The sequence below is a fragment of the Chitinophaga barathri genome, assembly GCF_003807585.1.
GTDB classification, from domain to species: domain Bacteria; phylum Bacteroidota; class Bacteroidia; order Chitinophagales; family Chitinophagaceae; genus Chitinophaga; species Chitinophaga barathri.
In genome coordinates, this window is record NZ_RMBX01000004.1 from 56,806 (window position 1) to 114,476 (window position 57,671).

39 protein-coding genes (1 of these 39 running past the window's edge) are annotated in these 57,671 nt (G+C 52.0%); 31 read left to right on the forward strand and 8 right to left on the reverse strand.

Annotation, left to right across the window (positions count from 1 at the left end):
* Positions 1-71: 71 nt before the first annotated feature.
* Together nirD and nirB are read right to left on the reverse strand one after the other, a co-directional pair.
* Positions 72-467: a nitrite reductase small subunit NirD gene (gene nirD, locus EG028_RS08595; RefSeq protein ID WP_120516310.1), complete on the reverse strand. Its 396-nt coding sequence runs from the start codon at positions 465-467 to the stop codon at positions 72-74.
* A gap of 15 nt (positions 468-482) precedes the next feature.
* Positions 483-2,999, reverse strand: coding sequence for a nitrite reductase large subunit NirB (gene nirB, locus EG028_RS08600; RefSeq protein WP_120516309.1), 2,517 nt, complete (start codon positions 2,997-2,999; stop codon positions 483-485).
* A gap of 167 nt (positions 3,000-3,166) precedes the next feature.
* On the opposite strand from nirB, the gene cobA reads away from it, so the two are divergent.
* The 4 genes from cobA to EG028_RS08620 all read left to right on the forward strand — a co-directional run bounded on the left by cobA (position 3,167) and on the right by EG028_RS08620 (position 7,189).
* The gene (gene cobA / locus EG028_RS08605; RefSeq protein ID WP_120516308.1) at positions 3,167-3,940 is read left to right on the forward strand and encodes a uroporphyrinogen-III C-methyltransferase; all 774 of its coding nucleotides are present in this window, start codon (positions 3,167-3,169) and stop codon (positions 3,938-3,940) included.
* Positions 3,927-4,625 carry a Crp/Fnr family transcriptional regulator gene (locus EG028_RS08610; protein WP_120516307.1) on the forward strand — a complete coding sequence of 233 codons (699 nt, stop codon included), beginning with the start codon at positions 3,927-3,929 and terminating at the stop codon, positions 4,623-4,625. The genes cobA and EG028_RS08610 overlap by 14 nt, the downstream gene beginning before the upstream one ends.
* A gap of 121 nt (positions 4,626-4,746) precedes the next feature.
* Positions 4,747-5,907: a mannonate dehydratase gene (uxuA, locus tag EG028_RS08615; RefSeq protein WP_120516306.1), complete on the forward strand. Its 1,161-nt coding sequence runs from the start codon at positions 4,747-4,749 to the stop codon at positions 5,905-5,907.
* 73 nt (positions 5,908-5,980) lie between these two features.
* Complete coding sequence (locus EG028_RS08620; protein WP_120516305.1) at positions 5,981-7,189, forward strand: multidrug effflux MFS transporter; 1,209 nt, start codon at positions 5,981-5,983, stop codon at positions 7,187-7,189.
* 114 nt (positions 7,190-7,303) lie between these two features.
* On the opposite strand, the gene EG028_RS08625 is transcribed toward EG028_RS08620, so the two are convergent.
* The 3 genes from EG028_RS08625 to EG028_RS08635 all read right to left on the reverse strand — a co-directional run bounded on the left by EG028_RS08625 (position 7,304) and on the right by EG028_RS08635 (position 13,550).
* Complete coding sequence (locus EG028_RS08625) at positions 7,304-8,221, reverse strand: NAD(P)/FAD-dependent oxidoreductase (protein WP_120516304.1); 918 nt, start codon at positions 8,219-8,221, stop codon at positions 7,304-7,306.
* A gap of 81 nt (positions 8,222-8,302) precedes the next feature.
* A complete protein-coding gene (locus tag EG028_RS08630; protein WP_120516303.1) occupies positions 8,303-10,231 on the reverse strand; it encodes a sigma 54-interacting response regulator in 1,929 nt (642 codons plus the stop codon).
* On the reverse strand, positions 10,224-13,550 hold the full coding sequence (locus EG028_RS08635; protein ID WP_120516302.1) for a histidine kinase dimerization/phosphoacceptor domain -containing protein: 3,327 nt from the start codon (positions 13,548-13,550) through the stop codon (positions 10,224-10,226). The genes EG028_RS08630 and EG028_RS08635 overlap by 8 nt, the downstream gene beginning before the upstream one ends.
* 299 nt (positions 13,551-13,849) lie before the next feature.
* Between EG028_RS08635 and EG028_RS08640 the strand changes: the two genes are divergently transcribed.
* Both EG028_RS08640 and EG028_RS08645 read left to right on the forward strand, forming a co-directional pair.
* On the forward strand, positions 13,850-14,620 hold the full coding sequence (locus tag EG028_RS08640) for an alpha/beta fold hydrolase (RefSeq protein ID WP_120516375.1): 771 nt from the start codon (positions 13,850-13,852) through the stop codon (positions 14,618-14,620).
* 117 nt (positions 14,621-14,737) lie between these two features.
* Positions 14,738-15,676 carry a YihY/virulence factor BrkB family protein gene (locus EG028_RS08645; protein ID WP_120516301.1) on the forward strand — a complete coding sequence of 313 codons (939 nt, stop codon included), beginning with the start codon at positions 14,738-14,740 and terminating at the stop codon, positions 15,674-15,676.
* A gap of 5 nt (positions 15,677-15,681) precedes the next feature.
* On the opposite strand, the gene EG028_RS08650 is transcribed toward EG028_RS08645, so the two are convergent.
* Entirely contained in the window at positions 15,682-17,196 is a 1,515-nt protein-coding gene (locus EG028_RS08650) for a PQQ-dependent sugar dehydrogenase (RefSeq protein WP_120516300.1), read from the reverse strand.
* Between the two features lie 486 nt (positions 17,197-17,682).
* Between EG028_RS08650 and EG028_RS08655 the strand changes: the two genes are divergently transcribed.
* The 15 genes from EG028_RS08655 (at position 17,683) to EG028_RS08725 (ending at position 40,093) form a co-directional block, all read left to right on the forward strand.
* Positions 17,683-19,140, forward strand: coding sequence for a phytoene desaturase family protein (locus EG028_RS08655; protein WP_120516298.1), 1,458 nt, complete (start codon positions 17,683-17,685; stop codon positions 19,138-19,140).
* A 232-nt stretch (positions 19,141-19,372) separates the two neighbouring features.
* Positions 19,373-21,790, forward strand: a complete 2,418-nt coding sequence (locus EG028_RS08660; RefSeq protein WP_120516297.1) for an outer membrane beta-barrel family protein — start codon at positions 19,373-19,375, stop codon at positions 21,788-21,790.
* Positions 21,791-21,960: 170 nt separating this feature from the next.
* The gene (locus EG028_RS08665) at positions 21,961-22,554 is read left to right on the forward strand and encodes an RNA polymerase sigma factor (RefSeq protein ID WP_120516296.1); all 594 of its coding nucleotides are present in this window, start codon (positions 21,961-21,963) and stop codon (positions 22,552-22,554) included.
* Between the two features lie 56 nt (positions 22,555-22,610).
* Positions 22,611-23,777: a FecR family protein gene (locus tag EG028_RS08670; RefSeq protein WP_120516295.1), complete on the forward strand. Its 1,167-nt coding sequence runs from the start codon at positions 22,611-22,613 to the stop codon at positions 23,775-23,777.
* Positions 23,778-24,021: 244 nt separating this feature from the next.
* On the forward strand, positions 24,022-27,348 hold the full coding sequence (locus tag EG028_RS08675; protein ID WP_174235424.1) for a TonB-dependent receptor: 3,327 nt from the start codon (positions 24,022-24,024) through the stop codon (positions 27,346-27,348).
* Between the two features lie 10 nt (positions 27,349-27,358).
* Positions 27,359-29,047: a RagB/SusD family nutrient uptake outer membrane protein gene (locus EG028_RS08680; RefSeq protein WP_120516293.1), complete on the forward strand. Its 1,689-nt coding sequence runs from the start codon at positions 27,359-27,361 to the stop codon at positions 29,045-29,047.
* The gene (locus EG028_RS08685) at positions 29,047-31,473 is read left to right on the forward strand and encodes a hypothetical protein (RefSeq protein WP_120516292.1); all 2,427 of its coding nucleotides are present in this window, start codon (positions 29,047-29,049) and stop codon (positions 31,471-31,473) included. Before EG028_RS08680 ends, EG028_RS08685 begins: the two co-directional genes overlap by 1 nt.
* A gap of 6 nt (positions 31,474-31,479) precedes the next feature.
* Positions 31,480-32,574, forward strand: a complete 1,095-nt coding sequence (locus EG028_RS08690; protein ID WP_120516291.1) for a hypothetical protein — start codon at positions 31,480-31,482, stop codon at positions 32,572-32,574.
* Between the two features lies 1 nt (position 32,575).
* Complete coding sequence (locus tag EG028_RS08695; protein ID WP_120516290.1) at positions 32,576-34,402, forward strand: FAD-dependent oxidoreductase; 1,827 nt, start codon at positions 32,576-32,578, stop codon at positions 34,400-34,402.
* A complete protein-coding gene (locus tag EG028_RS08700) occupies positions 34,399-35,340 on the forward strand; it encodes an FAD:protein FMN transferase (protein WP_123864605.1) in 942 nt (313 codons plus the stop codon). The genes EG028_RS08695 and EG028_RS08700 overlap by 4 nt, the downstream gene beginning before the upstream one ends.
* A 16-nt stretch (positions 35,341-35,356) precedes the next feature.
* Entirely contained in the window at positions 35,357-35,863 is a 507-nt protein-coding gene (locus EG028_RS08705) for a hypothetical protein (protein WP_120516288.1), read from the forward strand.
* Between the two features lie 18 nt (positions 35,864-35,881).
* Positions 35,882-37,027 carry a glycoside hydrolase family 130 protein gene (locus EG028_RS08710; RefSeq protein ID WP_120516287.1) on the forward strand — a complete coding sequence of 382 codons (1,146 nt, stop codon included), beginning with the start codon at positions 35,882-35,884 and terminating at the stop codon, positions 37,025-37,027.
* Positions 37,028-37,129: 102 nt separating this feature from the next.
* The gene (locus EG028_RS08715) at positions 37,130-38,215 is read left to right on the forward strand and encodes an amidohydrolase family protein (protein WP_120516286.1); all 1,086 of its coding nucleotides are present in this window, start codon (positions 37,130-37,132) and stop codon (positions 38,213-38,215) included.
* 35 nt (positions 38,216-38,250) lie between these two features.
* Positions 38,251-38,715: an OsmC family protein gene (locus EG028_RS08720; protein ID WP_120516285.1), complete on the forward strand. Its 465-nt coding sequence runs from the start codon at positions 38,251-38,253 to the stop codon at positions 38,713-38,715.
* A gap of 16 nt (positions 38,716-38,731) precedes the next feature.
* Positions 38,732-40,093 (forward strand): acyl-CoA dehydrogenase family protein, encoded by a 1,362-nt coding sequence (locus EG028_RS08725; protein WP_120516284.1) that lies wholly within the window; start codon positions 38,732-38,734, stop codon positions 40,091-40,093.
* A 305-nt stretch (positions 40,094-40,398) separates the two neighbouring features.
* Here the strand turns inward: EG028_RS08725 and EG028_RS08730 are convergent, their stop codons facing one another.
* Together EG028_RS08730 and EG028_RS08735 are read right to left on the reverse strand one after the other, a co-directional pair.
* Positions 40,399-42,783, reverse strand: coding sequence for an ABC transporter permease (locus EG028_RS08730; RefSeq protein ID WP_206614424.1), 2,385 nt, complete (start codon positions 42,781-42,783; stop codon positions 40,399-40,401).
* Between the two features lie 99 nt (positions 42,784-42,882).
* The gene (locus EG028_RS08735) at positions 42,883-43,767 is read right to left on the reverse strand and encodes a glutamate--tRNA ligase family protein (protein ID WP_162946420.1); all 885 of its coding nucleotides are present in this window, start codon (positions 43,765-43,767) and stop codon (positions 42,883-42,885) included.
* 117 nt (positions 43,768-43,884) lie between these two features.
* On the opposite strand from EG028_RS08735, the gene EG028_RS08740 reads away from it, so the two are divergent.
* The 10 genes from EG028_RS08740 to EG028_RS08785 all read left to right on the forward strand — a co-directional run.
* A complete protein-coding gene (locus EG028_RS08740; protein ID WP_120516281.1) occupies positions 43,885-44,400 on the forward strand; it encodes a DinB family protein in 516 nt (171 codons plus the stop codon).
* Between the two features lie 99 nt (positions 44,401-44,499).
* Positions 44,500-45,357: a helix-turn-helix domain-containing protein gene (locus tag EG028_RS08745; protein ID WP_120516280.1), complete on the forward strand. Its 858-nt coding sequence runs from the start codon at positions 44,500-44,502 to the stop codon at positions 45,355-45,357.
* Positions 45,358-45,425: 68 nt separating this feature from the next.
* Positions 45,426-46,898 (forward strand): alpha/beta hydrolase-fold protein, encoded by a 1,473-nt coding sequence (locus EG028_RS08750; protein WP_120516279.1) that lies wholly within the window; start codon positions 45,426-45,428, stop codon positions 46,896-46,898.
* Between the two features lie 298 nt (positions 46,899-47,196).
* The gene (locus EG028_RS08755) at positions 47,197-48,213 is read left to right on the forward strand and encodes a FecR family protein (RefSeq protein ID WP_120516278.1); all 1,017 of its coding nucleotides are present in this window, start codon (positions 47,197-47,199) and stop codon (positions 48,211-48,213) included.
* Between the two features lie 369 nt (positions 48,214-48,582).
* Entirely contained in the window at positions 48,583-51,993 is a 3,411-nt protein-coding gene (locus tag EG028_RS08760; protein WP_120516277.1) for a TonB-dependent receptor domain-containing protein, read from the forward strand.
* A 68-nt stretch (positions 51,994-52,061) separates the two neighbouring features.
* Positions 52,062-53,735, forward strand: coding sequence for a DUF4397 domain-containing protein (locus EG028_RS08765; protein ID WP_120516276.1), 1,674 nt, complete (start codon positions 52,062-52,064; stop codon positions 53,733-53,735).
* Positions 53,736-53,737: 2 nt separating this feature from the next.
* On the forward strand, positions 53,738-55,015 hold the full coding sequence (locus EG028_RS08770) for a hypothetical protein (protein WP_206614423.1): 1,278 nt from the start codon (positions 53,738-53,740) through the stop codon (positions 55,013-55,015).
* Positions 55,016-55,033: 18 nt separating this feature from the next.
* Complete coding sequence (locus tag EG028_RS08775; protein WP_162946419.1) at positions 55,034-56,134, forward strand: fasciclin domain-containing protein; 1,101 nt, start codon at positions 55,034-55,036, stop codon at positions 56,132-56,134.
* 122 nt (positions 56,135-56,256) lie between these two features.
* Positions 56,257-57,582: a fasciclin domain-containing protein gene (locus EG028_RS08780; protein WP_162946418.1), complete on the forward strand. Its 1,326-nt coding sequence runs from the start codon at positions 56,257-56,259 to the stop codon at positions 57,580-57,582.
* A gap of 6 nt (positions 57,583-57,588) precedes the next feature.
* Positions 57,589-57,671, forward strand: the start of a protein-coding gene (locus EG028_RS08785) for a fasciclin domain-containing protein (protein ID WP_120516272.1). 910 nt of this gene lie beyond the right edge of the window; 83 of the gene's 993 nt are visible here — the first part of the coding sequence; it begins with the start codon at positions 57,589-57,591; its stop codon lies beyond the right edge, outside the window.

Here is a 57,671-nt window from a genome sequence, read left to right on the forward strand (position 1 = left end):
AAATTTTATGTGAGCCAATCATATTAAAATTCAGAAGCCCGGACAGTCTGCAAACTGCCGGGTTTCGCTTTTTACAAAGTTTCTACAGTTACCTGCATATCCGCTTCCACGCCCGTTTGTACGCCAATGTACACGCGGTCGTCCTCCAGTCTTACAGGGTAAACCGTAAGGGAACATTCGGACTCGTCGCTGATGCAGCGCCCGTCCGCCAGGGAAAATGTCTTTTTGTGAAAGGGGCAGGCTACTTTCGGTTCGCCCTGGTGAGTGCCCGTCATGCCACGGCTAAGCGCCATCTGCCGGCGGTGAGGGCAGAGGTTTTGGGTGGCATACCAGCTGTTGCTGCGCGAAAAGTAAAACAGCGCGATCTGTTCGTCCCTGTATTTGATACAAACGCCGCCGTTGTGCGGTACATCGGTCGTTTTACAGGCAAAGAACCAGGTGATGGCGGTGGAGCTGATGGTTGACATAATGTATGAGTTTGGTTATTTCCAGTCCGCGGCTTTTTTCTGCTCGCGGAGCGTTTCGAATTTTACGGTCGGGTCTTTTTCTTCCGGCGCATTGATGAAGTGAGAGAATTTTTTCCGCAGCTCGGGGCTTTCCACTACTTCTTTCCATTCACATTTGTAACTATCCACGAGGGACTGCATTTCTGTTTCCAGTGATTCGGCAATGCCCAGGCTGTCGTTCACCACTACGTTGCGCAGATAGTCAATGCCGCCTTCCAGCTTGTTCAGCCAGGTGGCGGTGCGGGTGAGCGGGTCCGCGGTTTTGATGTAAAACATCAGGAAACGGTCGATGTACCGGATGCAGGTTTCGCTGTCCAGGTCCTGTGCCAGCAGCAGCGCGTGTTGCGGTTTGGAGCCGCCGTTGCCGCATACGTAGAGGTTCCATCCTTTTTCCGTGGCGATGATGCCAAAGTCTTTGGACTGCGCTTCCGCGCATTCCCTGATACAGCCGGATACCGCGCTTTTGATCTTGTGCGGCGCTCTCAGGCCACGATACCTTTCTTCGATGCGGATGGCGTAGCTCACGCTGTCGTGCAGGCCAAAGCGGCACCAGGTGGAGCCTACGCAGCTTTTGACGGTCCTCAGCGCTTTGCCGTATGCATGGCCGCTTTCAAAACCGGCTGCTATCAGTGCTTCCCAGATGGCGGGCAGATCCCCGAGATGCGCGCCGAACATATCTATACGCTGGCCGCCGGTGATCTTCGTGTATAAATTATATTCTTTGGCGATAGTGCCGATAACGATCAGTTTCTCCGGTGTGATCTCTCCGCCGGGGATGCGGGGCACGATGGAATAAGTGCCGCCTTTCTGGATGTTCGCAAGGTAACGGTCGTTGCTGTCCTGCGCGGTATCGTTGCCTTTGGCGAGGATCATGTCGTTCCAGAGGCTGGCCAGTATGGAGCTGATCACGGGTTTGCACACTTCGCAGCCTTCGCCGTGACCGTAATGGTCCAGCGCTTCGTCGAAAGAGCGGAGGGATTTTACTTTGATGAGGTCCAGCAGTTCCTGGCGGGAATAATCAAAGTGCTCGCACACGACGTTGCGGATATATTTGCCCTGCGCTTTCATGGTGGCGGTGATGAGGTCTTTTACCATCGGAGTGCAGCCCCCGCAGCAGGTGCCGGCTTTGGTGCATTTTTTTACCGCGTCCAGGGTTTCGTGGCCTGCTTCCACTGCCTGGCAGATGGCGGCTTTGCTGATGCTTTCGCAGCTGCAGATCACCGCTTCGTCAGGAAGTGCATCCACGCCTGCGCCGGAGGGTGCACCGCCGTTACGCGGGCCCAGCAGTACATCCGCTGGATTGGCGGGCAGAGGGATGTTGTTTTTACAGGTTTGCAGCAGCATATTATAAGCGTCCGCATTGCCGATGAGAATGCCGCCGAGCAGGTATTTCCCGTCCTGCGATACATTTATGCGCTGATAGACGCCGCTGACGCTGTCTTCCATGACAATGCTATGGCTCTGGTCCGGCGGGGTGAATGGGTTGCCGAAGCTGGCCACGTCCACACCGATCAGTTTCAGTTTGGTGCTCATGTCGAAGCCGGTGAATGATTTTACCGGTTCTTTCTCTGTATAGGATGCAATGATATGTGTGGCGGCTACTTCCGCCATTTCATAGCCGGGCGCCACCAGGCCGTAGATCATACCATTATATAAGGCGCACTCGCCCACGGCGTATATGGATGGGTCGCTGGACTGCAACAGGTCGTTTACCACAATGCCGCCGCGCGGGCCGGTTTCCAGGCCGCAGGCTGCCGCCAGTTCGTCCCGGGGTTTGATGCCGGCGGAGATTACCAGCATGTCCGTATCCAGGGAGGTGCCGTCTGAGAAAGCAAGACCGGTAATGGTTTCTTCACCGAGGATGGCGGAGGTATTTTTGCCGGTTAATACCTGTAAGCCGAGACTCTGCAATTTATGCTGCAATACAAAAGATCCTTTGTCGTCTATCTGCCTGGGCATCAGCCTGGGCGCGAACTCGATCACGCTGGTTCGGGAAATGCCAAGATCCAGCAGGGCTTTGGCCGCTTCAAGGCCCAGCAGGCCGCCGCCAATTACGGTGCCGCGGCTGGCGCGGGGAGCGTAACTTTTCATCAGCTCCAGGTCTTCGATCGTGCGGTAAATAAATACCCCCTTTTTGTCGGTTCCTGCTATATTGGGTACAAAAGCGGCGGAGCCGGTGGCCATTACCAGGAAATCGTAGGTTTCGGTAATACCTTTCAGGGAAGTGACGGTTTTTTGTTGCCGGTCTATTATATGGACAGGATCGCCAAGGTAAAGGGTGATGCCTTGCGAAGCGTACCAGTCCACGGGAGCAAGGGAGAGGTCTTCGGCGGTTTTGCCGGCAAAGTATTCGCTAAGGTGAACGCGGTCGTATGCAGGGAGGGTTTCTTCGCCAAAAATGACGATCCGGGCAGTGTTTGTGCCAAGCTTTTGTGTGATTTTCTCACAGAATTTATGGCCGACCATGCCATTACCAATTACTACGATCTTCATAAGTTGATATATTAATAAATAATTAATATAATTGTTATCAGCTTTAAAAACGTAGAAATTGAATCAGGTGTATGATCTATATCATAAATTTAAGGCAAAATGTTTTAATTTTATGCATGTTAAGCCTAATATTGATTATATAAATTTTATTATAATATATTTAAAGTATGCCTAAAGCCGCTTTATCTTTAATCGGGGCAGGGCCGGGAGACCCGGAAATGATCACCCTGAAAGCCATTCGCATCCTCGGTACCGCCGATGTAGTATTGTATGATGCGCTCGTGAACCCTCAATTGCTGGAATACGCTCCAAAAAATGCTGTTCTGCAATTCGTGGGTAAACGTTTTGGCTGCCATTCCCTCTCGCAGGACGAGATCAATGAACTGATTATCAGCTCCGCGCGTCAATATGGCCATGTGGTGAGGCTGAAAGGCGGCGATCCGTTCGTATTCGGCCGGGCAGTGGAAGAAATCGAAGCGGCTTCCCGGGCAGGCATACCGGTGAGCGTGGTGCCCGGTATTTCAAGCGCACTATCCGTACCGGCCATGCAGATGATCCCGCTTACCAGCCGCGGCGTGGCGGAAAGTTTTTGGGTGACCACCGGCACCACCCGCAGCGGGGATATCTCCGGGGACGTACACCTGGCTGCCCAATCCACCGCCACCGTGGTGATCCTGATGGCCATGAGCCGCATTGGCGGTATCATGGATATTTTCAAAGAAGCAGGCAAAGCGGACATGCCGGTGGCTGTGATCCAGGATGGTACTACGGACAAAGAGCGCATCGTGACCGGCACCGTTTCGGATATTGCGGCGGTGACGGCTGCGCATGGCATTGAAAATCCTGCTATTATTGTGATCGGGGAAGTGGTGAAATGGCGGGAACAGTTGGCAGGCATTATTGCCAACGCGGAAAGTCAGTATATATATGAAGAAAGATAAACAAGGCTGCGATACGCAAACCTGCATGGTATGCCGCTTGTGCATGAAAGAATGGCTGCCCGCCGTGGAAGCCGGCAGCCAGCATTTTACCTACCGGAAAGGGCAGGAGCTGTTCAAAGAAGGCGACGCCGTGGAAGGCATTTTTTTTATTTACAAAGGCAGTGTGAAAGTGCATAAACACTGGGATGGGGAAAAAGAACTGATCATCCGCTTCGCAAAAAAAGGGGATATCGTGGGTCATCGCGGCATCGGTACGGAGGCCGTGTATCCTGTTACTGCCACTGCTTTGGAGCAGGTGACGGTTTGTTATTTTGATATAACCTTCTGGGAGGCTTCGCTGAAAGTGAACCACCAGTTGTTATACGAACTGATGCTTTTCTACGCCAGGGAATTACAGGAGTCGGAAAGGAAAATGCGTAACCTGGCCCACATGCCAGTGAAAGGAAGGATCGCGCAGGCGCTTCTTTCGCTGGAGAAAAAATTCGGGCGGAACGAAAACGGGTTTATTGATTTCGCCTTATCCCGCCAGGACCTTGCGTCTTATATCGGCGCTACTTATGAAACCACGTTCAGGATGCTCCAGGAGATGATCCAGGAACATCTCATCGTGATGTCCGGCAAGGAGATTGCCGTGGCGGACGAAACGAAGCTCCTACGTTTGTGTGAGCTGCCGGCAAACAAGTGATGAATTACATCGATGTAGCCGCGAATTATAACAACCATTTCATTTTTTTTCAGATATTGCCGCCGTTAATAAAAATTCCACGGGGCCGGAAGGCCCGATGCTAAACTCTTTGCACATGTCAATGGAACAAACAATGCGTTGGTTCGGACCCAACGATCCTGTCAGCTTATGGGACATCCGGCAGGCAGGCTGCTCAGGCGTTGTTACGGCTCTTCATCACATTCCCCCCGGTGAAATCTGGACCGTCACGGAGATCAACCGCCGCAAAGCTATGATAGAATCCGCCGGTATGCGCTGGTCCGTCGTGGAAAGCCTGCCGGTGCATGAAGACATCAAACGGCAAACCGGGGACTTTGCCCGCTTCATCGAAAATTACAAAACCAGCCTTCAGAACCTTGCCAGGTGCGGCATTACCGTTATCACGTACAACTTCATGCCGGTGATGGACTGGATGCGGACGGACATTGCTTATGTAATGCCCGATGGCAGCCGCGCTTTGTATTACGAACGGAATGCGTTCATCGCATTTGACCTGTACCTGCTCAAAAGGCCCGGTGCTGAAAAAGATTATACCGCTGAAGAAATTGAAGCGGCAGAGGATCGGCTGAATGAAATGAGCGATACTAAAAAAGAAACACTTTTTCACAACGCATTGCTGGGCCTGCCCGGCAGCGACGACCGGTTTACACCCGAAGCGGTACTGGCGGCGCTCAACAAATATGCCCATATCGATGCTGATAAACTCCGGGAACATTTGTTCCACTTCCTCCGCGAAGTAGTGCCAGTTGCGGAATCCCTGGGCCTGAGCCTCGCCATCCACCCGGACGATCCGCCGTATCCTTTGCTGGGACTGCCCCGCATCGTGAGCACGGAAGCGGATCTGGAGCAGATACTGCAAGCCGCTCCTTCGCCGGCGAATGGGTTGTGTTATTGCACCGGCTCGCTGGGCGTGCGCGCGGACAACGATCTGCCCGGCATCATCCGCCGCCATGGTGACCGAATCCATTTCATTCACCTCCGCAATATCCGCCGCGATGAAAACGGTAATTTCTACGAAGCGGACCACCTCGATGGTAATGTGGACATGTACGCCGTAGTGTCCGAGCTGACCGAGTTGATGCGGCGAAGAAACATTTCCCTGCCCATGCGCCCCGATCACGGTCACCAGATGCTGGATGACCTGCAGAAACAAACGTACCCCGGATACAGCGCCATCGGGCGTTTGAAGGGGTTGGCGGAGATACGCGGGCTGGAGTACGGCATACTGCGGCAACCGCGTTAACTATACATGAATCAATTAATTCTATGTTTCAAAGCCGGAATTTCTGCTGATCTTTGCGGAAATCTGACCGGCTTTGAAACGTTCGACCTACTTTTTCCTGATCCTCATACTCGGAAGCCTTACTGCCCTCGGCCCTTTTACGATAGACATGTATCTGCCCGGCTTCCGCGCCATTGCTGAAGATCTCCATACGGATGTATCCAGCGTAGGCCTCACTTTATCCAGTTATTTTATCGGCATCTCAGCGGGCCAGCTGCTATACGGCCCGCTGCTGGACAAATACGGCCGTAAAAAGCCGCTTTACCTTGGCCTGCTGCTGTACATCCTGGCTTCCATCGGCTGTGTGGTGACACAGAATATCGATCATTTTATCGTGCTGCGTTTTTTCCAGGCCATCGGCAGTTGCGCTGCTACAGTAGCTTCCATGGCTATGGTGCGCGACCTGTTCCCGGTGAGTGAGAACGCGAAAGTGTTTTCCCTGCTGATGCTGGTAGTGGGCGCATCGCCGATGATCGCTCCTACGGTGGGCGGTTATGTGACCAGCTCCGTTGGCTGGCACGCGGTGTTTATCATTCTCACGGTAATGGGTATACTGATGTTGCTGGCAACCATCTTCTGGCTGCCCAACAGTTTTAAACCGGATACTTCACTTTCGCTAAAGCCCGGCCCTATCATCCGTAATTTCTGGAAGGTGGCCATGGAGCCGCAGTTTTACACGTATACACTCACCGGGGCTATTGCTTTCTCGGCTTTGTTCGCTTATGTATCCGCTTCTCCCAAGGTATTTATGGATGTGTATCATGTGAACGATAAAACGTACGGGTGGATATTTGCTGCTCTGTCTGTAGGTTTTATCGGTTCCAGCCAGGTGAATACCTTGTTGCTGAGGAAGTTCACCAGCGTACAGATATTGCCGGTGGCGCTGGCAGTCCAGTCTGTGGTGGGTTTGTTTTTTGTGTTGGGTGCTATGAACGGCTGGCTGGGCCTTTGGGCTACGCTGGTGTTATTGTTTGTACTGCTGTGCTGCCTTGGTTTTGTAAACCCTAACACTGCCGCGCTGGCGCTGGCGCCGTTTGAAAGGAACGCGGGCAGCGCTTCTTCTCTGCTGGGTGCTTTGCAGATGGGCGTCGGGGCACTGGCTTCGGTGTTCGTAAGCCTCGATGAAACGAACAGCGCTTTGCCGCTAGCTTTGGTGATGACGGCGGCGGCTGTTATTGCATTGGGCGTATTGCTGGTATGCCGGAGGGCTATCGGCCGCGTGAAACCTGCTGAAGCGGCCTGAGCCCGTTTCACAGGAAGATTACGGCGTCCTGACATCTATCCTCAACTGGTGTGTGTTAATGGGCTGGGCGCAGTGGCGACCGGAACGTACGGCAAGCGCCATCGGGAAAAACACCTAATCCTCCGCTTCAAACTCCTCCGCGCACAGCTGGCCGTTGCACGAACCAGCCGCGGTATGTCCACCCGCCGCGGCTACGGATACCTGGTGCAGTCTTTCATGGCTCACATCTCCCGCTGCAAATACGCCGGGCACGGTGGTTTCATGCATCGGGTTGATGATGACAGCGCCCGTCTCGCCCAACTGGCAGCCTAATTGTTTTGCGATTTCATTCCTGAATTCCAGTGCTTCCCCACGGTAATACGCCGCCGTTTTCTGAATGGAAGTGCCGTCTGCAAAAGAAATGCGGATGCCGTTGTTTTCTTTCTGTATAGATGCCAGCGGGGTTTCTATGATGGAGAATCCTTTGCGTTGTAACTTTTCTGTTTGTTCTATGCTGAGGATAGAAGGGCCGTTGGTCAGGAAGGTAATGTTCTTGTTGAGCCGCGATACGATCTGCGCGAAATGCCATGCGGCATCGCCGTTTGCAATGATCGCCACAGGTTCGCCTTTCACTTCCCAGCCGTGGCAGTACGGGCAGTGGAACACAGCTTCGCCCCAAAGCTGCTGCATGCCTGTTACAGGAGGCAATACGTCTTTTACACCGGTGGTGATGATGATCTTTTTAACCTGTATATGCTCGCCGGTAGCGGTAGTAAGCAGGAAACCGCCGTTGTTTTTTTCGGCGGAAGCAACGGTAATTGAATGCAGTTCCACGGAAGGGTATGGTTTCAGCTGTTCCCTGGCGATGCGCAGGAGTTCCGCGGGTGGTTCGCCATCGCGGGTGAAGAAGTTGTGCGCGTGCGCGGCGGGTTTGTTGCGCGGCGCGCCATTATCAAATACGATCGTACGCCTGGCAAAACGGCCCAGCGTAAGGGCTGCCGCCAGTCCTGCGGATGAGCCGCCGATGATGGCTACTTCATATGCTGTATTCATCGGGTAAAGGTAGGCCGATGAGACTTCTGATATCTTGTGCAGATAAAGGGAAGAGTTGCACTTTTCCCGGATTGCCTAAGATCAGGATATGTGTTCTTTCCTGATCCCCAGTTTTTTCATCTTCGAATTAAGCGTGGTAGGCGGCACATTCAGCAGTTCCGCCGCTCCGCCCATGCCCCAGATGCGCCCGTTGCATTTTTTGAGTACGGATACTATATGGTCCCGCTCGTTTTCATGAATGGTTTTAATACGTTCTTCGCCCGTGGGTTCCGCGCCTGCACCTTTGCGTTGCAACGAAGGAATGGCGACTTCTTCAATAACATTGCCGCGCGCCAGCAGGATGCTCCGTTCTACCAGGTGTTCCAGTTCCCTGATATTGCCCGGCCAGTTGTATTCCATCATGATACGGAGCGCTTTGTCTGAAAGGCCTGTGATGCGTTTGCCGGTTTTGCGGTTGAAGTATTGCAGGAAGTGGGAGACGAGCGCCGGGATGTCTTCTTTTCTTTCCCGCAACGGCGGAATGGTGATGGGAAATACATTAAGCCGGTAATACAGATCAAGCCGGAAGCGGCCTTCGGCTACTTCTTTTTCCAGGTTCCGGTTGGTGGCCGCAATGATGCGGATATTGATGCGGATGGGCGCACGGCTGCCGATGCGCTCCACTTCTTTTTCCTGCAGCACGCGTAACAATTTCGCCTGTAGCTCTACCGGCATTTCGCCGATCTCGTCCAGGAATACAGTGCCCTCATGAGCCTGTTCGAACTTCCCGATACGCCTGTCTGAAGCGCCGGTGAATGCGCCTTTTTCATGACCGAACAATTCCGATTCGATCAGTGTGGCGGGAAGTGCGGCGCAGTTCACTTTGATGAGCGGTTTGTGTTTCCTGGGAGACAGCTGGTGGATGCAATCCGCGATCCTTTCCTTGCCGGTGCCGCTTTCGCCAAGGATGAGGATGGAGGTGTCCAGCGGCGCTACCTGTGTGATATTGTCGAATACATTTAATAAAAGATGGCTGCTGCCGATGATGTCTCCAAAGCCGGGGGAATGGGCGGCGGGCCGTAAAGGAGTGATCACGGCGGGATCGGCGGATGGGAAGTGGGTAAGATGCTCCACTACCTGCGTGAGCGCGGGAGCAAGCCGGTCGAATAAAGCGATATGGCCCGCATTGTACGCGTCGGGGCGGCGGGAATAAAAATGAAAATAAAAATGATCGCCGTTGCTGAGCGGCACGGGATATACCATATGGCTCGCCATCTTAAAACTTTCAGCCACGAGCCTGTGCAGGCCCGGTGTTTTCGCCAGCCGGCCGAAATGCTCTTCATTGTAAAATACCGCATTGACAGTTTTTTCCATGCCGGCGTGGAGCAGGTTGAGCACAGGTTCCTGTAAGCCCGTGATCGTTGCCAGTTCGCGCAGGCCGATCTGCTGGTATTCATCAAAACCGATCCGCAGGAAATCTTTGCCATGTATGGTGGTGCCGTCTTTGAGGCGCATGACCGCGGAAAAATATTCGAAAGGAATAAAGGCCTGCAATGCAATGGCGGTTTGCAGTAGCTTCTGGTCGCGGCTTACGAGGCTTTCCCTGATCATGTCCAGCCGTTTGTACAGCATGGATTCTTTCCGCAGGCTCGATTCCAGGCTGTTTTCGTGCCGGTAACGGGCTATCTCCAGCGTGACGAGCAGGTCTTTTTCACGGAAGGGTTTTACCAGGAAGCCATAGGGCTGGGTGGCTTTTGCGGCTGCCAGTACGTCCTGGCTGGAGTTTGCGCTCAGGTATACGAACGCGATATGTTCTTCACGCAGCTGCCGGGCGAGGTCTATACCGGTATGTTTTCCCTTGAGGAATATGTCCAGCAGTACGAGGCCGGGTTTTTCCTTTTCGATCAGTTCCACCGCCTGTGGTACGGAGCGGGCAATTCCGCATACTGTATAACCGGCTTTTTCAAGCATCAGCCGGAGGTCGTGAGCTTCTACGAACTGATCTTCCACGATCAGTACTTTGTCATTCATACTGGAGATTTTCTGGTGTTGAAAAAGTTAAAAGAGGATTAGGATCGTCTTCATAATCAAAGGCGACTGAAATATGCGTGCCCTGCCTGCCGTGAAGGCTGAAATGCCCGCCGAGGTCTTCGCTGAGGCCCTGCATGAGGCTCATGCCAAGCGAGCTGCTTTTCAGGTGATCGAAATCGGGAGGTAGCCCCACGCCATCGTCCGCAATAGTGAGCACTGCGCATCCACCCGCTTGTCTTTCGAGTTTTACGCTGATGGCGCCGTCCCTTTTTTGCGGGAAGGCGTATTTGATGCTGTTGGTAATAGCCTCGTTCAGGATGAGGCCCAGGGGCACGGCACGCGATACGTCCATTTTGATATTGGCCACCTGGAGGTCGAAGCGGATGTTCTGCGAAGTGTCGAAACAATCCATGAGATATTCCGCCAGTTCGTGGATGTATTGCGGCATGTCTATCATCGCCACGTCATCTGTCTGGTACAGTTTTTTATGAATGAGGGAGATGGCCTGCACGCGGTGCTGGCTGTCCCGTATCGCACCGAGGGCGGCGTCCTGCAGGTAGGCGCTCTGGCTGTTCAGCAGGCTCATCACGATTTGCAGGTTGTTTTTCACGCGGTGGTGGATCTCTTTCAGCAGCCATTCCTTTTCGCTTACAAGATGTTGCAGCGATACGTTCTGCTGGTTGATCTCTTTTTGCTTTGCTTCCAGTCTTTTATTGCTGCGTCTTTTCATCTGGTAGCTGTAATACAGCAGCCCCAGGATCACGAGCAGCAGGCCGACGCCGCCGTATGTCGCTTTGCGGTGTATTTTTTCCTGGGCCAGCATCCGTTCCTGGCTTTCCTGGAGTTCTTTTTGTTTGGCCAGCAGTTGAATGTTCAGTTTCAGCTCCTGGTCCTTCCGGTCGGCTTCTGTCTCTATCTGTTTGCGTTTCAGCAATGCCTGCTCCAGTTGTGATTTGTCCAGGATGCCCTGGCGGGTGAGCAGCAGGATGTCCTGTTCCTTCAGCAGGATGTCTTTTTCTTTCAGCACCAGGTCCTGGTCCTTTTTTTCCGTTTCGTACTGGATCTGCAGTTCATGTATCTGGCGGCTGGTAAGGCTGTTGAAGATAGAATCGTTGAAGGATTTGTATTGCTGGTAATGCTGAATGGCAGAAAGCAGGTCCCCGCGGGCGGAATCTGAGCGGAAGAGCAGCAAGTGCACGTCTTTGGCGGAAGCTACGGAAGCAATGTCCGCCGTATACCGCAGCGATTTTTTCAGATGATAATCCGCCCGCATGAATTCGCCTCTTTCGAGATAAAATTTCCCGATGTTGTAATGCATTTCAGTATATACTTTATCGGACATCCTTATCCTTTCGGCATTAGAAGCATTTTCGAGAAAATATTTTTCGGCAAGATCATACCGGCCCAAGGTGTTGTAGCATATAGCAAGGGCATTGTGCATGCTGGCCTTTGAATAAAAGGTTTGCGGCGGGAATTGCCTGAACATCTGCAATAGGAGCGCCAGTGCTTCTTTTGCCTTCCCGTTTTTAACCATTTCCTGCGCCAGTTTGCTCTGGATGATATAGTCAAAGTCCGCTGGCGGATGATGATCCACGGCATCCAACGCATGCTGGTACCATACAATACTTTTGGCAGGCTGGCCCAGGTTGGCATAAATGTCACCGACTTTTTCATAGAGCGAGTGGATGTTTTCGGGGTTTTTGCCGCCTTCCTGCAAGCGGATGCTTTTGAGCGAATGTTCCAGCGCCATGTTCAGGCTGCCACGGCTCCGGTAAATGATGCTCAGGTAATTGTGCAATCTGAAAGCAATAGGGTTTTCCGGGTCGGGGTATTTTTGTTGTAAGTCCAGCAGTATTTTTTCCGCCGGCTCAGGCCGGCCGTCATCCATCAGGTAATACGCGTGGTACAGTGTGGCATTTATCTCGAGTATTTTATCTTTTGAAAGAATGGCCAGCTTGGCGCTTTGCAGGTAGGCGTTGGCAATAGTGCCCAGGTTCACGCGCTGGCGGCGTACGGTGTTGCCAATGGAGTACCAGGCGAGCGCCTGGCCATGGTTGTCATTCCTGTTCCGAAGATCGGTGATCACCTTCCCGAAGATGGCGAGCCCTTCGGCCAGATTGCCCATCATCAAAGCAGCACGTCCCATTTCCAGCCGGGCGGCGTGCCGGCACGAATCCTGCGGGAGGTACTCCGCTATAGCTGCCGCTTCGGCGAAATATACACTTGCGACCTGCAACCGTCCCAGGTCGTATGCGGGGAAATCGCTCAGGTATTCGCGGCCCAGCGCCATTAGTTTCTGATATCTCTCCATACCCGGCAATCCGCGTACCTGTTTGTCGGTATATTCCTTTTTCATGTCCAGCGCTTTCAGGATGCGGGTGCAGGCCTCTATGCCTTCTTTATGCTGTTGGGCCTGGTAAATAACCAAAGCTTCCATAGTGGAACGGTATGCGCTGTCCGGCCAGCCCTGCTGAAGATAATAACCGCTCAGTTTGTTGAGTATCTCCGCTTTCCAGTCGCCGCTGATCTCCGGCAGCAGCAGGCTGGCTTCTGTAAATTGTTTGGCTTTGCAATGAATGCAGGCCAGCATGTAAAGATTTTTTTCGAGCGGTTCCTTTAGGTTCAGCTGCCTGGCCACAATGATAGCCTGCCGTGTATAATGAAAGGCGGAATCCAGATCCGTTTGTTCCGCTCCGGGCCTTGTATAATAAACATAACCGAGCGTGTGCAGGGCATGTGCTTTGGCAGCGCCTTCCAGTACCTGGAGATGGGCGTTGGCGCCGGTCAGGGTGCCGCCTTCAAAATAGGCTCTGGTAACAATGTTGCTGGCGTCTTCATAATCCTCCCGGAACCCGTTCTTTTTGGCGATGGCCATAGCCTGCCTGCCATACAGTATTGCACTGTCCAGGTCGTAGCCGAATTCTCCCGGCTTGTATACATAATGAAAAGCAGTATTGATCAGCAGTACCACCTGGCTGGAAGGAGGAAGGCCCGGTATCAATTGAATGGCGCGGCGTACGTCTCCTCTCTCCAGGTAAAGATTGCCGGTTATCGCGCGGCATCGGAGCGCATCTTCTGTGCGGCCCAGCCTGATACTGAGTGCCTCGGCAGCAGTGATAAAATACGCTGCGCTGTCCAGGTCCCGCGGGTTTTCATCAGGCAGATAGAGATAATGGCGGGCCAGTTCTTCCAGCAACTGGATACGCGTACTGTCTTCAGCGGTCAGCGCCAGTTTTTTTCGCATTTCCGCAGGCCCCTGGGAGGAGGCGGTGAGGAAAGACAGGATAAAGAGTACTGTGATCAGCCAGGCGCGCCACATATAGGGTGATTTTGGTTTTTAAACGGGCATAAAGCGGGCCATTTACCGGGCAAACCGCTTGCCGCGTACACACACCCGCGTGAAGTGCTTCAATGTCAACAGAACCGGATTGCTGGTGATGATGGGGCCGGGGATCAAAATGATCTGCCGGTTGTAAATCTACTACTTTATTTCGTTGCGCGGATAGTTGCCGCAACGGCATATCGTTGCTACCAGGGAAAGAACCCCCTTTAAATGACTGGCATCTAGGTAATTACAGGAATGGCACCTGTTTGGAATTGAACAGCGAAAGCAGCAACATGAAAACGATCGTATTCCTGACGGGGGCATTCGTCAGCAGCCATTGCTGGGATCCCTGGCGGGCCTTTTTTGAACAAAAGGGATATCATTGTATCGCCCCGCCCTGGCCGCACAAAGATGCACCCGCACTGGTGCTGCGCAGCAGGCAGCCGGATGCGGCCGTTGCGTCCATAAGGCTGGCAGACCTGGTGAATTATTTTACCGACTTTATCACCCAACTGCCCGAAAAACCAATATTGATCGGGCATTCGCTGGGTGGGCTGCTGGTGCAACTGCTTTTGCAGAAAGACCTGGCGGTGGCGGGCGTGGCCATTCATTCGGTGCCACCCGCCGGCGTGATATCTTTTAAATGGTCCTTTCTCCGCTCTACCTGGGGGCCGCTGGGTTTTTTTACTTCCGCTTCCGAATCTTTTATGATGAGTTTCCCGCAATGGCAATATGCTTTCGCCAATGGTATGCCGCTGGCGGAGCAAAAGGCCGGGTATGAAAAATTTGCGATCCCCGAGTCCAAACGTGCGCTGCGGGACGGGCTCACCAGCGTGGCGAAAGTGGATTACAAAAGGCCGCATGCCCCGCTGCTGTTCCTGGCCGGTAGTACCGACCATATCTTGCCCGCTTCACTCAACTATTCCAACTTTAAAAAATACGCAGGGTATCCATCCGTAACGGATTATAAGCTGTTTGAAAACAGGAATCATTTTGTGCTGGGCCAGCCCTCGTGGATCGAAGATGCGAATTTTATTGCGCAGTGGCTGGGCAGGCATGTATAGGTTATCTCATTGACAGTGCGTCAGTTGTGATTAATAACATCATCCGCACGGGTATTCATCTTCCGGTTTTTTTCAGCTAATTTTGGCCGGGCCTGGTATTTGCCGGGCAAGGAGCATATGGTAACCAGGAAAGGGAAGCATCTCAAGCGTTGGCAGGTCTTTTTATGGTCTTTTAAAGACGCCTTTACGGAATTGCAGGCAAACGACCCGCTGCGTATGGCGGGCGCCACGGCATTTTTTACGACGTTCGCTTTGCCGGCTATCCTTGTTATCCTTCTCCAGGCCCTTCGCCTGCTTTTTGAACCGCGCGTTATTTCCCGCCAGTTATTTGATCAGCTGATAGAGATCATCGGCCCGGAAGTGACCCACGAAGTGATCGAAACCCTGAAAGCGTTCAGGGGCATCGCGCAAAACTGGCTGATCGCCATTTCGGGTTTTGTATTCCTTTTATTTGTAGCCACAACGTTGCTGAAGGTGATGACCAGCTCCGTGAACCAGCTGTGGCGGATAAGGCCTATTGCCGCGGGCAATTTCAGGCACATTATGCTGAGCCGCCTGCGCGGCGTGGCGCTCATCCTGTGCACGGGCGTATTGTTTGTATTGGGCATCGTGGCGGATTCCGCGCAGGGTTTTATCGGGAAATATGTAACGTTGTATGCGCCCGGCATCGAGATGTATTACAATGGTGTGCTGCGTTATGGCATCTCCGTTGTGACGGTCACGCTGTGGTTTGCCCTGGTATTTTTCCTGCTGCCGGACGGGCGCCCGCGCTGGAAGATATTGTTCACCGGGGCGCTGGTGACCAGCATATTGTTTAATATCGGCAAACTGATCCTGCGCTGGCTGCTTACCTATAGTAATATCAACAGCATCTACGGCACTTCCGCGTCCATTGTGCTGCTGTTATTGTTTGTGTTTTATGTGGCATTGATATTTTATTACGGCGCGTCCTTCGCCAATGTATGGGCCAATGCGAATGATAAACCCATCCAGCCGCTGCACTACGCCATCAAATACCAGCTCACCGATGTGGAGCCGGAGGATGATGAAACATAAACTTTTTACTGCCCTGCTTTTTTCCTTTCCTTTTGTACGTCTGTTGCGGAGACGCTGTCCGCCTGGTTGTACCATGCGCCACGGATATAACTCACCACCGAAGCAATGTCTTCATCAGGCATAAATGCAAACCCCGGCATCTGCTCGCCGGTGTTCTTTTTACTTCCTTTTAATATGAGCTGTAACAATGCAGCCGCATCGCCGGTTACCACCGGGCTTTTATCCAGTTTGGGGAAGGAGCCCTTAATGCCCCTGCCGTCCGGCTTGTGGCAGGCTTCACAATAGCTGGCGTACAGCATTGCGCCTTTGGCGAGCGAGGCAGTGTTCAGGTTGGCCGATTGGGGCAATACGGGCAAGTTACCTGCCGACGGGATAGGGGAGAGCCGGATGATCTTATCGTCATGTTCTTTCGGGAAACCCTTGCCGGGGTTCCAGTCGCGGTTGCTGGTGGCGAGGTAAATATCGCCGGAGGGCGATACGCACAGATCGCGGAGGCGGCCGAAAATGCCGCTGAGATAAACGGTTTCGCCTAATACGGAATCCTGTGTTTCGTTCAGCCGGATCACGCGCAGGCTGGCGTTTTTGAGGGTGACCATCAGGAGGGAGTTCCTCCATTCAGGTATCTTACCGGACAGGTAGTGATCGATGCCTGCTGGCGCGATGGTGGGCGTCCAGGAAAAAACCGGGGGTATAAACGCGAAGGTGTCCGCATAGGCTTTTTCTTTCGGCCGGTCCGCATATCCTTCTATATGCGGCCAGGCGTAGTAGCCTGTTTGACGGATCAGGTTCAGTTCATCGTCTGTAGCGTCGCCATGTTCCGATGCAAAAAAATGCCCGTTTGATGTAAATGCAAGACCCTGGATATTGCGGTGGCCGCGGCTCCACAGGAGTTTCCCGGGATAAGGATTGTCCGCGGGCACGGAGCCGTCCGTATTCATGCGTAATATTTTCCCGTTCAGCGAAGCGGTATCGGGTGCATTAGGATAACGGGCGGCATCGCCGGTAGCGAGCATTACTTTCCCATCCGGCGCGATGGTGACGCGGGAGCCGTTGTGCCCTGTATTGCCGGGGAATTCCAGCAGCAGCAGCGGGTCTTTTAAAGTGTCTTTGGTGCGGGTATACCGTACCAGTTTTGATACGATGGTGGAATTTTTTTTGAGATGGGTATAATCGACGAATACGTAAGGTTCGGTGGGGTGAAGCGCCATGCCCAGCAGGCCGAGGGAACGCTGGCGGTATACTTCGGGGATGACAAGCATCACTTTACGCTCGCCTGTTTCGGGCATTACTGCGCTGATAGTGCCGCTTTGTTCGGTGAACCAGATGCGGTCATCGGGGCCCCAGTATATTTCCCAGGGGACGTTGAGGTCCTGTATGACGGTGCTCACGCCCAGTGTGGTAGAGTCCAGTACCAGCGCACTTTCGGGCGGCTGGCTAAAGGAGGTGTGTGTACCCTGGCGGCAGGCGCTTCCCGCGGTGAGGCATAGGAGCAGGAGCAAAATGGGCCATGATGTTTTCATACAGTGAAATTATTTTCAGGTAAAAGAAGCGGTATATTTGATGTGGTTACCCGGTTTTCGGGTACGTTACCGAAAAATAGTGATATTTCTGTGAAGTTGTATGTGGGGAGGTGTTTTTTGTGCGCATGGTTTAGTTGGCAGGGCGCGTGGGAAAAAACAAAGACAGGAAGGGGAGAAAAGAAAATCACAGGCCAATAGCGAAGGGTTGGCGGAAAGAGAAGATGGCAATTGGGAGGCGCTAGGGGAAAGGTGGAATATAGGGGGAAGCGATGGGGAGAAGAGGGAGGGGAAAGAAAGCGTGAGCAGGTGGGAAATAGAGGGAACCCGGGTAATTCCCGGGGCATACCCGGACTTACCCTGGACTTTACTTGGACTTACCCCGGACTTACCTTGGACTTAGAACAGGGGAAAATGGCTTTTTTCTAACGTTTAGGGGTTATACGTTGCTTCCTGGTACAGCAAAACAGATTAACGTATATTTATAATATGCAAAACCCGGAATATGATGCGGTAGTGGTAGGCTCAGGGCCGAACGGCCTTGCAGCGGCTATTACCATTCAGCAGCAGGGCCTGAAAGTATTGCTGGTCGAAGGCAAATCCACCATCGGCGGCGGACTGCGCAGCGCTGAGCTTACGCTTCCCGGTTTCCTGCACGACATCTGTTCCGCTGTCCATCCGTTGGCCGCCGGCTCGCCGTTCTTTAAAACCCTGCCGCTGGCGGATCATGGCCTGCAATTCCTGTATCCTTCCCTTGCCGCCGCGCATCCTTTCGAAGGCGGCCATGCAGCCGTACTCAGCAAAAATCTGGCCGTTACGCTCGATTCCCTGGGCAAAGATGCAGCAGCTTACCGCTCTCTGATAGAACCGCTTTTGGAATATTGGCCTTTAATCGTAAATGACGTTTTAGGCCCCTTGCACTTTCCTTCGCATCCTTTGAAAATGGCGCAGTTCGGGCTGAAGGCATTACAACCCCTCACCACCCTGGTACGGCGTTTCAAAGATCCCTTTGCCAGGGGCCTGCTCGCAGGCATGGGCGCTCACGCCATACAGCCGTTGGAGAATACCGCCACCGCTGCAATTGCCCTCGTGCTTTCCATTACCGGGCACCTCCAGGGCTGGCCTGTGCCGCAAGGCGGCTCGCAGCAGATCGCAAATGCGCTGGCCGGGTACTTCACATCTCTCGGTGGCCGGATCGTAACGGATACGCACATCAGCCGCCTGGAACAATTGCCTTCGCACCGGGCCCTGCTGTTGGACGTAACGCCCAAACAGCTGTTGGAGATCGCCGGGCACCGCTTTTCTTCCTTCTACAAATGGCAGCTGGAGAAATACCGCTATGGCATGGGCGTGTTTAAAATTGACTGGGCTTTGTCCGCGCCCATTCCCTTCACCGCCGCGGCCTGCCGGGAAGCGGGCACGGTACACATCGGCAATACGATCGGGGAGATCACACAGGCGGAGCGGCAAACAGCCGCCGGCCATCACCCGGACCGGCCTTTTGTGCTGCTTGCACAACAAAGCCTCATGGACCCTTCGCGCGCGCCGGAAGGCAAACATACTGCCTGGGCCTATTGCCATGTGCCCAACGGCTCAAAAAAAGACATGACGGCCGCCATCGAAGGCCAGGTGGAGAGATTTGCCCCGGGCTTCAGGAATACGATCCTGGCAAGGCATACTTTTAACACGGAAGAACTGGAAAATTACAACCCGAATTATATCGGCGGGGATATCAACGGTGGCATTATAGACGTCCGCCAGCTGTTCGCCCGCCCGGCCCTGCGCCGCTCTCCCTACCGTACTTCCGCCAAAGGCATTTACATCTGTTCTTCTTCCACTCCACCCGGCGGCGGCGTGCACGGAATGTGCGGTTTTTATGCCGCAAAGTGTGCGTTATCGGACATTTTTAACGTGAAATTACCCCCTCTTGCCGGTGCTACCCTTTAACGGCCATTCCTCCCCGGTCATTACCATTTGTCAAGTGGATGCAACTTATGGTCAAGCCAGCCGTCTTTGTTGTATAAAACTTTAATTGATCGTCGTACTGAAAGTTAAGTTTGTGAGAAAGTATTCCAGTGCAGCAGAATAGGGATGAACGGGGACAGATTTTGCGCGGCTTCTCCGAACTTTGCTTCCAGACCTCGTCCAATTTCAACTAACTATAGAACCAGCATCGCTTATGAAGACACGCTCCATACTGATCATTTTATTGCTTGCAGCCCTGAACTCTGTCTTCGCGCAAAGCACGGTCAGTGTAAAAATTGCCGACGCTTCCGGCAACCCTCTCCCTTACGCCAGTGTAGCGGTGCGCAAAACCTCGGACAGCAGTCTTGTGAAAGGACAGATGAGCGATGCGGAGGGCAAATGTTTATTTGAAAAGATCGCCGCCGGTTCTTATTTCCTGGAAGTTTCACAAATGGGCTTCACTTCAAAAAAAGGCAGTGCGTTCCAGGTAAAAGACGCCGCCGTGGACCTTAAAACGTTTGCGCTGGAGGCCGCTCCCAAAAGCCTGAAAGGCGTGGAAGTGACCGCGCAGAAACCCTTCATTGAAAGAAGCGAAGGCAAAACCATCATGAACGTGGAAAGCAGCGTGGCGGCCGCGGGCAACACCGTGCTGGACCTGCTGCGCCGTGCACCGGGCATTACCGTGGACAAGGATGAAAACCTCGTTATGAAAGGCAAACAGGGCGTTACCGTGATGCTGGACGGAAAACTCACCTATCTCTCCGCCGAAGCACTCGCCGAGCTGCTCAAAAGCATGACCGCCGAATCCGTTTCACAGATCGAAATCATTACCAGCCCCAGCGCGAAATATGACGCCGCCGGTACCGCCGGTATCATCAATATCAAAACCAAAAAAGGACAGATGACCGGCACCAACGGCACGCTCAACCTGAGCGGGGGCGGTGGCAGGTATATGTTTTTTTCCTCGGGCCTCAGCCTGAACTGGCGCACCAAAAAGTTCAACCTGTTCACCAACCTGAACTGGGCGGACCGCGAGTTTTTCAACACCCGCGAGCTGATCCGCAAAACGCCCGGCGATGTGCCGCTGTATTTCCAGCAGAACGTGTTCCAGAAAGGCCATTTCCTGAACCGCTCCGGCAAAGCCGGCATCGACTGGTACATCAACGACAAACAAACCCTCGGGTTCATGGCGAACGGCTATCGCAATGCCTTCTGGCGCGACGCGCCCAGTGCCACGCAGATATCACGGCAGCAGAACGTCAAAGGGGTGGATTCCATCCTGTACTCTTCCGTAGAGGGCAACAACCGATTCAACAGCATGTCCTACAACCTCAACTATAAGATCAAGCTGGATACCACCGGCTCCGAATTTACCATGGATGCGGATTATATGAAGTTTGACAACGACATGAAAACCTGGCTGGCGGACAGCATCAGGGTGATGCAGGACAATTCCGTGCATGAAAGCAATGCAGTCCGGACGCTGCCGTATACGGAGATCAAAATACGCAGCATCAAGGGCGACCTGGTAAAAACGCTGAACAAAACCAGCAAGATCGAAGCCGGTGTAAAAGGAAGTTTTGTAACCACGCAAAACAACATGCGCTACGACTCCCTGAAGAACGGCGTCTATCAACCCGTTTACGAACAGTACGACGAATTCCTGTACGATGAAAATGTACTGGCGGCTTACCTGATCTACAAAAAACAATTCAAAAAAACAGACTTCGTGATAGGGCTGCGCCTGGAACAGACGATTTCCGACGCTACCAGCAATTCCCTGAAGAGTAATGTAAAAAGGACTTACCTGGACTACTTCCCGAACTTCACGGCGGATCATAAGTTTAACGACAATAACAAACTGGGCATTACGTACAATAAACGTATCAACCGCCCCGGCTACGGTATGCTGAACCCCTTCGTGTTTTTCCTGGACAGGTACACCTTCTTCCGCGGCAACTCCTACCTCACGCCGGAATATATTCATAACACCGAACTGACGTATACCTTCAAAAATAAATACCTCGCCACGCTGGGTTACAGCCGTGTGAATGATACGTACGACGAGTTCCTGATCCTGAACCCGGAAACGAAAGTGACCACCAGCACCAACAAGAACCTGGGCACGCAAAACACCTATTCCCTCAACCTCACCCTGCCTTTCGACCCGGTGAAGTGGTGGAATTCCAGCAACAACGCTTCCGTGTATTACAACAAATACCAGATCCTGGATTCGCTGGGCAATTTCAATACTTCGCAGCTGGCATGGAACTTCAACTCCACTAATACTTTCACACTGCCGAAAGATTATAAGTTCGAGCTGAGCGGCTGGTTTGAAGCGCCGAACGTATACGGTATCTGGCGTTCCAAATCCATGTGGAGCGTGAACTGCGGCGTGCAGAAATCAATACTGAAAAAGAAAGGCACCATAAAAGTGAATGTGAACGACATCTTCGCCTCCCAACGTTTCCGTGGCGTGGCGGAGTTCAACAATATTTACCTGAGCGTGAACAACCGCTGGCAGAACAGGACGCTGAACGTGGCGTTTAGCTATCGCTTCGGCAATACGAAGATCGAAACGAAAGAAAGACAAAGCGGCTCTGCCGATGAGGGCCGCCGCGCAGGCAACTGATTGTCAACTGACCCGTTAAAAACAATAGCCCTCTGCCTGTCAGGCAGGGGGCTTTTTTTTGGGATCGTTCCCAAAACCGATTCTGAAAATAATTTCCGCCTGCCGAATTGAAATTTTCCTATTTTTAGGATGACTACGTTATGCTATAAGTATTCCACATTGCTGTTCCCATGGAACCACTGAACAATGAAACTGAACTGATACAACACGCTGCGGCGGGCGATGCTATGGCATTTGCCGCGCTTTTCAGGTTATACAAAGACAAACTTTACGGCTTCCTTCTGCGCGCCACCGGCTCCCCGGAAATGGCGGAAGATGTTGTGCAGGATATATTCCTGCGCCTCTGGAAACACCGGGAGAAGCTGCCGGAAATTACCCGATTTGATGCGTATATATTCCAGATGGCCCGCAACCAGGTGATCAATTCCCTGAAACGGATGGCCAAGGAAACCCTCATCCTGGACGAGCTGGTCAAAACCGGGGTAGCGGTGCGGATAGACGCGGAAGACCGGCTAAATGTACAGGAGGTGAACAAACACCTGCTTAGCGCCCTCGAAAAACTCACCCCCCGCCAGAAACTGGTATATACCCTCAGCCGCGATAAAGGCCTGAAACACGAAGAAATAGCCCGTTTCCTGGATATTTCCCCTTCCACGGTGAACAACCACCTGATTGAAGCCCTCCGGCTCATCCGGCAGCAGCTCAGCGCCCGGCCGGAAGCCTTTACCATCTTCATCTTCTGCCTCCTGGAAATTTTTTTATAAAAAACCAGGTATACTTTCCTTCCCGATTGTCTATGTAAAAGGGTAAACCACTCAATATGTTGAGAGAACGACTATTGTACCTTATGGAAAGGTACTTTAAAGGCGCTTGCACAGAAGAAGAACGCAAGGAACTGGCGCAATACATCAGCACGGAGCAGGACGAGGACCTGTTGAAAGAAGTGCTGGGCGATACCTGGGACAGCTTCCAGCCGGAGGCGCCGATGCCGGACGCAGTATCCGGCCGGATCCAGGCGGCGCTGCTGAACGCTGAAAAACCCGTGATACAAATGCGCCGGCGCAGGCCCTGGATGGCGGCCGCGGCGGTTGTGCTCGTATTGGTGACGGCCGGTGGGCTCTGGCTGAGTATGCCTAAAAAGGCGGTTGTGTCTGAACAACCGGTGCAAACACTCCAGGCACCGGGCATAGCGCCGGGCGGCAACAAAGCCGTGCTCACCCTGGGAGACGGCTCCGTGATCACGCTGGACAGCTCAGGGAATGGCGTGCTGGCGCAGCAGGGCAATGTAAAAGTGGTGAAACTGGCGAACGGCCAGCTGGCATATGAAGATGGGGGGCAGGGGAAAAACGAGGTATTGTTTAATACCATGCGCACGCCGAGAGGCGGGGAGTACCGCCTTACGCTGCCGGACGGGAGCCGGGTGTGGCTGAATGCCGCATCGTCCATCACTTATCCCACCGCATTTGTGGAAGACGAAAGAAAAGTATCTATTACCGGGGAAGTTTATTTTGAAGTGGCCAAACAGGCCGGCATGCCTTTCCGGGTAAAAGCGGGAGACATGACGGTGGAAGTGCTGGGCACACATTTTAATATCAATGCCTACGCGGAAGAAAAAACGATCAGGACCACCCTGCTGGAAGGCGCGGTGAAAGTGAATACCGTGGGGAAAGAAACATTGCTGAAACCCGGACAGCAGGCCGGTTTGCAGGAAAATGGCATACTGCGTGTAAAAAACGATGTAGATGTAGACGAAGTGATCGCCTGGAAAAAAGGCCTGTTCCAGTTCACCGATGCGGACATGCCCGCCGTGATGCGGCAGCTGGAAAACTGGTATGACGTGAAAGTGATCTATGAAGGCCAGGTGCCGGAAAGGAGCTTTGGCGGCGCTATTCAGCGTTCGTTGCCGCTGGTGCGGGTGTTGAAGATACTGGAGGAGAACGATGTGAAATTCAGACTCGAAGGAAGAAATATATACGTTATGAAATAAAACCGCCCGGTCAGAAAAAAGCCAGAAATGCTGCGAACATCTCTGGCGGACGTCTGGTCAGGATGAATCAGAACAATCGGTAAGACAGCCTAATTATTCAACCAAACAATGCAAATGTATGCAATTTAAACTTATCGCTTTGCGTAAGCGGACGGCTGCTGCCATACCCTGGCAGCCATTGCTCCGGACGGGCGATGCGGCCACCACGGGCCGCCTGCGATCCTCAACCAAAATACTGTTAGCTATGAAGTTAACATGCTTTTTCCTGACGGTGCTTTTTCTGAATGTAAGCGCTACCGGCCTTTCACAAACCGTCAGTTTTTCCGGTAAGAATGTGAAACTGACTACGATCTTTTCCGCGATCCGTAAGCAAACCGGGTACGTGGTATTTTACGACAACAACGTCATCAACACCACGCAACCCGTTTCCGTGGCGCTCAAAGACGTTTCCATCGAAACGCTGCTCTCCGCCAGCCTGCAAGGCCAGGGGCTGAGCTTCTCCATTACGGACAAAACCATTTCCATCCGTAAATTGCCTGCCATACCGAAGCTGCTCATGCCCGCAGCACAGCAGGCGGTGCCCCTTACCGGTAAGGTCACGGACGATACCGGGCAGCCGCTGCCCGGTGTAACGGTGCTCATCAAAGGCACGCAAACCGCTACCATGACGGATGAAAAAGGAGAGTTTAAACTGCCGGATGTAAAAGACAATGCGACTATCGTATTCTCCTACATCGGGTTTGAAAAACAGGAACAGGAACTGAACGGCAGGCGCAGGCTGGAGATCAAAATGCTGCTGGCGGACAACACCGCGCTGGAAGGTGTGGTAGTAGTGGGTTATGGCTCTGTGAAAAAAAGCGACCTCACCGGCTCGGTGTCCGCTGTGCAGGGAGATGCCATCACCGCCCGTAAAACCACTAATATTTCTTCCGCTTTGCAGGGCGCCATGCCTGGTGTGATGGTCACCCGCACAGGCAACGCCCCGGGCGCCACGCCCTCCATCAGGGTGCGCGGCATTACCACCATCAGCCCTGCGGGCGCTAACCCGCTCTACATCCTGGACGGTGTGCCCATCGACGATATCAACTCCATCAACCCGAATGATGTGGATAATATCTCCGTACTGAAAGACGCAGCTTCAGCTTCCATCTACGGTTCAAGAGCGGCCGCGGGTGTTATCGTCATCACCAGTAAAAGGGCCAGGAACGGGCAGCTGAACCTGGATTACACCTATGAATACGGGATCGAAAAAGCCACCAAACTTCCCGGTTATGTGGATGCCGTGCGTTATATGCAGCTCACCAACGAGCTTCGCTGGAATGATAACGGCAACAATGCCAATGAATATCCCACCTACACCAAAAATATTATTGATAACTATCACGACCTGCACGCGCAAAACCCTGACGAATACCCGAATACGGACTGGCGCGGCCTCATCCTCCGCAACAGCGCGCCGAGGCAAAGCCATATCATGAGCCTTTCCGGCGGCGGCAAAAACATCCGCTCGCGCGTGTCCCTGGGGTATGATAAATCCGAAGCTCTCTATCCCGGGCGTACTTACGAGCGCCTCACCGCCCGAATCAATAACGACATTACGATTTCAAAATACCTCTCCGCCAGCGCGGACATCAACTTCCGCCGTACTACCATCAAGGAACCCGTGACCAATCCCATGTACAAAATGGGCATCGTACCGCCTATTTACGCGGCCATGTGGTCGGACGGGCGCATCGGCGCGGGGAAAGATGGCGCGAACATTTACGCGCTGATGAAAGAAGGCGGGTTTTACAACGACTGGTACAACCAGATCGGCGGCAAGATAGGCGTGGATTTTACGCCGATCGAAGGGCTGAAGTTCTCCGGCGTGGTATCTCCTTTCATCAACTTCAACAAGTTCAAACATTTCACCCGCAAGCTGCCTTACACATCCTGGAATAATCCCGGCTCCGTTTCCGGCTACATCGAAGGCGCCACGGAAACCAAACTGGATGAGGACCGTAACGACAACTACCGTTACACTATCCAGTTCATGGCCAATTACGAGAAAAAGATCGGCAGGCATAATTTTAACCTGCTGGCGGGTTACGAATATTTTCATGCCTTCAATGAGGAACTGGGCGCTTACCGCGGTCAGTACGGGCTGAGCAGTTATCCCTACCTGGACCTTGGCCCGCTGGAATTCCGGGACAACAACGGCCGTGCATGGGAAACGGCCTACCGTTCATGGTTCGGACGCGTGATGTACAGCTACCACGACAAATATTTATTACAGGCCAATATCCGTTACGATGCATCATCCCGCTTTGCGCCGGGTTACCGCTGGGGCTCCTTCCCTTCGGTGTCCGCCGGGTGGATCGCATCGCAGGAGAACTTTATGCAGGGCACGGCCAGCTGGCTGTCTTTCCTGAAGCTGCGCGCTTCATGGGGCACGCTGGGCAATGAAAGGATCGGGGACTATCCCTACCAGGCGCTGCTCCGCTTCGAGAACAATTCCCTGTTCTATAAAGGTAACGGTGTGGTGAGCGCACAATCCGCCGCTCAATGGCAATACGCCATCCGCGATATTTCCTGGGAAACCACCCAGTCATTCGACATCGGCGCAGACGTGAATTTTATGGACAACCGCCTGCGCATCACCGGCGATTATTTCCGCAAAACCACGCGCGACATGCTGCTGGAACTGGAGATACCGGATTACATCGGGTACGACAATCCCTACCAGAACACCGGTAAGATGTTCACCAAAGGCTGGGAACTGCAGGCCGGCTGGTATGATAAAAAAGGCGATTTTACTTACAGCGTGTCTGTGAACATGTCGGACTTCATCACCAAAATGGGGGACCTGGGCGGAACGGAGTTTGTAAATGATACGATCAAAACTTATGGCAGCGAATTCAACGAATGGTACGGTTACCGCGCGGATGGTATCTACCAGACGCAGGAAGAAGTGGATAAATCGGCCAAACTGAACGCCAACGTACGCCCCGGCGATATCCGGTACCGCGACATCAGTGGCCCCGCCGGTGTGCCGGATGGCAAGATCTCTCCCGAATATGACAGGGTGTTGCTGGGCGGTTCTTTGCCCCGTTACATGTACGGCGCGAACCTACAGGCGGGTTATAAGAACTGGAGCCTCGGTATCGTGCTGCAGGGCGTAGGCAAACAGAACGTACGCCTTACAACGGACATCGTGCGGCCGCTGTTGGAAAACTACGGTGCTTTCCCCGCTATCCTTGACGGCAACAGCTGGAGCAAATACAATACGCCGGAACAGAACCAGCATGCGAAATATCCCCGTTACACCAACACAGCGGCCGGCAACAACTACGCCATGTCCGACTTCTGGATGATCAACGGGGCGTACTTCCGCCTGAAAAATGTGAACCTGAGCTACAGCCTGCCCAAACACCTGCTGACGCAGCTGCACATACAGGATGTACGCATCTACGGCACGGCAACGGACCTTTTCTCCGTGCACAATTTCCCGCGCGGCTGGGACCCGGAGAATCCGTATCTCGGTTATCCTATCACGGTATCGTACGTGGTGGGCGTATCTGTTAAGTTTTAAACCGCCAATTATGAAACAAAAAATATTCATTGCCTGCATCAGCGCGTTCCTGCTGGGCGCCTGCGGAAAACTGGACCTGAACCCGCTGTCCGACGGCTCCAGCGAAACCTGGAACTCCAACGCGGAAGAAATAGAAATGTCCCTCAACGGGCTGTATAAAGATGTTTTCTGGCCCAGGGACGAGGACGACTGGACGGATGATTTCCTTTACCGGGATGTAGCTACACCCGTTACCGGCGCTACCATCAATGGTGAGACGCAATTCGTGCAGGACTGGTGGAGGAACACCTACAAGGCAATTGCCCGGGCTAATAACATTCTATCCAGTATCGGCCGTGCTTCCGGAGTGCTGAGCGCCGCGCAGATCAGCCGTTATACCGCAGAGGCAAAGTTTGTTCGCGCCAGTATGTATGCCAGGCTGGTATCGCATTACGGCAATATTATTTACACAGAAACCGCACTGGATATAGAAGAAGCAATGACGCTGAAGCAGGAGGATAAAAGTGTGGCGATGCCGAAGATATATGCTGATTTTGACGAAGCCGTGCTGAACCTTCCCAAAACATACGGCGCCAGTGAACTGAAGCGCGCTGCGTCCGGCTCAGCACTGGCAATGAAAGCAAGGTTTGCCCTGCAAATGGGCGATTATGCCACCGCCGTTACCGCAGCCAAAGCCTGTATGGATCAGAACGTGTACAAACTGCACGCGGATTTCGGCAGCCTGTTCCTCTCCAAAACCAAAAATTCAGTAGAGACCATTTTCGGCCTTCCCAGGTCTGTAGCCCTGAAAGTGACGCAGGGAGACCTGCAGAACTATGTGCCGCGCAACGCGGGCGGATGGGGCGCTAAAAACCCTTCCTGGGACCTGCTCTGCTCCTTCCTCTGCAAAGACGGCCTTCCGATAGACGAATCTCCTTTGTATGATCCGCGCAAACCCTTCCTGAACCGTGACCCACGCTGCGCCGCTACTATCCAGGAATTCCAGAAGCCACACCTGGGTTACACGTACCAGCCTCATCCCGATTCGCTGACCGTATGGAAAGAGTCCGATCGGAAATACGTGGAGAATAAAGACACGCGTTCCGTTGCTATCTTCGCTTCCTATAACGGGCTGGTGTGGAAAAAAGGCGTGGACGGAGACTGGTTGCTGAACTCCTGGACTGCGGAGCCGGACAAAATCATCATCCGTTATGCCGATGTGCTGCTGATATATGCCGAGGCAAAAATTGAACAGAACCAAATTGATCAGACCGTACTGGATGCGATCAATGCCGTGCGCGCCCGCGCTTATGGCGTACCGGTGACCAGCACAACGGACTATCCCGTGGTGACGGTTACCGATCAGGCGGCGCTGCGCAGCATATTGAGAATGGAAAGAAGAATGGAATTTGCATTGGAAGGCGTGCGTTATATGGACATCATCCGCTGGAAGATCGCGGAGAAAGTGCTGAACACGCCTAACTACGGCCTGCTGGACCCCGCGGACCTCCGCACTAAAGTAGTGCAGCCCGGCCTGTGGTTTTTCCCGCAAACGCCGGCCATTGATGAGAACGGCAGCGCCAATCTCACACCCATGTATACCGCCGGCCTGATCAAACAGGTGGCACTTAGAAAATTTGACCAGACACGCCAGTATCTCTGGCCTATTCCAACTTCAGAGGTGCTGAGCAGCCATCTGACACAAAACCCGAATTATTGATGAAGCGGATGAAAATGATACTGCTGGCGGGCCTGCAATTTGCAGGTCTGTCAGCCTTTGCACAGGCAAACAAATATCCTTCCTACAGCGGCGTATATCCTCACCTGGCGATGTACAACAACGAAGGCGAATGTGGAACAGGCGCGGTAGTACCCTGGGCCGGTAAATTGTGGGTGATCACTTACGGCCCGCATTTACCGTTCGGCTCGTCGGACAAACTCTATGAGATCTCCCCCTCGCTGGAACAGACCGTACGCCCGGAAAGCATTGGCGGTACACCGGCCAACAGGATGATCCACAAAGAAAGCAACCAGCTTTTTATCGGCCCCTATGCGATAGACGGCAGCGGCAAGGTGAGGGTGATCCCCTACACGGTAATGCCGGGGAGGCATACCGGCAACGCGCGCCACCTTACCGATCCTGCTGGTAAGATCTATTACGCCACCATGGAAGAAGGGTTTTATGAAGTGGAGGTAAAGACGCTGCAAACCACTATGCTGTATAAGGACGGGAACGAGAAACCGAAGGAAAAAGATGAAGGCAAAAATTACCGTAACGAACTTTTGCCCGGCGCCCACGGCAAAGGCGTGTACAGCGGCCAGGGCGTGATGGTGTATTCTAACAACGGCGAGCCCGGCCCGCAGGCACTGAAACAGTTTGATATCGAATCCGGTTCCCTTTCCGAATGGGACGGCAAAAACTGGAAAGTGGTGCGCCGCAATCAGTTCGTGGAGATCACTGGTCCCGGCGGTGTTGATGGCAATAAAAACCCCGCCACGGATCCCATCTGGGCTACGGGCTGGGATCATAAATCCGTCCTGCTGGGCGTACGTGACAACGGCGGCTGGCATTTTTTCCGCCTGCCCAAAGCCAGCCACAGTTATGACGGCGCACATGGCTGGAACACAGAATGGCCGCGCATCAGGGATATCGGCGCGCCCGGTAAGCCGGATTACCTGATGACAATGCACGGGCTTTTCTGGCGTTTCCCGGGGGATTTCAGCAGTACGCATACCGCAGGCATCCGCCCGCGCTCCGCGTACCTGAAAGTGATCGGAGACTATACCCGCTGGAACAACCAGCTGGTATTCGGTTGTGATGATTCCGCACAAAAAGAATTCCTCAACAAACGGAAAACAAAAGGCAATATAGAAGGCCCGGGCCAATCCAATTCCAACCTCTGGTTCACCGCGCTGAACCTGCCGGACCAGCTGGGCCCGAACACAGCGGAAGGAGCGGTATGGCTGAATGAAGATGTAAAAGCGGGGGAACCTTCGGAACCTTTCCTGTTTGCCGGATGGCCGCAGCGCGCAGCCTGGGTAAAAAATAACAGCAATGCCAATACGACATTTACCTTTGAAAGCGGCGAACAAAAATGGTCGGTAATAAAAACGATCAGTGTACCCGCGGGCGAAGCCGCACAAGTGGTATTTCCCGCCACAGCAACCGGTGAATGGATACGTGTAAAAACAGATGTGGCTTCGAAAGTGACTGTTCAGTTTAATTACGCCCAAAAAGATACCCGCGGAAACATTCCAGCGACTATCTTTAATGGACTTTCGAAAGTAACGGAGACCACAACAGATGGTGGGTTGATCTACGGCCTGGGCGATAACCGCAGGGCATTGGGTATGGCCGCCGGTGACGGTTATTACGAACTGAATGAAAAAATGGAGCTGCAACGCAAAGAAGATGCTTCCGCGCTTTCGTTCATCAAAGAAAAATTTGCCATTCCGAAACAGGCGGTGACGGTGGAAGCCGCTTCCGTGCTGATTGTGGATGACAACGGCCGCCGCTGGCGCCTTCCACTGGGGAATAAAGCCTTCACCGGCCTGACGGAACAGGGCGCCCTGCGCATCTGCCGCGAAGTGGCTACGGAAAGGGACCTGCTGAACTGCCACGGTACGTTTTACGAGCTGCCCGCGGAGAACGCGGACGGTTACGCCAAGATACGCCCGGTAGCGTCGCACAATTTCCGCATCAATGATTATGCGTCTTACCGCGGCCTGCTGATCCTGACCGGGATCAACCCGGCCGCCAAAAGCCCGCGCATCATTCGTTCGGCGGATGGCAAGGCAGCAGTATGGGCCGGTGTGATAGACGACCTCTGGAAACTGGGCAAACCCACCGGAAAAGGCGGCCCATGGTCTTCCTCCGCCGTGAAAGCAGGGGAGCCCTCCGATCCTTACCTGGTCGCGTTTTACGACCAACGAAGTTTGCAGCTTTCACACGAGGCCAATGCATCCATTGTTTTTACGATAGAAATGGACCCGGTTGGCAACGGTGTGTGGATGAAATACAAAACGATCACCGTGAAACCGGGCGAAACATTCCGCCACAGTTTCCCGGAAGGCATACAGGCACGTTGGATCCGCTTCACCGCGGACAAAGACTGCGAAGCCTCTGCCATACTGGAATACAAATAGAACACCATGCGCCTGTGCATCCTGATGATATTATGCCTGGCTACCGTCAAAGCGGCCGCCACATCTCCTTCCCTGACCGATACCCTTCGCCGGTTCGAGATCAGGGAGGGGGATACAACGGCTTATACCCTGAACCTGGCGCTGGATAAAGAAGGGAAACCGAAATATTTTTTCCGGAACATCTTCACGCCTGTGTGTAATACCGGCGAATGCAGGCCGGTGTACATCAATCTTTACTGGGACCTGCTGGGCAATTACATCCGGTACGATCTCCCGGGAGATGAAGTGCTCACCAAAACCGATCACCGCGATTTCAGGGAAGAAGATTACCGCAAACTGCAAACCATCCTCGCGAAAGAATCTTCCATCTTCTCCGAACTGAAAATGGAAGACCTGGTGGTGAAAGGCACGGAGAACATTTCCGATTCGGCGAACCTACGTACCGGTGCCACTTTAAAGACCATCAAAAATGATGTGATAGAAGGGGCGGTATTCACCTGCTACACACTCTGGCATTTCGCGCACGGCCCCACCTCGGAGCAGATCAAAAAGATCACCACTACGCTGGAAACGCCCGCCATGCTGCACGGCTTCCTGCGGAGCGGCAACCATCATTACCAGTATTGGGCCATGGAAAAAGTGATGGATACCGCCGGGAAAGTAAAGACCGGTTACGAAGAAGATATTTCCGGCATCATCCGTGGCAATAATATTTTCACCGCGCGGTACGCCCTGCAAAAGGTACACCCGGATTATTTCCAGTCCTCCAAAAGACAGGCCTGGATCTGGAATACCTACAGCAATGCTGTGTATCCCCTGCAAATGGCCATTCTCAAAAAACTCGCGGACATACCCGTGAATGACAGGCTTTGTGAAAAAATAGCCGCCTCTGTTACCGATGGGAACTATGAACAATTAAAAGCCAAACTGAAAATACTGGCTGCCCGCCCGCAACTTTCCGGCAAGACCTTAAAAAAGCTGGGGGAGCAACTATCCGGCCCTGGTATGGGAGAAGATATTTACAACACATTAAAACAGCTGAACCCGGCGGATAAAGCCGTTCAGCACCTATTATCACAATACGAAACGAAAAACGAATGATATGGCAAGAATAAAAATCCTGTTCCTTCTGCTGATCTTCCACGCAGCAGCCTTTGCCCAGCAACACGTATATGTGGAAACGGAATCTTTTACGGAGAAAGGCGGCTGGGTGACAGACCAGCAGTCGTTTGTAGTGATGGGCTCCTCTTACCTGATGGCGCACGGCATGGGGCGGCCTGTAAAAGATGCCTCCACCACCGTAAGATTCCCCGCCAAAGGAAAGTACCGCATGTGGGTGCGTACCAAAGACTGGGCGCCGTTCCCCACCGGCCCGGGTAAGTTCACCATCAGCATCGACGGTCAGCAGGCCGGGCAGGTGATGGGCGCCAGCGGCAACGATGCCTGGAAATGGTACGATGCCGGTGTGGTGGATATTACGAAAGAAGAAGTGAACCTGGTGATGAAAGATCTGACCGGCTTTAACGGCCGCTGCGATGCTATTCTTTTCACCGATGCGCTGAAATTCACGCCGCCCAATACGCTCAAAGCCCTCAACGAATTCCGTAACCAGGTGCTGCACACTTCCGCAGCTTCTCTGGATGGGGGACAGTTCGATATCGTTATAGTAGGCGGTGGAATGGCAGGCACCTGCGCAGCTATCTCCGCAGCGAGAATGGGCCTGAAAACCGCACTGATACAGGACCGCCCGGTGTTGGGAGGGAACAATAGCTCGGAGATACGCGTGCATCTCAAAGGTGATGTGGACAAGAACCACTATCCCAAGCTGGGCCGCATCGTGCGTGAAATGGACAATGGCGACCCCGGTAACGGCAACCCGGACGCAGCGGAATACGGCGATGCGCGGAAGATCTCCATCGTCAAAGCAGAGAAGAACCTGCATTTGTTCCTCAACACCCACGTGTACAAAGTGGAAATGAAAGACAACAAGATCGCGGCAGTGATCGGCAGGAATATTACCACGAACCAGGACACACGTTTCACCGGTACCTATTTTTCCGATTGCACCGGCGATGGTACAGTAGGGTACCTGGCAGGGGCAGATTTTCGTCATGGCCGCGAAAGCAAAGCTGAAACCGGCGAATCGCTGGCCTCTGAAAAGTCAGACAGCTTTACGCTCGGTACTTCCAACCTCTGGGCTTCCCTGGAAAAAGATACTATTTCCAGCTTCCCTGAAACGCCCTGGGCTATACAGTTCTCCGACGAATATCATATAGACGATACAAAGGCGGACTGGGAATGGGAAACAGGCTTTGGTAATTTCAACACCATCACCGACGCGGAAAAGATCCGCGACCATAACCTGCGCGCCATTTACGGCAACTGGTCTTACCTCAAAAAAAATAAAGCCGACAAATACGCAAAACGTGAACTGGCATGGGTGGCCTACATCGGCGGAAAACGCGAGTCCCGCAGGATCATGGGCGATCACATACTCACGCAGATGGATATCCAGGAAGGGAAGTTTTACCCTGACGGCACCGTTACCGCCACCTGGACCATCGACCTGCATTTCCCCGATGAAAAGAACAGCAAATATTTTGAAGGCCAGGAATTTTTCGCGGGCACCAAACACATCAGGGTAGCCCCTTACACGATCCCGTACCGCTGCCTGTACAGCCGCAACATCTCCAACCTGTTTATGGCGGGCAGAAACATCAGCACCACGCATGTTGCTTTCGGCAGCACAAGGGTGATGCGCACCTGTGGCATGATGGGAGAAGTGGTAGGTTTTGCCGCGGCGGTGGCCAAAAAATACAACACCACACCCAAAGGCGTGTATACGGATCACCTGGCGGAGCTGATGGCCATCATCAAAGATGAAACGCCGCCACAGCAAACCCTGCAAAATCCTCCCGCCGGAAAATGATGTACCTGGCCGCTATATGGATGCTGCTGCAAAACGGCCCTCTGGTGAAGCTGGAAGGCTTTGCGCAGGGCACAGTATGGCATATGCAATACGAAGACGGCGGCCGGCGAAACTTTAAAACACAGGCGGATTCTATTTTCGAGGTCATAGATGGAGCTTTGTCTACATACCGGGCTGATTCCGAAATATCTTCATTCAACCAGTTTGAGGATTGGCGGTTTCAGTCCGGTCATTTTTATGAAGTATTACAGCACTCGGCGGACATCTACAAAGCCACCGGCGGCGCATTTGACCCCACCGTGATGCCCCTGGTGGAAGCCTATCGCGAAGGCAAACGCAGCGGCCGCGACTGGACGTGGAAGGCGGATTCGTTGCTGCAATATGTAGGTTTTCAGTACATTTTTTTCGACAGGGAAACCGTGCGCAAGACCAAACCTGATGTACGCCTGGACTTTGACGGCATTGCACAGGGGTACACGGTGGACGTGCTCGCCCGTTATCTTGAAGCGCAAGGCGTACAGCGGTATATGACTGAAGTGGGCGGCGAAGTGAGATGTAAGGGAACGTGGGAGATCGGCATTGAAGACCCGCAGCAGCCGGGGAAAGCTCTGCTCGGGATAAAGCTGACCGACGCGGCCATTAGTACTGCCGGTAACTACCAGAATTTTTACACGGCCAATGGCCGGACCTACGGTCATATCATTCACCCCAAAATAGGCTTTGTCCATCCCGATTCATTGCTGAGCGCCACCATCATTGCGCCGGATGCCGTTACGGCCGATGGTTTTGATACGCCTTGCCTGGTATTGGGTTTTGAAGGCAGCAAACAGCTGTTGCGGCGCGAAAAGAACCTTCAGGCCATTCTCCTTTACAAAGATCACAACGGCCATACGGCTGTTTATATGACCGATGGCATCAAGGCCCTGGTGGTACGGTAATTGTGATCATCAAGGCATGAAACAGCCCATTTTATACATCGTAGGCGCCTGCCTGTTAATGGCCTGCGCCGGCCGGCAGCAGCCGCAGCAAACGGATTCCGTGGCCGTAATGCCCACGGAAGATTCCGCCTTACAGACCACCGGTGCAAACCCGCCGGCCGTCAGCACGGAAGAACAGGAATTCCGCACTTTTTTCACTTCCCTGCGTGAGCTTTCAGACGGTACGCACGATACGCTTTTGCGCAGCATGGTGTATTTCCCGCTACCGCTGGATACGGTCAAAAAGACCCTGGCCAAAAAAGACTACCGTAAGTTATTCAGCGCCAAAATGCAGCAGAAACTCCATGCGGTCACTGATGAAAATATTACCAGGGTTGAGGAGAATCTGCCCGGTGAATATAACGAGCGCCTGCGCCGGATGACGGACAGCGGCACCGCCATGTACAGCGTGAAGATGGACGATACCACCCTCATTTTCGGGAAGGTAAGCGGGCAGTACAAAATGATCGCACTCAAGCGGTAGTTTTCGTATATTAAACGTATGAACATTCCACGCATCTCATTGATAACCCTGCTGATGCTGCTGGCGTTAGGCAGCGCGGCGCAAAACACCCTGCCCGATTGGGCGCTGGGCGGTTTTGTACGTGTACGCGGGAAAAATCCCGTCATTTCCCCCTATAACAACACCTATTTCTGGTGCCCCATGCAAAAGGATTCCATTGCCTGGGAATCCAACGATACCTTCAATCCCGCCGCCACCGTTCTTAAAAAAGACATCGTGGTACTGTACAGGGCGGAGGACAAAAGCGGCCAGGGCATTGGCCGGAGGACTTCCCGCATCGGGTATGCCATCAGCCGAAATGGCACCGGTTTCACGCGGAACCCCACGCCGGTATTGTATCCATCGGAAGACAACCAGCGGCAATACGAATTCCCCGGCGGCTGCGAAGATCCGCGTGTGGCCGTGACCGGAGACGGCCTGTATGTAATGCTGTACACGCAATGGAACCGCAGCGTGGCCCGGCTGGGTGTAGCTACTTCCCGCGATCTGATTCACTGGGAAAAACACGGGCCCGCTTTTGAGAACGCGTATGACGGGAAATTCCTGGAGCACTGGAGCAAATCGGCTTCCATCGTAACGCAGGTGCGGCAGGGCAGGCAGGTGATCACCAAAGTAAACGGGAAATATTTTATGTACTGGGGCGAGCACGGCGTATATGGCGCCACTTCGGAAAACCTGCTGGACTGGTCGCCCATCCTGGACGATACCGGCGGGATAAAGCCATTTATAAGCCCGAGAAAGGGATATTTCGACAGTGATCTGACCGAATGCGGCCCGCCCGCCGTGATCACGGATAAAGGCATCCTTTTGCTATATAACGGGAAAAACAGCGCCGGCAAAAACGGCGACAGCCGCTTTAACGGGAACGCCTATTGCGCCGGCCAGGTCCTATTCGACAAAAACGATCCTACCAAACCCATCGCCCGGCTGGATGTGCCTTTTCTCCGCCCGATGGAAGCCTTTGAAAAAAGCGGGCAGTACAAAGACGGGACGGTGTTCATCGAAGGGCTGGTATACCACCGCAAAAAGTGGTTCCTGTATTACGGCTGCGCGGATTCGAGGGTGGCCGTGGCCATATTCGACCCCAAACATCCCCTTCCCGGGGACCCTGTACCCGCGAAGTGATCCGGGTATTTGCGGAACGCCTGTCCTGCGCCGCTTATCATTTGCCCCTTGCATAAGCCGGATAATTGCCTAGTTTTAGCGTACTATCTTATAATCGACCGTATGTTTAAAATCAATGCCCTCCTTTGCCCTTTAGTACTGGCCGCAGGTTTGCTGCATGGCCAGCAGAAAATGGACTTCGAAAAGTACGACCCGGTATCCACCCTCGTAGTACCCAAACATCCCCTCAAAAAAGCCAAATTCCCTTTCATTGACGTGCATAACCACCAGTGGAGCCTGGGCTCCGGCAACCTGGACAACCTGGTAAAGGACATGGATGCCCTGAACATGAAAGTAATGGTGAATCTCAGCGGAGGCAATGGCAGCGGGCTGAAAAAAATGGCTGACAACGTAAAGGCCAATGCGCCTAAACGTTTTATCATATTCCACAATATCGATTTTGGCGGCATCGGTGAGGAAGGCTGGACAGCTAAAGCCGTGAAACAGCTCCAGGCCGACTATGACGCCGGGGCAAACGGCCTGAAGGTATTCAAAAACCTGGGCCTCAGCGTAAAGGACAAAAGCGGCAAACGCGTAACCGTGGACGATCCCCGGCTGGACGCCATCTGGGACAAATGCGCTGAACTGAAGATCCCCGTGCTGATACATACCGCAGATCCCAAACCTTTCTGGGACGATATGGACGATCATAACGAACGCTGGCTGGAACTGGCCACCCATCCCGGCCGCAAAAGAGGGGCGGACAATCCCGCACCCTGGGAAACCCTCATTGCGGAGCAGCACCGTATGTTCAAAAAACATCCCCGCACCACCTTTATCGATGCACACTTCGGCTGGTATGCAAACGATCTGGGCCACCTCTCCAAACTGATGGACGACATGCCGAACATCGTTGTGGAATTCGGCGCTGTGATCGCGGAACTGGGTCGGCAGCCCAAAATGGCCCGGCAGTTTTTTGAAAAATACCAGGACCGGATACTTTTCGGCAAAGACTCCTGGCAGCCGGAAGAATACGCCACTTATTTCCGCGTACTGGAAACGGCGGACGAATATTTCCCCTACCACAAAAAATATCATGCCTTCTGGGCCATGTACGGTATGAACCTGCCGGATGACATCCTGCGCAAGGTTTATTACAAAAACGCCCTCCGCATCATCCCCCGGATCGATAAATCCCTGTTCCCCTGATGCTTTTCAAACTGCAATAACCGTAAATTGCAGGTATGCAGTATAAAATGGCAAATCCCGTCAGGGGCACGATCGGCGAAATAAAATACCGCTGCCGCATAGAATGGCGCAATGGCACTTTTATTGCGGACGAGCCGCCATCCTCGGGCGGGGAAGATACGGGGCCGGATCCCTTCACGCTGTTCCTTTCCTCCGTGGTGTCCTGCACGCTGGCCACGCTCCGCATGTATATCGACCGCAAAGGCTGGAACATTCCCAACATCGCCATAAACGCCAATCTCCGGCAGGCTACCCGCAACGGGCAGCTGGTGACGCATGTGGACAAGGACCTGTATTTTCTGAGCCCCGTCAGCAACGAGCAGCGGGAAAAACTGATCAGCATTGCTAAAGCATGCCCCGTATCCAGGATGCTGGAAGGCGACATCATACTCACCACCCTGGTGGGTGAAACACCGGAAGTCTCCGCAGAAATGCTGCCACGAACAACCATTGATTCCTGATTTAAACTGAAACGATATGGCCGGAACTTTTGAGAAGATCAAACAGGCTTACAAGCTGTTCAAAACCATCGATTTTGAGAAACTGGACAAGCTAAGCCGCAAAGTGGACCTGCAAAAGGTAATGGACGGTTTTTCAAAGCTGGACGATGCCCAGCTGAAAGGCCTGATGAAAATGATGGACGGCGGCGGGCAAAAGAAAAAAGAACTGCCCGAGATCAACGGCGACTTCTACGAGCTGCACCTGCGGCTGAATGAAGAAGACCGCGCCCTGCAACTCAAAGTGCGCGAGTTCATGGAAAAAGAGATCAAACCGCTGGTGAACAACTACTGGCTGCACGACGAATTCCCTTACGAGATCATTCCAAAATTCGCGGAGCTGAACCTTTGCGGCGTTACGTATAAAGGATATGGCTGCCCGGGCAAGTCATTCCTCATGGAAGGGATCATTGCCATGGAAATGGCCCGCGTGGATTCGTCCATCGCCACTTTCTTCGGCGTGCAGAGCGGTCTGGCCATGGGCTCCATTTACATGTGCGGCTCCGAGGCGCAGAAGGAGGAATGGTTGCCTAAGATGCAGCAGTTGCAGGCCATCGGCGCATTCGGGCTTACCGAGCCTGAAGTAGGCTCCGGCGCGGCGGGCGGCCTCACGGTCACTGCCAAACGTACTGCGGACGGCTGGGTACTGAACGGTCAGAAAAAATGGATCGGCAATGCGCCTTTCGCGGATGTGACGATCGTGTGGGCGCGCGACCTGGATGACGGGCAGGTAAAAGGTTTCCTGGTGAGAAAGGGTACACCCGGTTTTGCCGTGGAAAAGATCAAAGGAAAAATGGCGCTGCGCATTGTGCAGAACGGGCTTATTACGATGACGGACTGCGTAGTGGAAGAAAAAGACCGCTTGCAGAACGCCAATTCCTTTAAAGATACCGCCCGTGTATTGCAGATGACCCGTGCGGGCGTAGCCTGGATGGCTGTAGGCTGCGCGCGCGGCGCCTACGAAAACGCGCTGGACTATACGCGTAAACGCAAACAGTTCGGCAAACCTATTGCATCGTTCCAGCTGATACAGAACCACCTGGTGGAAATGCTCTCCAACCTTACCGCCATGCAGTCGCTGGTGTTCAGGCTGTCTGAGCTCCAGGACCAGGGCATGCTCCGCGACGAACACGCTTCGCTCGCCAAAGTGTTCTGCTCGCTTCGCACGAGGGATATTGTGAGCAAAGCGCGCGAAGTGATGGGCGGCAACGGCATTTTGCTGGAATATAACGTGGCGCGGTTTGTAGCCGATGCGGAAGCGATCTATTCCTACGAAGGCACCAAAGAGATCAACTCGCTGATCGTGGGAAGGGCGATTACGGGCTTCAGCGCATTTGTATAAAAACATTTCTGATGAAATAGAAGGCGCCTTTACATGGGCGCCTTTTTTATGCAATAGAAGCCCGGATATGATAGTATTTTGCTTTTTGCTTGAAAATTACCTGGCAATTACAGGAAACCTGTATGGTACCTATAGAAGAGGTATAGGGAAGGCGGAGTTAAGGTGGAGATGAGGTGGACTTGATCCGTAGTAAAAATGGTTAATATTCCATCAGGGTCGGAGGGAGGTTGCTTTTTGCTTTTCATCCGGTAAAATCCACAGATGATGTAAATGATTTTCTTGCCCTGAGTTTTTAATATGGCCGTTTATTCTGAGCGCAGGGAGCGCATCGGGTTCATCAATGCGGCCTGCACGGAACGGTAGCCTACGGAGAGCACGGCTACTATTATGGTGACGAGTACGGCCAGCGCATAGATCCCCACGCCGATCTCGATGCGGTAGGCAAAATTTTGCAGCCAGCCGCTCATTACGTACCAGGCAATGGGCGCCGCTATCGCAAAAGCGATCAGCAACAGTTTGCCGAATTCTTTACCAAACAGCCAGAGGATACTTTGAACGCTGGCGCCCATTACTTTCCGCACGCCTACTTCCTTGGTCTTTTGCGCGGCCATAAAAGACACGAGACCGTAAAGGCCCATACAGCCGATCACGATCGCCACGATGGCGAAGAACTGGATCAGGCGCAGCAGCATATCGTCCAGCTGGTAAAAGCGCGCGATCTTTTCGTCCAGGAAATCATATTTGTACAGGTGATCCGGGAAAGTTTTCGCCCATGCGCTTTCGATGGCCGGCATTACGGCGCTGAGCCTGTCCGCATCCACTTTCACGGCGCAGCGGCCATACCAGCCGAGACCGCTGGTGAGGCAGATGGGTACGATGGGCTCATGAAAGGAACGGTTGTGAAAATCCTTTACCACGCCCACGATCAGGCCTTTCCTTCCGTCTATTCTTACTTCCTGGTTGATGGCCTGCTCAGGGGAGGAGAGGCCCAGTTTTTTGACGGTGGTTTCGTTGATGAGGTATTCCCTGCTGGTATCCACCGGGGACAGGTTGCGGCCCGCGGCCATTTGCAGGCCGAATACGGGCACATAACGGTTGTCCGCACCTTTGAGATAGATGGTGAAGTCTTCGGGCTTCTGACGGCCGGCATAACGGATGTCTGTAATGTACGTTTCATGTCCCGCGGGCTCTTCCCCGCAGAAAGTAACGCCTTCCACACCTGGTGTGGCGGTGAGCAAGGCTTTTAATGTACCGGTGGCGGAATGGTCGCGCACGGGCACAGGCAGCATCACCATGGCGTCTTTCTGAAAACCGAGATCGGCATGTTTGGCATACCGCATCTGGTTCGCAATCACCAGCGTGCCGATAATGAGCAGCTGCGAGATGGCGAACTGCGTTACCACCAGCCCTTTCCTTACATTCAGCCCGCCCGCGTGGCGGTGGGAGAGTTTACCTTTCAAAGCCGCTACCGGCTGAAACCCGGCGAGGATAAGGCCGGGATAGGAACCGGCAAAAAGGATCACCGCGATCAGCAATACCGGCAAAAAGATCATCAGCTGTACATCGCTGAAAAGCCGGATGCTGAGCGTAGCGCCGAACAAATGATTTACATAGGGCAACATCGCCACAGCCAGCACAAATGCCAGTATCATGGCGGATGTGGCGATGATGGCGGTTTCTGTAATGAACTGCCGGAACAGCTGCAGCCGCAGGCTTCCCAGCACCTTCCGTATCCCGATCTCTTTGGAACGGCTCAGGGCCTGAGCGGTAGCCAGGTTGATGAAGTTCACGCAGGCGGTGATGACGAGGAAAAGCCCCGTGAGGGAAAGCGCCCAGAGGTGTTGCCTGGCCACTTTACCGTCTATTTCGGTGTTAAAATGGATATCGGATAAAGGCTGCAGGCTGAACTGAAAACGGGTGTCCTGCTGCTGGTTATAATATTTGTTGGAGAAGGCCGGGAAGGAGCTGTTCACCATCGCGGCGGTGAGGCCCGGTTTCAGCAGCAGGTAAGACTGGTGGATGGCGGAAGTCTGGTACCAGTTATCTTTTGCGAAGCCGCTATGAAAGTCGTGGAGGTTCTGATAAGAAAGATACACTTCCTGGCGGCGGTCCGTATTGGCGGGGAGGTTTTGCAGGATACCGGTGATCCTGAAATCCAGTTTGTTATTATTGAACCGGTTGATCACGCGGAGAGTGCGGCCAATGGCTACTGTATTGCCGAAGTATTTTTCCGCCACGCGCTCTGTGATCACGGCGGTATTGGGCTCCGTTGCCAGGTCGCCTTTGGCGAGCGGGTAATGCATCATGCTGAAAAAAGCGGGATCAGCGAATGAAAAGCCGGCTTCCTCCTGGAATTTCTTGACGGCCCCGGGCTGTGGCACGCTTACCAGCTGGTCCTTAAAAGTCGCTACCCTGCCCGCTTTTTCCACGAAGGTGTAATCGCTGAGCATGGCTTCCGTCATCGGGGGAGGGATGCCCGGCTGCCAGGTAGTGCTGGCACCCTGTACGGCGGAAAGCACGCGGTAGATGCGGTCTTTGCCCGGATGAAAATCATCGAAGCTGAGATGGTATTTTACGAGGCTGAAAATAAGAATGGCGCAGGCAAGGCCCAGTGTGAGGCCGAGGATATTTACCAGTGTATAGGCTTTATTGCGTTGTAAAGTTCTCAGCGCGATCTTTAAGTAGTTCATCAGCATAATTTGAGCGCAGCAAGAAAACTGCCATACTGGAATGTCTTTTCATGTAAATAACAATGTTGTTATTACACATGTGAATAATTATAATCCCAGTCAGGTTTGTCCGTTTCCGGACAAGGCGTGTTCAATAACAGGCGCGGCCAGCTCCTGGTAGTTCCCTGCGGTGATATGCAGGCCCATTTTTCCGGCAATAGAGGCGTATATATCTCCCGGTTGCCGGCCTTCATTTCGCAGGAAACGGATGGAGGCATCGCCCGCGGATTTGGAGAGTTTACGGCCGGGATCGTCCGTGAGCAGGGGGTGATGGAAGAAGATGGTTTGCGGGAAGGGAGAGCCGGGTAAAAGACGGGCAAGGTACAACTGCGCCAGGGTGGAGTCCCAGAGATCCTGCCCGCGCACGACGAGGTCCACCGCATAATGACCGTCATCCGCCACGGAGCTGAGCTGGTATGCCGGGAAGCCGTCTTTTTTCTTCACCACAAAATCTTTCATGGACAGCGGCAGGGTGGTTTCCACCGTTGCACCGGAAATGGTCCTTACCGTTAATGGAGTGCTGTGATCCGTACGCAGCCGCCAGCTTACGCCCGGTTGCTCCAGCGGAATGTCTTTGCAGACGCAGGGTTTGGCGGCTGCCAGCTGGGAGCGGGAACAGGCGCAGGCAAATACCTGTCCGTTGTTTTGCAGTTGTTCCAGTGCCTTTTCATACAGCGGCATGCGGTGCAGCTGGGAGTACGTTGTTTTGTATTCTTCCGCATCAGCCGGCCCTTCCTGCCAGGGGATACCCATAAAATGCAGCGTGTCGAATATATCCTGTACATATTCCGGCGTTACGCGGTGCTGGTCCAGGTCGTCTATCCGCAGCAGCGTTTTTGCGCCGGTATGCTCCGCCAGCGCGGCTGTAACGGCAAAAGAAAAAACATTGCCCAGGTGAAGAAACCCGCTGGGCGTAGGTGCGATCCTGGTCCTGGAACGATTCATCCGGAAGTATTTATAACAGTGCAAAATAACAGTTTGTCCTGAAATGCCATCTAACTTGTCATTCCTCCCCACCTTACAAACCGGCGAATGAACGGATATTTGTAAAAAACACATCATATGGAAGCGGATATCAGGATAGCGGCAGATTCAGCCATTTCGGAGATGGCAGGGCTTTTAGCCTCCTGCAGCCAGCAGCAGGCAAACCAGGTACCCTTTGCCGGCAGCTGGACGGCGGCACAGGTGGCGGAGCACATCAGGATGTCCGTAGGCGGCTGCGTGGAGCTGCTGCAGGGCGGTGCCAAACCCACTACGGACCGTGCACCGGATGCAAAAGTGGAAGATGTGAAAGTGTTCCTCAATTTCGATATTAAGATGCAATCCCCGGATTTTATCCTTCCTGAAGACAAGGAATATGATAAAGACGCATTGGTGAAAGAAATGGAAAATATACGCCGCGGATTAAACGGGGCTTTAGGTGGCAAAGACCTCACGGAGACATTGACGGATTTTGACTTCCCGTTCTTAGGGCAGATGACGAGGCTGGAGGTGTTGCATTTCGCAACTTATCATACGTTGCGGCATAGCCACCAGCTGAAGAAGATCATTAAGACGTTAAGGGGAGTGGAGGTCTAGGAAAATTCCTCATATATACCTCTGTTGCACAGCCCGGGCAATTTGCCCGGGCTGTGCCGTTTTGTTATTTATCCATATTTTAGTGAAAAAGGGAATAATATGGAAGCCGAGCAAATACAGGTTTTTTATCCGGAAGCTCCTGCGCTGAAAAGACATATCGAATATTATTACTTTTTAAAAACGGAGGACGATGGGTTTTGCAGCAATTATTACGCTTTCCCTCATATCAATCAGTCATTTAACATACACCGGAACATTTCGTGCGAGATAGATCAGCTTTCCGTCAGAATACAACACGATCCGGCAAATGATTATTGCTGCATCCTCCAGGGGAAATACAGCAATCCTCTCCAGGTAGCATTGCAAGGTAAGCTTGATAAGGTGACGATAATATTTAAGCCCTTGGGGATTAATCATTTTATTAAACCTGCACTGGGGGATATTGCCAAACAATCATCACAAATATTTACCGCCTGGGACGGGGATGCATATTATCACCGGTTTTTAAAAGCCTTTTATCAGACAGATGATTTCAGGAGCCGTTTGCTGCTATTGGAGAACTTTTTACTGACACAATACAATCCGCCGGAAAAGGCAGCTATGCTGGAACCAGCCTTGGAAATGTTGTCGGATTTTGACCAGGAATACACGATCGGGGAGATTTCAGATTCGTTATCGCTGAATGCCCGTACTTTTAACCGTCTTTTTCACCAGTTTTTAGCGGTATCCCCGGTTACCTACCGGAAAATTGCCCGTTTCAGGCATTCCCTGAAAAACAAACTCTTCAGACAACAATTCCAGAATCTTACGCAGATCGGCTACCAGAGCAATTTTTACGACCAGTCTTATTTCAATAAAGTATATCGGAAGATCACCGGTGACAACCCCTCGCAATTTTTTAATTCCATTGCCAAACTGGCGGATGACCAATTGATACTGAAGTTTATCAAAAAGTAGATGCTGTCCGAAAAGTACAATCCGGGCTCATTTTTATTGATTTGTTTTGTACCTGCAAAATCAATACAATGAGATACCTGGTTTTTTTAATCTTGGTAGTCACGGGCATTCAAAGGTCTTCAGCCCAGGATAAAATTAAAGAGAGCCTGTATGCTGCTTCGTTAAAGGATTCTGTCAGGTATACGGTGTATTTCCCCGAAGACTGGGAAGGCTGGCATCATGGCGCCAAACACCCCGTACTGTATGCGATCAATTACGGGATGGTGGAAGGCAATTATCTTCAGGCCCAGGTCAGTTATTTCAGGAAATCCAGGATAGGTATCCCCAATAGCCTGATTGTAGTGGTTGAGGCCAGTATGAAACGGATGGGTTATAGTTATGAAACAGGCAATTTGTCTGCTGAAGGATTACATTTTGTCGATTTTATAAAAAAAGAACTGATCCCTTCGATTGAAAAAAAGTACAACACCTCCACATTTCGCGCTTACATCGGGCATTCATTTGCGGCAAGTTTTGGCAATTATCTTTTTTTGAATCGCCCGGGGCTTTTTAATGGTTATATGATGCTGGCCCCTGAAAAAACAGGGGAGGAACAGCCGCCTTTTCATCTTTCGGATGAGGCCAAAGATTACTACAACCATCACCATACCTTTTATTACACAGCGGTGGGCCAGTTCGATCTGCAACGAAGGCATGCCTATGCCCGGGAAATTCAAAGGGAAACCAGGCAACTGGATACAACCAGGTTCTTTTTCAGGTACGATAGTTTGTCATTGGCCAATCATAACAATATCCTGACGCTGGCAATTGAATTCGCGCTGGAACATACTTACCAGTTTTACACTCCTTATTCCGGCAAAGAAGAGACAGATGCGGTAAAAGACCTTGAGGCCATAAGCGCCCGTGTTCATGACATGTATGGTATTGAGCTGGAGAAGAACTATACATTTTATGCTCCCTTTGCCCAGGAAGCCATTACAAATAAAGACAGTGCGGGTCTTGTCACGATATTAAAATATTTCGACAGCGACCACCTGAAAGGCTGGAATATTATGCATTTTGGACAGTATTGCCTCCAGTTAAAACTAAAAGACAATGCAAGGCAATATTTTGAACGGGCTATGAAAAAGATAGAGAAGGAAGAAATGAATATCGCCGGGGGACCTGAGAACTTATTGTTCTGTTATAACCTTCTTGCTTTTGATATTTACGAACAAAAGCCTGAGAAAGGATGGGCATACCTGCAAAAAGGATTATTGTTATCTAATTCGGACAATAAATATTTACCCGGTGACGGTAGGATTTATTTTGACCTGGGCAAGCTTTCAGCCATCCATAACTATAAAGTGAAAGAGGGATTACAATATTTGTTGACCTATATATCCGATGATACCCGCTCTTCTATTGATATGGCGCACTACTACATAGCCCAAAACTATATTTTATTAAACCAACGTGCAAAAGCCAAACCTCATTTAACTAAAGCGCTGGAACTGAACAGCAACAATAAACCGGCTGCGCGGTTATTGAAGGAGATGTGATACCCGCCGACCTGCACCAGGGAATGAACACCCCATCTTACGATCACGCTGAAAAGAATACACAGCTATAATGCCCCGTCTTCTTTTAATATAGATTATCTGGAATTTACATTGTTTATCAATTACTTACATGTTATTGTGATTTTTCTTTATTATAGCAATAGTAGTACAGGCAAAAATTGGTGTTATAGCTTATGGAAGACTTTGATAACAATAAAATCATGTTGATTCATACATAAGTAGAATCTAACGATTATATAAAGCAGCCGGATTTTTATTAAATATTGCCAGACAAAACATGAGAAATAAGATCGATCCACTTTTATTGAAAAGGTACTTTGAAGGCAACTGCACCGCTAAGGAGAAAGACATTGTGGAGCAATTGCTGCAAACTGCCGAAGGACGCGATCAGCTTCAAGCCCTTATGCAGGATCGCTGGGAAGAATCAGGCCGCTATAAATTACCCCAGGAAAACATAGATGAGTTGAAGCGGGAATTCTGGAGCAGAGTGACTGAAATAGAAAGAAAAGAAAAGCGCGGCAAGCTGATTGGAATGAAAAGGAGAGATCTCCTCCGGTATGCAGCGGTACTCGTGCCGTTGTTTATTATGACATGGATAGGTACTGTAGTTTTCCGTGATGCAAACCACAATGTAAAAACAGCATCCCTGGATACCGTCACAAAAGAAAATTCCAGATTAAGCCGGTCAACATTTACGTTAAGTGACGGGACCACTGTACATCTGGGAAGAGGGAGCAAATTGAAATTCCCCAAAATGTTTCCAGGCAGCACCCGTGAGGTAGAGCTGGAAGGTGAGGCATATTTTGATGTGGCAAAAAATGCGGCGAAACCGTTCATTATCCATGCCGGCCTGATAGACACAAAGGTGCTGGGCACTTCCTTCAGGATAAGGTCATTTGATTCAAGCGATATTGAAGTAGGTGTGGCTACCGGTAAAGTAGAGGTGGCTAAAAGTACGCCGGGTTCAGGCAGCAATGTACTGGCTGTACTGACACAGGGAATGAAAGTGAATTACAGCAGCAACAATGCCATCGTTTCAACAGTAAATACAACAGAGCTGGAAGACTGGAAAACGGGCCTTTTATCGTTTGAAGGTACGACCACGGGCAATGTGGTAAAAGTTTTGCAGCGGTCCTATGACATTGAGTTTGAATTTAAGGATCCGGCATTAAAATCTATACCGCTGACTTTAAGTGTCAGAGACACAATGTCGGCGGATAAAGTAGCGAGGATATTGTCACTCGCGGGGGGATTTAATTACGAGAAATCGGATGGCAGGATTGTTTTTTATTAAACCGGAAGAATTAACGGAAACAGGAACTCCTACAGCCAGGGAGAAGAATTAAAGGAACGGATTTAATGAAACGGGTACAACCAACGTTTCGCTTTCCATTTTGGGAAAAAGGAGTGTGATGTCCGGCACATGCTATTGCCAACTATTTTCCGTGGAATATCCTGGATAGATACGCATTGATAAATACGCATTAATACTAGCTGCCGTATTAACGGCCGGGATACGCAATATTCAACCAAACTAACGTGAGAGTTTATGATAGTAGTTTCAAAAGAACTATCTGAGAACAGATATGAGAAAGATGTATGCCTTCAGGTATGTAGAAAATTATTGATAAGGTTATGTTTTATTTTCCTGGGACTGTGCGCGATGATTACACAGGCAAATGCACAGGCCCCGACCAAAAAAATAGATCTGCACTTAAAAAACGTTTCATTAAAAGAAGCGCTGGCAGTCTTCAGGAAAGAATCGGGTCTTCAGCTTTCTTTCAATGAACATCTTATTGCCGGATTTTCCGGGAAGATCAGCTACGAGGCAAAACAGGTAAGCGTTTCAACCGCATTGGAATCTATCCTGAAAGGGACCGGGCTGTCTTACCAGTTAGTAGATGGAAATATCATCATTGTAAAAAAAACAGCACTCACGGATCTGGCAGGCGCCAATGAAATTACGGTAACAGGCGTTATCCGGGATCCCGCAACAAAGGAGCCGGTGGAAGGTGTGGTGGTGACCAGTACGGGACACAATATCGTAGCGGTAACCAATAAACAGGGTAGGTTTTCTATCACTGTGCCAGAAAACAGCACGCTGAAATTTACGCATGTGGCCTATGTGTCAAGATCCGTTAAACTTGCCAAAGAACAAAGGGTTGTAGACCTGGATATAAAAAAGGCGGAACGTTTCTTAAACGAGGTCACCGTTACCGTCCGCAGAAGGCTCGATAATGATATCGCCGTGCTGGAGGAAAGAAGGCGCTCGGCAGTCATACAAGATGCCATCTCCGCTGAAATGATGGAAAGGACCGCATCCCTGACGACCACACAAGCCCTGCAGCGGGTGACCGGCGTAACCGTTACGGACGATAAGTATGTAGCCATCCGGGGGTTAGGCGAGCGGAGCGTGATTGCGCAACTAAACGGTGTACGCCTCGCTTCCTCCGATCCCGACCGTACGGCTATTCCGCTGGACCTGGTGCCTGCTTCCCTGCTTGACAATATTACCATTTATAAAACAGTCACCCCCGACAAGCCTGCTGATGCCGCATCCGGCATTGTAGAGCTGAAAACAAGGTCTATTCCCGATTCGCTGAAGCTGGAGATCTCCGCCTCGACCGGCTACAATACAACGGTAGGCATCGGAGGCAGGTACAATAGTTTCGTCAACAGCGATATGGGCTTTTTAGGATCAAAGATCAACCATAAAAATCTTGAATCCGATTTCCTGAACCTCGCTAAAGAATATCCCCTGGGCATGGAGTCTGTCCGGGATATGATGTCCAACGCCCAGTTTAGCCCGGAGGCCTGGAAAGAATCGGAAAGGATCAACCGCATTATGCAACGTTTTGATCCGGTACTAACTACCCGCTACAAGAGGGCGCCCATGAACCAGACGTATTCCCTGGTTTTTGGCGATCAGTATCGCGTTTTCAAAAAACATACGGTCGGTCTTATTTTAGGGGCTAACTATTACAAACGAATTACCGATACCTACAACGGGGAGTTGACCCAATACAGCATTTACCAGGGCGTGGTAACCGGCAATGACCAGATCTTCAGTTTCCGGAATATCCCCAACTACATTACGCCCAACCGGCTGTATATGGGGAAATACCAAACCTACAGGGAAAATACCGGCACGGAAATACTCAATTACGGGGTACTCGGAGGCCTGGCCTATCGCTTTAATCCGCAACATGAAATAAGCTTCCAGTATATGGGCAGCTGGGGCGGTGAAAACAAGGCTACAAATCTCTATGGCGGTTATCAATACACCGGGTTGCCCGGCGAGGTGAACAGCGATATTTATTCGATCAAACAAAGCTATCGCAAGCTGAGCACATTCAACTTGCAGGGCGAGCACAAGTTTGGCAAGGGGCCATATGCACCACGGTTAAGCTACAACGCGGCCACTTCGCTTTCTTCCCAGAACGATCCTGATTACCGCTTTGTTTCAATGGCCACCTACCTGCCCGATAGGAATGTATCGATTCCCAATCCGTTCTATACCTCGCCATTATACCCGCCATATGAAAATACCTATTCAGCCGACCGTCTGTACGTGCTTACTTCCGGTTATGTAAATGGATATGGGGTGTATGGACGCATCCAGGCCGAACCCAATGGCAGGCGATGGCGATTCCTAGAGGAGACGAACTACAACTACAAAGCTGACCTGAGTATTCCGTTTCAGCTGCTGGGCACGCGGCAGGAATTCAAAGCGGGCTTTAACTACCTTTTCCGCGACCGCAGTTTTACCGAAAACCTGCTGATGTTACCGGGCTCGAATTATACGGAAGAGCGGAATGCGCCTATTTACAGGGTTCTGGGCGACCTGGACCGCCTGGTAGGCTCCGACGTGGTGGGAATACTACCACCAACGGCTGCCCAACGCGAAGGCTCGGCGCCCATCGGGGGATTTTTATATAACAGCCAGAAATCGCCTAATAACTATTCGGGGTTCTTTGAAACAAATGCCTATTATGGCATGCTGGATATCCGGCTGGCCGATAAATTCCGGGTTACGGGCGGAGTGCGTTTTGAACGCACCGATATCCGCTCCACCGTTGATACGTCAAATATCTACCTGGATCCGGCGCTTACCGTTCCTTCCGAAGATGGTGGGCGGGTTCCGCTTATTTTCATCGAACCCAATTCTGTGTATACGGTAAAATACAAACCGTATTACGCGGTGAATGCCACATATATTTTTCGCAACAGGATGAATTTCAGGTTTGCGTATAATACGACCCTGGCCCGCCCTGAATTGCGTGAAAGGACGAATGTGTTTGAGTTTGATGCCTTCCAGATGGGGCTGGTTATTGGTAATCCGCAACTCGTTAACCAGCATACCCGGAACCTGGATTTCCGGTGGGAATGGTTTCCGCATCCCGGTGAAGTGCTGGCATTTTCCACCTTTGGCAAACAAATCAATCATCAGCTGGTCCGGGTATTTGACCTGCGCACCGAAGGGCTGAATGCCAAATTTCCGGAATATCCCACTATCCAATACCAAAATGATCTGAATACCGGGTATGTATGGGGTATTGAAATGGAAGCAGTGAAAAACCTGGGAACGATCTGGCCATCGCTGAACAACCTTTTCGTGGGCGCCAATCTTATGCTGGCGCAGAGCCAGATCAAAAAATCGGCGGAACGTTACCAGGCCAATCTCTCACTGGACAGGAACACTCCTGAAAACAGCCCGCTGTTTGAGCAGGCGCCTTATTCCTTCAACGGATGGCTGAATTATACCCATAAAAAATGGGGAACAGACCTGACAGCGACCTTTAACATCGTAGGTGAACGTTTGGTGCAGATCAATCTTACCGGCGAACCTGATCTGTATAGCCGGCCGGTTCCCATGCTCGACTTTGTGTTTAGTCAGCGTATCGGCAAAAGGCTCCTGTTCAAAGGATTTATGAAAAATATACTGGACCCTTCCATTGAAACGGTGTATTCCAGCTATGGTACAGGTGGTACATGGTATGGGAACAAATATGTGAACCGCAGCTATAAACGCGGGTCCGAGATAATGTTGGGATTCACTTACAAGTTTTTTTAATACAGTAAAAGACGTCAGGTATGAGACATGAGAGGGGTATTTTCCGTTTTTTGGTAAGCATATATTGCATGTTGCTGATCAGCTCCTGTTCCAAGACGAAACTGGATCATATGGTGGAGCATCCGGATCCCCGCGAACTCGGAGAGCTTTCCGCCGTACGGATTATCAACTCGGTGGAATTTCAGCATGTTATGGCCAATGGAGACAGCCTCACCAATTTTATATTGATTAATGGCGGCGTCGATTCTTATTACCCGCCTTTCGGCGGCGTTTGGAGCAACGGGCAACCCGGCACCACTTATTTTCCGGTGAACGGATTCCTTGGCCGGGAATGGCGTGTTCCAAAAGCCCTGGTCCGGGAAAACGGCCGGCTTGACCTGTTCTTTCAATCGATGGTGGGGTATCCCAACACGAATGTGGCGCCCGCCGTCAATTACAAGATCGGGTTGACCATTCAGCAAAAGGACAACAGGAAGATGGATTATTACCTGGGTTACCATCCGGATCATGGAGATTATTTTGTTACGGAGCGGGATGAAACGCCACCTTCAAAACCGGAAAACATCCGGCTCCGGGTAATTAACCTGACAACGGACGTGGAGGTAGGCGCAAGCTATTATCCCGGTGCTCAACCCGATTTGCACGGCCCTGTTACACTGACCTATGCCGATGGAACACCTGTGAGCCCTATTACCACCCAGGTAAGCACGGCTGACGGGGTCACGGATTATATAGAACTACCCGCGGGTACCTACCAGTTCCGCGTAATTTCCAAAGACGGCTGGATGATACCGGGTACCGACGGGCTAACGGACCATATGCTGATAGATCCGATAACGCTTTCAATCAGCTATCAAACTAACTATACCGATGCGCCTATCGCCCGTTACCTGGTACATGCGCCCATTCATTCCTTTCAGCCGGGAGGCGTATACACGATACTGGCGTATCCCAGCTCGTTTGCATACCTCCAGGCGGGCATTTTTAACAGCTCCAAATTCAGCCAGAACGCATTCCGCATTATACAGGACAATACACCGGCAGCAAATCTTAGTTACGCCAGGGTCCAGGGATTCAATGCTTTACCCGGCACGGGGGTGAGTCTGCGTGTGGGTGGTAGAACAGTTGGACGCATGCCGTATGGAGAAGCCTCCGGGTTCGAACAGTTGTCCGTGGGAGAAACAGAGATACAACTGCTGGATGATGCGGGAAAGGTATTGGTTTCCGCCACCCATCTGATCAGGCCCAACCAGTATTATACAATATTTGCTTTCCCGGATGCTGAAGGCAGGCCGCAAATGACGGTAATGCCAGGCGATCTGAGCGGGAACAACACCCCGATGCCATACCGGAAACGATTTATCAATCTTTGCCCGGATATTCCTTATGCCACTTTCACCACCGACAACGGCGCGCCTTTGGCCGGGGAACAGGTGACCAACCTGCAGCCGGGTATCGCCGTCACGGAAGACCCATACATCAATGGGAATGCGGGCCAGGCGCCTTACCAGATATTGGCCTACCGTTCCGAGCCAGGCATGGCGCCCGGCGTATGGGCCGATGATATCCCCGTGTTGCACAGCCGTGATTTTATTGCCAGAGAAGAACTCTATGCCCGCTTTAACGGCAATCTGCCCGCGCAGGAACCGGGTTATTATACCGTGGCCCTCATTGGCCGCACCGGTGCAAACGTGCCGCAGGCTTATAAAGCGAGAATGGTGATCATCAAACATAATAAGTAAACATGACACACAAAATATCATCTTTAAAGCGCCTGTTGTTTCCGCGATGCAGGACGGCGGGCATTCAACCGCAACGTTACCTGCGCTGCATGGTTATCGGTATTGTGCTGTTAAGCGGTTGCGCCAAGATCGATTTCAAAACCGTGAAAGAGCCCGCTTATCTCAGGGTGTTCAATAACCTGCGTTTTAAGGTAACCATTGAAACCCAGGACCAGGCCCTCTCTACACTCACCATGCTCATCAACCCGGTGTATGACGGGGATGGGCTGCCGGTATCGGCCGCTACCGTGGGCGATTTCCTGGTCACCCGGCCGGCCTACGCACCTCCTTATCCCTCTCACATCGGCAATTCATTGGATAAATATAATCCGGAGTTTCCCGGCAAGGAAAGAGTGATCGCAGGCCCCATCCTCAATGGCTTCGATCTCAGCTCATGGGCCCAGGTGCCTTCCGGAAAAATGCGCATTGCCTTCTATGTACGGCCAAAGAGTGAAGTGCCTTTTTTTGATCTCGAGGCACGATACCGGACGGCTCCGCTCATCGATACAACGCTGGACCTGCTGGCTGGTGAAGTGTATACGCTGCATGCGCTGGAGAAAGATTTTGACACGAAAGAAAAAGGCGTTCTCCTGCGGCAGGAGATCTTTCACAAACTGGCGCTGGCGGATTCGCTGGTCTACGTCAATTTCTATAACATGAGCGCCAGAGGCTTCTGGCAGGCAGACAGGAGCAGGAAACCGGAAGATATGAACACGCTGGTGAAAAACACGTATTGGGAGGATGCACTTGGCCAGGGCGTGCGGGATGAAATGAATGTGTATTGTTCCGTGTATGATGACAGGGTGCAACGTCCTACATCCCTTCCCTCTTTTACCAAGCTCTTTCTGACGCACCTGCTCCGTAATAATGAAAGCCCGGCCGCGGCGCCATACTACTCCCTGCCATTATTGACCGGCGCGATGGCGAACACCGCACGGTCCCCTTTTTATCAGAAATTCTTTTTGCTCGCTCCCGGATTCGATTTCCGGGATGATGAGCAGGCCGGAGGCGTGGAATCCAATAACCAATATGCTTTTTTTACCTGCTTCTCAAACGGGAACGGTGAAACAAGTCCGGGCGGGAACCTGAATTGGGGCCCGATGTTACCCAACCTGATCGTGACGACCCATTCCGGTATATACAATCCGCGATCTTTTGGTACAGTCAACAGTATTGAGATTGTAAACGGTTCCGTGCATCTCATCACGGTGCAAAGGGTATATGCCCCGCCGGTATATTAACAGGCAAAAATTATGAGCATGAAAAAAATGACGATATATGGTTGTTTCCTGGTGGTGACGATGCTGTCGTGCAATAAGCCCGATATCCGCCTGGACAATCCCAACGACGCCCTGCGGCCGGCTGCGGAATTTGCGCGCAACAACTATGCTTTCAGTTTATTGAGCGCGGCCATTGTAAAGGCAGGTTTGGAAGAAGAGCTTAATAAACCCGGAGCCCTTACCATGTGGGCGCCAACGGATGCCGCCTTTAACCGGATAGGTATTCGCAGCCCGGCGGATTTCGATAACTACGATACAGAGAGCCTCAGGCAACTGGTGCTGAACCATGTGCAGCCGGGGAAGCTGATGGTGGAGAGTATTCCGCTCGGTTCGGTGAATAACCGTTATGATAATGCAGCCGGAAATAATTCATGGTTAGCGCGGATAGACATAACTGCAGTGCCTACTAATCCCAACAGGACCATCAGGGCCTATGTGAACGGCGCGCAGGTGGGGATCGATAACCGGTACAATATCCCGCTCAGCAACGGAATTTTTCACGAGATATCGGAGGTGTTGAAATATGAAGATGCATCTGTCCGGGAGTGGCTGGAGAAAAAAGGTCATTATAAAGTGCTGATTGCGGGTTTGAAACATTTCGGGTATTGGGACATGCTTACCGACGACAAACAATGGACGATCATGGCGCCCGCGGACAGCATCTTTGAAAGGCAGGGCATGACGGTGGAAAGCGTGACAGAACTGGATACAGCGGTGTATGGCAAGCGTCTTTTCGGGGCCTATATTTTCCCGGTCCGGTTTTTTGTAAGCGATCTGGGTTTGTTTAAACTCAAACTATTTGTGGGCTCAGGCGCAACTGTTGAATTGGGTGTCTATACCCCGATAATGGGGGATGAAAGTTTTAGTAACGGCATCACCCCAATTATTGGCAGATTTAACGGACCCGGTTTTTTTGTGAATAAAACATTTCCGCAGGAAAGCTGGGATATGGTCTACACGTACGCGGTGTCATATCCCGATTACAGAAGTAATTGGAGCCGCTCCAATCACCTCACCCGCAACGGTTGTATCCATCATCTTGACGGTGTTGTGTTGTTACCTTATCAGGCACATGATTAAAATATTTGTTTTCAGCTATGGAAAAATATATAAATAATAATAGTTGTCAAAGCCGACGCATTACGCGAAGCCTTACAGTGCTGTTATGCTTTTTTTTGCTTTCCTGCAATAAGAAGGAATTGATGCCGGCCCCCGTGGGTGAAGCGATATCCTTTGTGGATACGACCATGAGCGTGACAGCGTATGCGGAAAGAGATACAGGGCATACTCTTTTCTGGAGGGCCTGGCGGAATAGCGGCATCGAAACAAAGCTCGCTGCAAACAATCCTGATTACCGTTTTACGCTTTTTTTGCCCGGTAATGCGGCCATGGAAGCGGCCGGGTGGAACGCCGCCCGGATCAGCAGAGCATCCAGACAGGAACTGGACCAACTGGTGTCTTACCATGTTACGCCCGTTCAAATAATCCCGGACGCCCTTGCGCTGCAAGCCGGAAATATTGAGCTGGAAACCATGCTGCTGGAACCGGACCATCTCGTCGCGCGGCGCACCGCTGGTGTGACTTACGGCCGTTTTGTCGACCCTTATCGCTACGACCTTGGTATCGTGGATGGACAAGTGCGCATCAACAACAAGGAGGCAGGAATGGCTGCGCAAAGTGCCGTGCTCAGGAAAGGCAGCATCTTCCCGGTTAACCGGATATTGCAAAAGCCTCGTAAAAGTACCCGGCAGGTATTGGTGGAAGATGGCCGGTTTACCCTTTTCCTGGGTATCCGCCGGTATAACGACAGCCTGTACAGCGTATTGGCGGCAGGCCGGCTTCCCCGGACCAGGTCCGTATCCTATGAACAAAACCAGTATGTATTGGGCGTAAACACCGTCCAAAATGTAAAAGCTAATAACCAGGCACTTCCCATGCTGGATTACCTGTCGGATTCCAACTATCTATACAATCATCGCAGCAGTCAGTTTATCATTACAAAAGAAATATACCAGACAACGCTTCTAGCGCCGACAGATGAGGCTTTTCGCCGGGCCGGCTTCAATACGCTGAACGATCTGATAGCTTTTAATCACCGGTTCCCTATGCCAAATCCAAGAGGCGCCGGTTACTGCCTGCCTACGGACAGCATCCTCAATCATCATTTCTTCGGGGCAAATGTACGGGCCTCGGAAAACGTGTTGTATAACAAAAACCTGAACTCGTATACTACCGGAATGTTTGGTCCCAATCCACCCATGTTGCTTTATTCAAACGAGCTTCGGAACGAATGGGTGGGCAATCCCATGAACAGGTACCTTAACGACGCTACTGCTCAATCGACTTCCATGGCACATGTTGCGGACCCTCTTGATTTTTCCCGGCAGGGCGGGGACGTAGTGCAGGTAAAAGTAAAAGGCTCGGAATATGAACCGGCCACGATCATTGAAAAAGATATCGAAACCTATACAGGGGTGATCCAGGTATTGGACCGTTTACTGATCCCCCCGGGAATGAAATTAAACTGAAACAACATGCAATACCCGATAAAACAACTTGGTATAGGTTTGATGGCCATCTGCTGGCTGGTGGCTGGCTGCAAAAAGCAGGATGTGTA

Excerpts from the sequence above, each read along its gene's own strand:
- EG028_RS08670 (WP_120516295.1), top strand. The coding sequence starts at position 22,611 with ATGTTGAGAGAACGACTATTGTACCTTATGGAAAGGTACTTTAAAGGC.
- EG028_RS08710 (WP_120516287.1), top strand. The coding sequence starts at position 35,882 with ATGAACATTCCACGCATCTCATTGATAACCCTGCTGATGCTGCTGGCG.
- nirB (WP_120516309.1), bottom strand. The coding sequence starts at position 2,999 with ATGAAGATCGTAGTAATTGGTAATGGCATGGTCGGCCATAAATTCTGT.
- EG028_RS08705 (WP_120516288.1), top strand. The coding sequence starts at position 35,357 with ATGAAACAGCCCATTTTATACATCGTAGGCGCCTGCCTGTTAATGGCC.
- EG028_RS08750 (WP_120516279.1), top strand. The coding sequence starts at position 45,426 with ATGAGATACCTGGTTTTTTTAATCTTGGTAGTCACGGGCATTCAAAGG.
- EG028_RS08745 (WP_120516280.1), top strand. The coding sequence starts at position 44,500 with ATGGAAGCCGAGCAAATACAGGTTTTTTATCCGGAAGCTCCTGCGCTG.
- EG028_RS08655 (WP_120516298.1), top strand. The coding sequence starts at position 17,683 with ATGCAAAACCCGGAATATGATGCGGTAGTGGTAGGCTCAGGGCCGAAC.
- EG028_RS08635 (WP_120516302.1), bottom strand. The coding sequence starts at position 13,550 with ATGTGGCGCGCCTGGCTGATCACAGTACTCTTTATCCTGTCTTTCCTC.
- EG028_RS08640 (WP_120516375.1), top strand. The coding sequence starts at position 13,850 with ATGAAAACGATCGTATTCCTGACGGGGGCATTCGTCAGCAGCCATTGC.
- EG028_RS08770 (WP_206614423.1), top strand. The coding sequence starts at position 53,738 with ATGACACACAAAATATCATCTTTAAAGCGCCTGTTGTTTCCGCGATGC.
- EG028_RS08645 (WP_120516301.1), top strand. The coding sequence starts at position 14,738 with ATGGTAACCAGGAAAGGGAAGCATCTCAAGCGTTGGCAGGTCTTTTTA.
- EG028_RS08630 (WP_120516303.1), bottom strand. The coding sequence starts at position 10,231 with ATGAATGACAAAGTACTGATCGTGGAAGATCAGTTCGTAGAAGCTCAC.
- uxuA (WP_120516306.1), top strand. The coding sequence starts at position 4,747 with ATGGAACAAACAATGCGTTGGTTCGGACCCAACGATCCTGTCAGCTTA.
- EG028_RS08680 (WP_120516293.1), top strand. The coding sequence starts at position 27,359 with ATGAAACAAAAAATATTCATTGCCTGCATCAGCGCGTTCCTGCTGGGC.
- EG028_RS08690 (WP_120516291.1), top strand. The coding sequence starts at position 31,480 with ATGCGCCTGTGCATCCTGATGATATTATGCCTGGCTACCGTCAAAGCG.
- EG028_RS08625 (WP_120516304.1), bottom strand. The coding sequence starts at position 8,221 with ATGAATACAGCATATGAAGTAGCCATCATCGGCGGCTCATCCGCAGGA.
- EG028_RS08775 (WP_162946419.1), top strand. The coding sequence starts at position 55,034 with ATGAAAAAAATGACGATATATGGTTGTTTCCTGGTGGTGACGATGCTG.
- EG028_RS08730 (WP_206614424.1), bottom strand. The coding sequence starts at position 42,783 with ATGAACTACTTAAAGATCGCGCTGAGAACTTTACAACGCAATAAAGCC.
- EG028_RS08765 (WP_120516276.1), top strand. The coding sequence starts at position 52,062 with ATGTTGCTGATCAGCTCCTGTTCCAAGACGAAACTGGATCATATGGTG.
- EG028_RS08695 (WP_120516290.1), top strand. The coding sequence starts at position 32,576 with ATGGCAAGAATAAAAATCCTGTTCCTTCTGCTGATCTTCCACGCAGCA.
- EG028_RS08650 (WP_120516300.1), bottom strand. The coding sequence starts at position 17,196 with ATGAAAACATCATGGCCCATTTTGCTCCTGCTCCTATGCCTCACCGCG.
- EG028_RS08780 (WP_162946418.1), top strand. The coding sequence starts at position 56,257 with ATGCCGGCCCCCGTGGGTGAAGCGATATCCTTTGTGGATACGACCATG.
- EG028_RS08715 (WP_120516286.1), top strand. The coding sequence starts at position 37,130 with ATGTTTAAAATCAATGCCCTCCTTTGCCCTTTAGTACTGGCCGCAGGT.
- EG028_RS08735 (WP_162946420.1), bottom strand. The coding sequence starts at position 43,767 with ATGAATCGTTCCAGGACCAGGATCGCACCTACGCCCAGCGGGTTTCTT.
- EG028_RS08665 (WP_120516296.1), top strand. The coding sequence starts at position 21,961 with ATGGAACCACTGAACAATGAAACTGAACTGATACAACACGCTGCGGCG.
- EG028_RS08660 (WP_120516297.1), top strand. The coding sequence starts at position 19,373 with ATGAAGACACGCTCCATACTGATCATTTTATTGCTTGCAGCCCTGAAC.
- EG028_RS08760 (WP_120516277.1), top strand. The coding sequence starts at position 48,583 with ATGATTACACAGGCAAATGCACAGGCCCCGACCAAAAAAATAGATCTG.
- EG028_RS08685 (WP_120516292.1), top strand. The coding sequence starts at position 29,047 with ATGAAGCGGATGAAAATGATACTGCTGGCGGGCCTGCAATTTGCAGGT.
- EG028_RS08740 (WP_120516281.1), top strand. The coding sequence starts at position 43,885 with ATGGAAGCGGATATCAGGATAGCGGCAGATTCAGCCATTTCGGAGATG.
- cobA (WP_120516308.1), top strand. The coding sequence starts at position 3,167 with ATGCCTAAAGCCGCTTTATCTTTAATCGGGGCAGGGCCGGGAGACCCG.
- EG028_RS08610 (WP_120516307.1), top strand. The coding sequence starts at position 3,927 with ATGAAGAAAGATAAACAAGGCTGCGATACGCAAACCTGCATGGTATGC.
- nirD (WP_120516310.1), bottom strand. The coding sequence starts at position 467 with ATGTCAACCATCAGCTCCACCGCCATCACCTGGTTCTTTGCCTGTAAA.
- EG028_RS08720 (WP_120516285.1), top strand. The coding sequence starts at position 38,251 with ATGCAGTATAAAATGGCAAATCCCGTCAGGGGCACGATCGGCGAAATA.
- EG028_RS08675 (WP_174235424.1), top strand. The coding sequence starts at position 24,022 with ATGAAGTTAACATGCTTTTTCCTGACGGTGCTTTTTCTGAATGTAAGC.
- EG028_RS08755 (WP_120516278.1), top strand. The coding sequence starts at position 47,197 with ATGAGAAATAAGATCGATCCACTTTTATTGAAAAGGTACTTTGAAGGC.
- EG028_RS08725 (WP_120516284.1), top strand. The coding sequence starts at position 38,732 with ATGGCCGGAACTTTTGAGAAGATCAAACAGGCTTACAAGCTGTTCAAA.
- EG028_RS08700 (WP_123864605.1), top strand. The coding sequence starts at position 34,399 with ATGATGTACCTGGCCGCTATATGGATGCTGCTGCAAAACGGCCCTCTG.